Raw genomic sequence first — 57,671 nt, 5'->3', positions numbered from 1 at the left:
TTGAAATTTATAAATATTAAATCTTAACATTAATAAAAAAGAAAACAAAACACAACTATTTAATTTTCAACTTATTAAAAACAAAACATTATAGTATTCTTCTAATTTCAAAATTGAATTTCAAAAAAAATGCTATAAATTTTTGGTTTTTATTATATTAAAATTAACTTTGTCTATAGGATTAGTAGAGTTTAAAATAATTTTTGAAACCAAAAAAACTATATTTTGAAAACAACCGAAAGCATATCGTATTACATTCTTCCTAAAAAATATACTTATAACACTTTTTGTTATATGTGCTTCTGTTGCTAATTCCCAACGCAATTACTTCGTTATGCAGATTGATTTTATAAATCTGGAAACGAAATCTAAATTTCACCACAAGATTACTTTTATCGAATTACAACAATCTGATTGATGCTTGTTTTGCATTAAAAAGGTTTTTGAATATACCTATATTTTAAAAAGAAAATAATTAACCAATTAAAAAAACTAAAATGAAAAAAATGCAAAGCTGTTGCTGTAAATAAAAAAAGCCATTTCTGCGGCAACAGAAATGGCGAGGCTTAAAGAATATTTATCACTAAATCAAGGAAACACTCAGAGGGTTGAAAAATCAGCTCTCAAGGCGCCTTGTTAATTACTTAAACCATTACAAAGAAATGAAAAAAAATTTAAAAATATATTCAATATTATTTCTGTTGCTACTGACGGCGGGAATTAATGCTCAGAATACAAAACCCCTTATTCAATCCAAACTTGACGGAACAGTTGTAGATGATATTACAAATCAACCCATTATAGGTGCATCGGTAGTCATAAAAGGTACTACGCACGGAGTTCAGACGGATGCTGAAGGAAAGTTTTATTTTCAAACCGGTCAAAAATTTCCATACACTTTAATCGTAAGCTACATTGGATACAAAAAAACGGAAATTATTGTTGATAAAAACCCAGTCACTATCCACCTAAAAGAAGAACGTCAGGAATTAGACGAATTGGTAGTTGTGGGTTACGGAACTCAAAAGAGAAAAGACATTACGGGTTCTGTTGCCTCTGTTCCAAAAGCCAATTTAGCACAAGTAACCTCATCGGCAGATAATTTACTTAGAGGTGCAATTCCTGGTGTGGTAGTTACGCAAAGTTCGGGACGTCCCGGAGCATCTTCAAGTGTACGTATTAGAGGTGGAAACTCAATCACAGCGGGTAATGAGCCACTGTATGTATTAGATGGTATTTTGATTTACAATGATAATAGCAACAGCACGGCAGGAGTTGCTAATGCGGGAGCTACAATAAACGTACTTTCTACTATTAATCCTGCTGATATCGAATCGATTGAAGTTTTAAAAGATGCTTCAGCAACGGCAATCTATGGATCACGAGGAGCAAATGGTGTTGTAATAATTACGACTAAAAAAGGCACAAAAGGACAAGACAACATTTCGTATCAGGGCTATTTCGGATTTCAAAATGTTTCTAAAAAATTAGATTTAATGAATGCCAGCCAATGGGCAAGTTTACGAAATGACGTTCAGGCAAGTATTGGACAAGCGCCTTCTTTTACTCCGGCACAAATTGAAGCACTAAAAACTTCAGGAGGTTATGACTGGCAATCGGCTGTGTTTAGAACTGCGGCACCAGTTCAAAATCATCAATTGACATTTTCAGGTGGAGATGATCGCTCAAGATATACGATTTCTGCGGGATATTTTGATCAGGACGGAATTGTAATTGCTACCGATTTTAAACGTATTTCGTTGCGTGCTAACTACGAAAAAAACTATTCTCAGGCCTTTAAATTCGGAGTAAATGCAAACTATACCAATTCAACTGCAAACGGAGTTGGAACTAATGGCGGAGCAAGCGCCGGACGTCAGCCCAATCCATTAGTTGTTGCTTTGTATCAGCCACCTGTAGTACCAATTAAAAATCCTGACGGAAGTTATAATTTAACGAATAATCCATATTCGACAGCTGTAAATGGCATTATAGGAAATCCAATTAATGATTTGGAAAACACTACTAACGAAACCAAAATCAACAGAATCCTAACCAGTTTATTTGGTGAATATAAAATAACCAAAAAATTGGTTGCAAAAGTTGCTGTAAGTGGAGATGTTATTGATACAAAACAAAATTACTACGCTCCATCAACTACTACTACAGGTGCAGGAACAAAAGGTTTGGCTTCTGTCGGCGAAAGAACAGTAAGTACGGTATTGAATGAAAACACCCTAAACTACAATACTACTTTTGGTGAAGATCATAAATTCTCAGCTTTGGGAGGTTATACACTACAATACACTAAAGGTGAAGTAGTAAATGCGGGATCAAATACTTTTGTAAATGATGCTAATACTTATAATGCGCTTCAGGATGGTGTTGCTGTAAAACCGTATAGTGATGCATTTGAAAGTGTATTAAAATCATGGCTTGCAAGAGTTAATTATTCTTATAGAGGAAAATACAACTTAACACTTTCTGCCCGTGCGGATGGTTCGTCAAGATTTGGTTCAGAATCGCTTTGGGGATACTTTCCATCGGCTGGATTTTCATGGAATATTACCGATGAAGATTTCGCTAAAAATATAAAAGGCGTAACCGAAGCTAAATTAAGAATTACAGCAGGAACAACAGGAAATCAGGAAATTGGAAACTATCTTTCATTGGCTTCAATGGGTTCTGTTAATTATGCCTTTGGAGGAACTTTACAAACGGGTCTTGCTCCTACCCGACTGGCCAATCCGGATTTGAAATGGGAAAAAACAAATCAGTACAATATTGGTTTAGACTTATCCTTATTCGACCGAAAAATCAACTTTGTTTTTGATGCATATTACAAAAAAACAAACGATCTATTAATCAACGTTCCGGTTCCATTAACTTCTGGTTATGCTACAGTGCTTCAAAACATTGGAGGTGTTGAAAATAAAGGGATTGAAATTGGTTTGATTACAGAAAACATTAAAACAGAAAACTTTTCATGGAATTCTAATTTTGTTTTCTCTGCCAATAAAAATAAAGTTGTCGCAATAGGAAATGGTGTCGATCAGTTTTTTCCAGTTGTTCCAAACGGTTCTTTATTACAACAACAACCTGTAATTGTAAAAGTCGGATTGCCTCTCGGTACTTTCTGGGGATATAAAACAAACGGCATTTTCCAGACTCAGGAAGAAGTTAATACACAGCCAAAAATAAACAGTTTAGCGAATACTAAAGTTGGAGACAGAAGATATGTCGATACCAACGGAGACGGCGTTATTACTGCTCTTGACAAAGGAGATTTAGGAACTTCTCAGCCAAAATTTGTTGGAAGTTTCAGCAACACAATTTCTTATCATGATTTCGATTTAAATTTCTCTTTTCAGGGATCTTATGGAGGTAAAATATTTAATGCTTTAAACCAACAATTGGAAATTTCAACATTAGGAACAAACGCTTCTGAAGCTCTTGTAGATCGCTGGACTCCAACAAACCCAAGCAATGAAATCCCGAGAGCATCAAGTTCTCCTCTAGGAATAGTTTCTGAGCGTTATGTAGAAGATGCTTCTTTCTTACGATTAAAATTAATCACGCTTGGGTACACGCTGCCAAAAAGTGTTTCTAAAAAACTGGGAACAAAAAGCGTGAAATTTTATGTCTCTGCCGAAAACCTGATTACATGGACAAAATACACTGGTTATGATCCAGAGGTAAGTTCATACGAACAAAATAACTTATATCCGGGAATTGACTTTGGTTCTTATCCAAACTCAAAAACATTCATCTCGGGTCTGAACGTAACATTCTAAGTAAAAAAAAATATAAAATGAAAAAGATATTAATAACACTAATAATAAGTGCAGGACTCTTTATTTCGTGCACCGATCTGGAGGTAACACCAACCTCTTTTGTAACCGAAGACAATTATTTTAAAACTCAGGACGATGCCGTTGCCAGCGTTACTGCAGTCTATGCATCCTTAAGTTTAGATCCGGGAGAACAAAGTTTGTTTGGAAGAAATCTATACTTCCTGACCGATATGGCTACTGATTATGCGGCAGCCGGAGTTTCTGCAACAAATCCTCAAGTTAGGGCTTTGAGCAGTTTGACACATGATGCAACCTCTGATCGTGTTCAAGTAGCTTGGAGACAAATTTACGCTGGAATCAACAGAGCGAATGTTTCAATTGATAACGTACCGAAAGTAGCCGGAACAGAAGCAGTAAAAACAAGATTAGTAAACGAGGCAAAATTCATTCGAGGGTTATTGTACTTTCAAGCAGTTCGTCTTTGGGGCGGTGTTCCAATTGTTTTGCATGAGCCAACTTCTATTCAATTAGAAAGTTTAAAATCAAAAAGAGCGACAGTTGATGAAGTTTATGCGCAAATTATTTCAGATTTAAAAGATGCTGAAAGTCTGCCTGCTGCTTATCCTGCTGCCGATGCCGGACGAGCCACTTCCGGAGCTGCAAAAGCGATTTTGACGAAAGTCTATCTGACAAGAAAAGATTGGCCAAATGCTATTACAAAAGCCAAAGAAGTAATCAATGGTGGTTACGGATATGCTTTGTTTGAAAACTTTCAGGACATCTTTACTAAAACGAAGAAAAACGGAAAAGAGCATATTTTCTCTGTACAGTTTGAGCCAAATCAGGCCGGAAATGGTTCTAGCGGAAGTACTTTTCAGGCAACATCTTTCACTGGATTTACTGCTACTGAACCTGCCGATATTATTTCAGATGTAGCTTTATTTTATGATATTTATGCTGCTGGCGATATCCGAAGAGATGTAAGTTACGGGAAACAATTACTGAATCCTGCTACCGGAACCTTATACACTTTCCCGAAACCAATCTTCAAAAAATATCTGGACATAAGCAATCTGGCAACTCCAGCCAATGTCGCAATCAATTTTCCGGTAATACGTTATGCAGACATTTTATTGTCTTTAGCGGAAGCGATAAATGAACAAAGCGGACCAACTGCCGAAGCGTACGAATTGATTAATCAGGTACGAAGAAGAGCTTTTGCAAAACCAATTACAACGCCAGATGCAACAGTTGATTTAGCTGGATTAAATCAAACCACTTTTAGAGCGGCAATTCAGGAAGAACGCAAAAAAGAATTTGTTCAGGAAGGGCAAAGATGGTTTGACCTGGTACGTTGGGGAACTCTGGTTACAGAAGTGAAAAAAGTGACGGCTAAAAACTCGGTTTCAGAAAGAAATAATCTTTATCCGATTCCACAAAGTGAAAGAAATATTGATCCGGTAGGTTTACCTCAAAACCCTGGATATTAATTTTTAAACACATAGAAACATAGATTTTTTTTTTGACTAATAAAGAGTTTAGAAAGAAACTCGTTTCTCACACATAGATTGGCTATGTGCATTTAAACAAGTGAAACGCCTTTCATCAATTGCAAAAACTATGTTTCTATGTGTTGAAAATAGCCCTAAGATAAAAAGATTATATAACTATTAAAACTATAAAACAATGAAAAAATTTAAAAATAGCATCGCAATCAAAAGTCCGAAAAAAGGGCTTTTGATTACCGCTTTACTAATTGCACAATTAGGAATAGCACAAGAAAAACAAGAGTTTAAAGGTACAATAGGAAAAACTTTGGCAGATTCTAAGGAATATTGGCCAGAGCCTGTAAAGGCACCAAAAGGCGCACCAAATATTGTTTGGATTTTATTAGACGATGTAGGATTTGGAGCATCAAGCGCTTTTGGAGGTTTGATCAATACGCCAACTTTTGATAACCTTGCAAATAACGGTTTACGTTATACTAATTTCCATACAACAGCAATTTGTGCTCCAACCCGTGCTGCTTTATTGACTGGAAGAAATTCAGGAAGAGTTCACGTAAGCGGATTTTCTCATACTATTTTATCAGCCGGATTTCCGGGTTGGGACGGAAGAATTCCTTCTGATAAAGGAACAATTGCAGAGATTTTACGTGAGAACGGTTACAATACTTTTGCCGTTGGAAAATATGGTGTAACTCCGGATGAAGATGCAACCGATGCAGGACCGTTTGACAGATGGCCAACCGGAAAAGGTTTCGATCATTTCTATGGATTCTTAGGTTCACAAACCGATCAGTACAATCCGGATTTAGTAGAAGATCAGGTTCATATTAAACCAGACGGACGCCACTTGAATGAATTAATTACGGATAAAGCCATCAGTTATATTCAAAAACAACAAAAAGCCGCACCTGGAAAACCTTTCTTTTTATACTATGCTCCGGGAGCAGTTCACGCACCTCATCAGGTTGCTGAAAAATGGAGTGATCAATACAAAGGAAAATTTGACGAAGGTTATGATGTTTACCGTGAAAAAGTATTGGCAAACCAAAAGAAATTAGGTGTATTTCCACAAAACGCAGTACTTCCGGAGCGTAATCCGCTTATTACAGATTGGAAAAAACTAAGCCCGGAACAAAAGAAAGTGTATGCAAGATTCATGGAAGTTTACGCCGGATTCCTAACGTATACTGATTATGAAATTGGAAGAGTTGTAAACTATTTAAAAGAAAGTGGTCAGCTTGACAATACTTTGATTTTTGTTGCCATTGGTGATAACGGAGCGAGTAAAGAAGGAACTTTACAAGGTACAATCAACCAAAATTTATTTGCTCAGGGAAAAACGGATGAAGAAAATCTTCAAAGCAACTTAAACAATATTGGAGAAATTGGAACTGCAAAAGGTTTAAATACTAATTATCCTTTAGGATGGGCTCAGGCTACGAATGTTCCTTTCAAAAACTGGAAACAAGACGCACAATCTGAAGGCGGAACTCGTAATCCTTTGATTGTATTTTATCCAAACGGAATTAAAGACAAAGGTGGTATTAGAAATCAATACAGTCACGTAACCGATTTACTTCCTACAACACTAGATATTGTTGGAATTAAAGCACCGGAATACATCAAAGAAATTAAACAAGATATTATTCAGGGTTCAACTTTTAAAGCATCTATAGATAATCCAAAAGCGGAATCATTGCACAAAGTTCAGTACTACTATATTTTTGGTAACAGAGCTATTTATAAAGACGGATGGAAAGCCGGAGCGGCGCATTTACCAGATTCATTTGCTGTAAAAAAATCGTTTGGAAATAATGAAAAACCTGCCCCAAGTAATTTTGATACTGATGTCTGGGAACTTTATAATCTAAACGAAGATTTTAACGAACGTAATGATCTTGCTAAAAAATACCCTGAAAAATTAGCCGAACTTAAGAAACTGTTTGATGAACAAGCCAAAGAAAACAATGTTTATCCATTGATCGACTGGCAGGATGTTTACAATAGAAGAATCCACAATACCGGAGCTGATAAAAACAAAACAGTTTCCGATTTAATCAAACAGGCAACAAAACCTGGAGGAAGTTCTAATTAACTTTTATACCCAACCTGCAAGGTTTTCAAAACCTTGTAGGTTTCAAAATATTCATCAAAAACTTTAATTGATTTAAAGATTGAAAAATCATACCTACAAGGTTTTGAAAACCTTGCAGAACATAAAACGAACTATTATGAAACGAGTAGATTATGAAATTATAGGAAAAAAAATTGTCGTTGGGGCAATTTTATTTTTAGTTCCGCTGGCCATTTTAGCCGGAGGATTAGCGCTAATTAATCAATTTTTAAAATAAAAAAATCATGGCAACAGTACAAAACTCTAAATTAACAAGAGACTTGACTATTAGTTTCTTCATTTATTCCTTGCCCGTGGTGGCAATATATCTTTATTTTAAATTAAGCAACGGCGTTATTGCCGATTCACATATAGAAATACCATCCTTTTTAGAATTTGCACAACCTGCTTTTGCAAATATCAGAACCTGGGGATTAACAGTGTTTATGATCGTCCTGGGAATTATAGAATTTGCAGCAGGTTTATACGATGATCAATGGACAGGCGAAGAACGCAAAATTGATATTGTTTCCTTTTTAGCGCCAAAATTACTTTTGCCACCTATTATTGCTTTTTTCAGCTTAACCGCTTTACCTTATTTAATTCCGAATCTCGAGAATTCACTTTCATGGGTTCCGTTTTGGGGAGGATTTTTCCTAATTGCCATTGCCGATGATTTAACACAATACTGGTACCATAGATTGCACCATCAGGTTCCGTTTTTATGGCGTTTTCACAGAACACATCACTCTGCTCCTTATATGGGAATGGCGATGGCTTCAAGACAAAACTTTATTTACACCGTTTTCTTCTCTCAAATTTATTTGACTGCAACTTTAACGTATTTAGGTTTAGGATTGCCTGCATTGTTTGTTTTGGTTATCAAAAGTTTCATCACTTTGGGTGCACATTCGAGCATTGCGTGGGACAAACCATTTTACAAATACAAAGTTTTACATCCAATTGCATGGGTTTTAGAAAGAGTAATTTCAACTCCGGCAACGCATCACGCGCATCACGCAGATACAAGCGGAGACGGTGTTGGGCATTTTAAAGGAAACTTTGGGAATATGTTTTTTATCTGGGATATGATCTTCGGAACAGGATTAATTACGCGAAAATTCCCAAAATCATACGGTATGAAATCATACAAACAAGAAGAATGGTACGCGCAGTTTTTATGGCCAATATTTAAATCTAAAAAAGAGGGAAGTGCCTTGGCTGATGGAGTTCTATCGGTTCCAGTAAAACCAAAAGTAATTTTGGCTGAAGAAATAGCTACACCAGTATTAGAATTAGAACAGGTACAATCTTAAAAATTAATTATGAAAAACCGAGTTTTAAAAAATAGTATAACAGCAATTGTATTTCTATTTACAATTGCTGTCTCTTCGCAAAATAAAAGTGGAAATACGGTCTCTTTAGATTCATTTTACACTAAAATCCAAGGTCAAAAAAATCCGCAGATTATTGATGCCAGAGGTCCTGAAGAGTTTGCACTGAATCATATTATTGGTGCTGTAAACTTTAATTTAGAATCTAAAGATTATGCCAAACGAATTGCTGCTTTAGATAAATCAAAACCTGTATTTACCTACTCTATTGGCGCAGGAAGAAGCGTCTGGCTTGCTGACGATTTATTAAAAAAAGGTTTTAAAGAAGTTTATAGTCTGGAAGGTGGAATTGCAAACTGGATTGGCGGTGGAAAACCTTATTTCGCCAATTCAAAAAGCAAACTAACATTAGCAGAATACAACAAAATCGTTACCGAAAACAATACGGTTCTCGTTGATATTGGATCTGTTTATTGTGGCGCTTGCAAAAAAGTAAAACCTGTTTTGGAAACCATAAAAGCGCAATATGGCGAAAATCTAAAAATCGTAGAAATTGATTTAGAAGATAATACACAAATTATTGCAGATCTAAAAACCATAAAAGTTTTTCCGACTTTGATTTTATACAAAAACGGCAAAATTATTTTCAAAAAAGAAGGTTTTGAAAATTTGAAAAATGATGTCGATGTGGCTTTGGCTAAGTGATCTTTTTTGATACAAATGGCTGAAAAACGTCCAGTTTGTCATTTCGACGGAGGAGAAATCACACTCGTTTATCGACAAAGATTGGTGACTTGCTTTGCGGAATTTCTAGTGTGATTTCTCTCCCGAAGCTTCGGGATCGAAATGACAAATTAATACGCCCTAAAAACTTAATTAAAACTAACAAACCAAGAACTATGGCAAAATTTAAATTCAATAAAAAGATAGTTATACCCATTCTGATTGTACTTTTTCTGTTAGCTTTATTTCTTTTCTGGCCAATAAATACAGACGGAACTTTAATAAAAACAGACCAAAAATTAGCCGAAGGAAAAGCAGTATTTCTGGCAAAAAAAGACACTTTAAATTCAGAAAAAAAGCCCAATATCATTATTCTTCTGGCGGATGATTTAGGAAAATATGATATTTCGCTTTACGGTGGAAAAGCAACACCAACACCGCAAATTGATTCTCTTGCAGCTTCCGGAGTTACTTTTGCCGATGGTTATGTATCCGCTTCAATTTGTTCACCATCGCGAGCCGGATTACTTACGGGGCGCTATCAGGAACGTTTCGGACATGAATATCAGCCAGGCGACCGATATCCAAAAAACAATCTGGAATATTATGCTTTCAAGTATTTGATCAACACTAATAGTTGGAGATTAAATGATAAAATCAATTATCCAAATGAAGCTTCAATAGCAACGCAAGGTTTGCCACAATCTGAAATTACTTTTGCCGATTTAGCCAAAAAACAAGGTTATAGCACAGCAATCATTGGAAAATGGCATTTGGGGCATAACAAAGGATTTTTCCCATTAGACAGAGGTTTTGATTATCACTATGGCTTTTATCAGGCATTTTCACTTTACACACCAGAAGATGATAATCCGGATATTATCAATCACCATCATAAAGATTTTACTGATAAAATGATTTGGGGAAATGGTCGCGTCGGAATCGGACAAATTCGCCGAGATACTACCATCATAAAAGATAAAGCCTATTTAACCGAAACATTTGCTGATGAAGCCGAAGCTTTTATCGATAAAAATAAAACAAAACCGTTCCTGCTTTATGTTCCGTTTAATGCGCCTCACACGCCTTTTCAGGTTCGTAAAAAATACTACGACCGTTTCCCAAATGTAAAAGACGAAAACAAACGTGTTTATTTTGCCATGATCAGCGCATTGGATGATGCAATTGGAAGAATCAGAGCGAAGGTAAAAAAAGAAGGTCTTGAAGAAAATACGATCATCATTTTTGCCAGCGACAACGGTGGTGCCGATTATACTTTTGCGACAACAAATGCGCCATTAAAAGGCGGTAAATTTTCGCATTTTGAAGGCGGTGTAAATGTTCCATTTGCACTTTCGTGGAAGGGGAAAATTAAACCTCATACAGTATATAAATCGCCTGTAAGTACTTTGGATATTTTCAGTACAATTGCTGCAGTTACACATTCTGGTTTACCTAAAGATCGGGTTTATGACGGAGTCAATTTAATTGATGTCGTAAATAACAACAAAGAAGCGCATAAAGAATTATACTGGCGTTCCGGCGATGCAAAAGCAATCAGAAGTGGTGAATGGAAATTAATTGTCAGTGGTAAAACACACGAAACTTGGCTGTACAATTTGGCAAAAGACAAATCGGAAACAACAGATTTAGCTGCGAAAAATCCGGAAAAAGTAAAAGAATTACAAACTGCTCTTCAAAATTGGGAAAAAGGATTGATAAAGCCGCTTTGGCCTAACCTGACATATTATGAATTCGATTTTGGAAAACAAAAATATTTTGTCGATTTGTAAATTAAAAACAAGCATCCTGCAAGGTTTTCAAAACCTTGTAGGTTTGTTTATTCAATAACTTTACTTATAACTAATACCTACAAGGTTTTGAAAACCTTTCAGGAAATAAAAAACTACAATGTCAGCCACAACAAAACAATTTACCCTACACGAAGACTGGACAGTCGTAATTTTGGGATTTTTAATTATTGGTATTTCCCTTTTTATTTTTCTTCCTGAAGTTTCTGTTTTCAGCTGGTCTGCTATTTCCGATTTAACGACAAAAGTCTTTAATTTTGAAAATCTAAAAATCCTCTTTTTACAATTCCTATATCTAATTTCTATTGGAGCTCTCGGCGCATTTTTAATTGGAAAATCAGTAAAATATTTCCTTTTTACTTTTCCTGTTGTTTATTTCTTAACGCTTATTGCGTTGCTAATTGCCGGAAATTCAGAAATAAAAGCACTCAACTTAGAAGCCGTAATTTTCAGTCTTATTATTGGTCTAATAATTGGAAATTTCTTTCAGCTTCCTGATTGGTTTCGTTCTGCGCTTTCTACCGAAATTTTCGTAAAAATCGGATTGATATTATTAGGAACCAGTGTCATCTTTTCAGACATTCTAAAAGCAGGTTTACTAGGATTATTTCAGGCTTTAATTGTGGTACTTTCTGTTTGGTATTTTGCCTTTTGGCTTTGCCGAAAATTAAAAGTTGATGATGAATTAACCATGATGATTTCCAGTGCAGTTTCTATTTGTGGCGTTTCGGCAGCTATCGCAACATCTGGTGCTATAAAAGGCGATTCTAAAAAATTATCCTATGTAATTTCTATCGTTTTGGTAACTGCAATTCCCATGATGATTTTTATGCCCATAATTGCCCGTTATTTTAATTTCCCCGATGAAGTAACAGGGGCCTGGCTCGGAGGTAGTATTGACACTTCTGGCGCGGTCGTGGCTTCCGGAACTTTGGTTGGCGAAACAGCATTAAAAATAAGTACTATCGTAAAGTTTTCTCAAAATGTTTTACTTGGATTAGCTGCTTTTACAATTTCTGTTTACTGGACTTATGCACATAACAAATCGGCAGAGGCTGTAGATTCAAAACCAACATTAAGTGTAATTTGGGAACGTTTTCCAAAATTTGTCATTGGATTTATTGCTGCCTCGCTCCTATTCTCTTTTTTTATAACTCCCGAAGTTCGGGATACTGTTAAAGACAGTTTGAAGAATTTACAAGGAATTTGGTTCGCACTAGCTTTTACAAGTATTGGTTTAGAAACTAACTTTAAGGATTTATTCCAAAACAACAGCAGGAAACCTCTGTTGGCCTTTTTGATTGCACAATTATTTAATGTGATTATTACGTTGATAATTGCCTTTTTGCTTTTTAGCTAATTCTGCGATTAATTATTACAATTAAATTATAAAATTGTTGTTGTTTTATTTCTTTTACAAAAAACAAAACAAACAGCTAATAATCAATGAATTAAATACATAAAAATCTTATCTTTACTTCTCGTATTAATTTTTTATCAAAAAAAAATACAGTTTCATTTGCATATTACAATATTAAATATAACTTTGTCTATAGAATTAGTAGAGTTTAATATTTAAAACTTACATTTTGAAAACAACAGCACTTAATACGTCTTACATTCTTCCTAAAAAATACACATACAACAGCTTTTGTTATATGTGCAGCTGTTGTTAATTCTCGCATTCATTCGGTATGACTTGGTTTAACTCAAACTCGAAACCAACTCATCATTTTCATCTAAATTTCGCTTATTTATAACTATCTGATTCAGTTCGTATCACACGATGCTGTGCTATAATTATATTTTAAAAAAGCTTAAAATAATTTCTGCGGCAACAGAAACCATCTGATTAAAGAACATTTATCGCTTAAACAACAAAAACAAAAAGCATCTTAAAATGAATACTAAAATTACACAATTATTATTTTCTGCTTTCCTTACCGGAGCGGTCAGTTTTATACAAATAAATGCACAGAACTCAGCAAAGCCAAATGTTATCCTTATTCTGGTAGATGATATGGGATATTCTGATTTAGGGAATTATGGTTCAGAAATTAAAACACCAAATCTGGATAAATTAGCTACAGAAGGTTTGCGACTTCGCGAATTTTACAACAATTCTATTTGTGCGCCAACCAGAGCTTCATTATTAACAGGTCAATATCAACATAAAGCAGGAGTTGGTTTCTTTGATGTAAATCTTGGATTGCCAGCGTATCAAGGTTATTTAAACAAAGAATCTTTGACTTTAGGAGAAGTTTTCCGTTCAGGCGGTTACAGCACACTTTTATCTGGAAAATGGCATGTAGGTTCTGAAGATCAGGCGCAATGGCCCAATCAAAGAGGTTTTGATAAATTTTATGGAATCTTAAAAGGCGCCTCCAATTATTTTGATACCAAGCCTTTGCCTTTTGGAAAAACACCTTATCCGGTAAAACTAATTCGTAACAATGAAGAACTGCATCCAAAAGACGATTCGTACTATTTTACAGATGAAATAGGAAATAATGCAGTCACTTTCTTAGACGAACAAAATAAAGAGAACAAACCTTTCTTTCTTTATTTGGCATTTACCGCTCCACACTGGCCTTTGCAGGCAAAACCAGTTGACATTGCCAAATATAAAGGCAAATTTGATGAAGGCTGGGATATTTTAAGAGAAAAAAGAATAGAGAAATTAAGAGCCAGCGGTATTTTACCTCCCAATCAAACTATTGGTCCAAGAGATCCTGAAGTTCCAGAATGGAGCAAACTAACGTATGACGAAAAACAATTCTGGAAAGCAAAAATGGAAGTTTATGCTGCAATGGTGGATAATATGGATCAAAATGTGGGTAAAGTTCTGGAGAAATTAAAAGCACTTAAAAAAGATAAAAACACGCTGATTATTTTTATCTCAGATAATGGCGCTCAGGGCGGATTTAATACCTACAACCCATTAGGAAGAGGTTTGGTTAGAAATGATGGACCGGTTGGAACTTCGGGATCATTTGATTATCAGGAACAAAACTGGGCCTATTTATCGAATACACCTTTACAACAATATAAAAATAATATGCACGAAGGAGGTTTCAGCTCGCCGTTTATTGCATGGTTTCCATCAAAAATAAAAGCGGGAAGAATTGATAAAGGAACCGGACATATTATTGATCTTGCTCCTACTTTCTATGAACTGGCAGGAATTCAATATCCAAAAGAATACAATGGTGTAACGGCAAATCCGCTTCCGGGGAAAAGTCTGCTTCCTGTTTTATTTGATAATGTTTCTGAGGTTGACCGAGGCGCACCATTATTTTGGGAAAGAGCAGGAAACAGAGCCGTTCGTGATGGAAATTGGAAATTGGTTTCTATTTATCCTTCTTACGAATGGGAACTTTATAATCTTGAAACAGATCGTGGCGAAACCACAAATGTTGCACAACAAAATCCGGGAATTGTGAACAAGCTTTCGGCTTCTTATTTTGAATGGGCAGATAAAACCGGAGTTGTTGAATATAGTAAATTCAAGCTTAAACCAGAGACAATGCCTGGCGGGGCGGCACTTAAGAAATAAAACAAATTTCTAACTCTAAAACAATCGATTATGAGTTCATTTTACAAAGAAATAGCAAAACAGCATCAGGATTTAGTAATACTGCCTGAAAAGAAATTAATTCATCAGTTTATTGATGACCTGTTTATTATTTTGTTTTCAAATACCTCTAAATCATTTGAATCAGAGGAAACAATCAAATATAAATTCAAGCTATTGGAAAAACAATTTGATGAACTAGTTTTAGATTTTTCACCAAAAAGCGATCAGAAACAACAAACTGAAATCTTTTTTAGAGCAGTCCCTCATTTACACAAAAAAGCATTAAATGATGCACTAACCATTTATGCAAAAGATCCGGCTGCAAAATCTCTGGAAGAAGTGCTATACTCCTATCCTGGCTTTTTTGCCATTTCGGTTTATCGCTTTTCACATCAATTGTGGGAACAGGATTTAAAACTTCTTGCAAGAACAATTTCAGAATATGCGCATATCAAAACGAGTATAGAAATTCATCCAGGAGCAGAAATAGGAAGCGATTTTGCAATTGATCACGGCACCGGAATCGTGATTGGCGAAACAACCGTTATTGGCAATAATGTACAAATTTATCAGGGCGTAACGCTGGGCGCATTAAGTGTAAAAAAGGAAGAAGCATTTATAAAAAGACATCCAACAATTGAAGACAACGTCATAATATATGCCAACAGCACTATTCTTGGCGGTCAGACTACTGTGGGAAAAGATTCTATTATTGGAGGAAACGTCTGGCTAACTTATACTGTGCCATCCAATTCGGTTGTTTATCATAAAAACGAAATTAAAATCAGGGATAACAATCCTTTTCCTGCGCCTATTTTTTATTCTATTTAAAATATCAAAACTCACATGAAATATCAAAACATTTTAGAAACAATCGGAAACACTCCGCACATTCGATTAAACAAACTTTTTAAATCGCACGAAGTCTGGATTAAACTGGAGAAATCGAATCCTGGATCGAGTATCAAAGACCGTATCGCACTTTCTATGATTGAAGATGCAGAACAAAAAGGACTCATCAATGAAGAAACCACTATCATTGAACCCACTTCGGGCAATACAGGAATCGGACTTTCATTAGTCGCAGCCGTAAAAGGTTATAAAGTAATTGTGGTAATGCCGGAATCCATGAGTATTGAACGCCGAAGAATTTTAAATGCGTATGGTGCAGAATTCGTTTTGACTCCACGAGAAAAAGGAACTTCAGGAGCAGTAGAAAGAGCAAAAGAATTAGCGGCAACAATCAAAAATTCATTTCTTCCATCACAATTTACCAATCCTGCGAATGTTGCGATTCACGAAAAAACAACGGCTTTGGAAATTCTTGCAGACTTTCCGGATGGCATTGATTACCTAATTACAGGAGTTGGAACCGGTGGACATATTACCGGAGTTTCTAAAATTTTGAAACAGCACTTTCCTAACCTGCAAACTTTTGCTGTTGAGCCAGCTTTGTCGCCGGTCTTAAGTGGTGGACTTCCTTCTCCTCACCCATTTCAGGGAATTGGAGCGGGCTTTATTCCGGAAGTTTTTAATCGCGAATATGTCGATCAGATTTTAACGGTAGATAAAAACGAATCATACAGTTTCACTAAAAAAATAGCCAAAGAAGAAGGAATATTTGCCGGAATTTCAACAGGAGCTGTACTTGCTGCCATATCTAAAAAGCTAAAAGATATTCCGGAAAATGCTGTAATCCTGACTTTTAATTACGACACAGGAGAAAGATATTTATCTGTAGATGAGCTATTTGATTAAAATTATGAATAACTTTAAGCAAGCAAAAAATAAATTATAAATCTATTAAAAATACCAAAAAATGGCAGAATCAAAACAACAACAGACCGCATTGGGCGATGTTGCAGCAAGACAACTCGCGATCGCAACACGTACCGTACCCCAAATAGGAACTACTTCACCACGCTGGCTAACGCATCTTTTGCACTGGACACCAGTAGAATCGGGTGTATTTCGTTTAAATAAAGTTAAAAACGCAAGTCATATCGAAGTCGATTGTTCTGCGCGCGACGAAAGGGTTTTACCAAACACTTTTGTTGATTATATCGAAAATCCCAGAGAATATAATCTTGCAGCAGTGCAAACTATTGTAGAAGTGCATACGCGCGTATCTGACTTGTACAGCAAACCGTACAATCAAATTTCGGAACAATTAAGACTGGCAATCGAAACAATTAAAGAACGTCAGGAAAGTGAATTAATCAATAATAAAGATTATGGTTTATTAAGCAATGTTGCTCCTTCGCAAATTATCAAAACACGAACTGGAGCTCCAACTCCGGATGATCTGGATGAATTATTAACTAAAGTTTGGAAAGAACCAGGCTTCTTTTTATTGCATCCTTTGGCAATTGCTGCTTTTGGTCGCGAATGTACACGTCGCGGTGTTCCGCCTCCCACTATATCTTTATTTGGATCTCAGTTTTTAACCTGGAGAGGAATTCCACTTATTCCTTCGGATAAATTGCCAATCAATAAAGGAAAATCAAAAATCATTTTATTGCGTACGGGTGAAAGCCGTCAGGGTGTAATTGGATTAATTCAGCCGGGATTACAAGGCGAACAATCTCCTGGATTATCCGTTCGTTTTATGGGAATTAATGAAAAAGCAATTGCTTCATATCTGGTTTCACTTTATTGTTCTTTAGCTGTTTTGGTTGATGATGCCATCGCAGTTCTGGAAGATGTCGAAATAGGAAAGTATCATGAGTACAAATACTAACACCAACGGTTTGCCAAACATTGACGAACTGCAAAATTTAGCCAACGAATTGTTCAGTGCTTTACCGAACGAATTTCCAAAAGAAATTTCGCTAAGCCCCGATAAAACGGAACATCCTCGTGCCACTAAAATTGCAGAAACAGTGCTGCAGGCCGGAAATGTAAATGCAATAAATGCATTTCCTGCGTATAGTCCGTCAACTGTTTCGCCTGCGCTTCCTTCCTTTAGTGGCTTTGGAGCTTCGCCTTCTGTTGCAAATTATGGAAATACCGGCGCTTCGGTTTTGTATCCAAATGCCGGTGCAGGATTTTCTCCTCAAAGTGAAGATTCTTTTGCCGGAATTCATCACGACAACGGTTTAAATATTAATAATCCGCAAACAGGCTTTTATGATATCAATTTAAAAAACAGTGGTGCGCCACAGCTTAATGAGGAATCATTATTTTCTTCATTACTTTTAAATGATCAATATTTGCCCTTTCAGACTGAAAATTCTTCTTTTGAAGCTGAGTTAAAAATAGCCTTAGAAACGGTGGACACGTTTTTCAGAAAAAGAACTGATTTTCCGTCAGGCGGAAGTGAAAATTCGTATTATTTTTTAAATCAGAATCCGTTCGCTCATCAGCAAAATACAAATGCAATAGTTGGAAATTCTTATGGAACAAACCCAATAAGCGGAATAACAGGTTCTGGTTTTAATGCTGAATTAATCAAAAAAGATTTTCCAATTTTAAGAGAAACTGTAAACGGAAAACCATTAGTTTGGTTTGATAACGCAGCAACGACCCAAAAACCACAATCGGTTATTGATCGTATTGCGTATTTCTATGAGCATGAAAATTCAAACATTCACCGTGCTGCACACGAATTAGCAGCCAGAGCTTCTGATGCTTATGAAGCTGCGCGAGAAAAAGTAAAAACGTTTTTGAATGCCAGCTCGGTAAATGAAATTGTCTTTGTACGCGGTGCTACAGAAGGAATAAATTTAGTAGCTTCAAGTTGGGGCGAACAAAATCTATCTGCTGGCGATGAAATCATTGTGAGCAATCTGGAACATCACGCAAACATTGTTCCATGGAAAAGGCTGGCGGATAAAAAAGGTTTAAAACTGCGAGTAATTCCGGTAGATGATGACGGTCAGATTTTGCTTGATGAATATGCAAAACTGCTGAATTCGAAAACACGCTTAGTTGCTTTTACACAAGTTTCGAATGCGCTTGGAACAGTTACTCCAGCCAAAAAAATAACGGAGATGGCACACGCAGCCGGAGCAAAAGTTTTGATAGACGGAGCGCAATCTGTATCACACATGAAAGTTGATGTTCAGGATTTGAATCCGGATTGGTTAGTTTTTTCCGGACATAAACTTTTTGGACCAACAGGAATTGGAGCTTTATATGGAAAAGAAGATTTGTTAAACGAAATGCAACCGTATCAGGCTGGCGGGAACATGATTCAGGATGTAACTTTTGAGGAAATAAAATACCACAAAGCACCTAATCGTTTTGAAGCCGGAACCGGAAATATTGCCGATGCAATTGGTCTTGGTGCCGCTATTGATTACGTAACAAAAATAGGAATCGACGCCATTGGGCAGTATGAACATTATTTATTAGAATATGCAACCAGACTGCTTAAAGAAATTCCGGGCGTGAGATTAATAGGAACTGCAAAAGACAAAGCGAGTGTACTTTCTTTTAATTTGCAAGGCTATACAAACGATCAGGTCGGACAAGCTCTAAACAAAGAAGGTGTTGCAGTAAGAACCGGACATCATTGTGCTCAGCCTATTTTGCGTAGAATGGGAGTTGAAACTACAGTTCGTCCTTCTCTGGCTTTTTACAACACAACCCAAGATGTTGATACTTTTATAAAAACCTTATGGGAACTTAAAAAGGTTAGATTCTAAAAATAAAAAAGAGTTGATGCAGCTTGTACATCAACTCTTAAGAAATAGTTACTTTTTTTGATATTTTAAGTAATTATAACCAGAAGGCGTTCGTCGCGACGAACGCCTTTTATATAATAAAGGTAAGCAGAATTAATTAATCTCTAAAATCGTTCAATGACTTTTCGATAATCTCAAGACATTCCTGAATTTGAGCTTCTGTCATTACTAATGGCGGAGCCAATCTAATTTTATTTCCGTGAGTTGGTTTTGCTAATAATCCGTTGTCTCTGAATCTTAGGCAGATTTCCCAAGCCAAATCAGAATCTTCACCGCAATTAATTACAATTGCATTTAGTAAACCTTTTCCACGAACTAAAGTAATCAGGTTATTTCTCTCTGCAATTTCGTTTAATCCTTTTCTTAGAATAACTCCAAGACGTTCTGCATTTTCAGCAAGATTTTCATCTTTAATAACTTCCAAAGCTGCAATTGCTACTGCCGCTGCAACAGGATTTCCTCCAAATGTAGAACCGTGTTGTCCCGGCTTAATCACATTCATGATTTCATTATTACACAAAACTGCCGATACTGGATAAACTCCGCCAGAAATTGCTTTACCTAAAATTAAAATATCCGGTTGCACATTTTCATGATGAACCGCTAATAATTTTCCTGTACGAGCAATTCCCGTCTGAACTTCATCGGCAATAAATAAAACATTATGTTTTTCGCATAAAGCTTTTGCTTTCGCTAAATATCCTTCTGATGGTACATAAACCCCAGCTTCACCCTGAATAGGCTCTACTAAGAATCCAGCAATATTTTTTGATGATTCCAGAGCGTTTTCAAGTGCTGTAAGATTATCATATTCAATTTTTATAAATCCGTCTGTAAAAGGTCCGAAGTTTTTACGGGCAGTTTCATCATTTGAAAAAGAAATAATAGTAGTCGTTCTTCCATGAAAGTTGTTCTCACATACAATAATCTGCGCCTGATTTTCAGGGATTCCTTTTACTTCATACGCCCATTTTCTGCAAACTTTCAAAGCCGTTTCTACAGCCTCGGCTCCCGTATTCATTGGAAGTACTTTATCAAAACCAAAATAATTGGTTACAAATTCTTCATAGTTTCCTAATTTATCGTTGTAAAAAGCACGAGAAGTCAAAGTCAGTTTTTGCGCCTGATCAACCATCGCTTTTACAATTTTCGGATGACAATGTCCTTGGTTAACTGCTGAATATGCAGACAGGAAATCATAATATTTTTTTCCGTCAACATCCCAAACATAAACACCTTCACCTTTTTCTAAAACCACAGGAAGCGGATGATAATTATGAGCTCCGTATTTGTTCTCTTTTTCTATCAAAACCTCCGATTTCGATGAAAGTATTTCTTTAGTATTTGCCACGATAATTTCTTTTTATTTAAACAAAAATATAAAAATTATTTATTTTAACCACTAAAAACAATTAAATTAACTTCAATATTAAAATCTTAAGCGAAATTAACTTATTTTTACACAGATTTAAGTCATTTTAAAATCCTGATTTTTAAATCTAAAATGAGACTTATTTTTATCTTTACACCAAACAAAAAATGAAGCATGGATATTTTAGATGAATTTGACATAAAAATTATCAAAGAATTAGAAAAAGATGGCCGAATTGCTTTTTCGACAATAGCAACCAACCTGAAAATTTCAAATACTATGGTTCATCAGCGTATAAACCGACTATTTGAGCAAGGCATTATAACTGGAATTAAGCCTATTCTTGATGAAAAACAAGTAGGTTATGACTGGGCTTCTTTTACAGGAATCACTCTTAATAAAGATTCTGACTCAGAAAGAATTATTGAAGCTTTAAAAGAAATTCCCGAAATCACAGAATGTTATTTTGTTACCGGTTCTTATACTTTGTATTTAAAAATTACTGCAAAGAACCACGAACACATGCGTAAGATCTTATATGAAAAAATCGATAACATTCCCGGAATTGCCAAAACGGATTCGATGGTAGAATTAGGATGTGCATTTAAACGGAATGTGTCTTTATAAACAAAAACCATTTTCTTTCAATTTTAAGAATAAAAACCTCGCAAGAAATAGCTTTCGAGGTTTTTTTGTAACATAATATTTCTGATATTTGTTAAAAATTGTAAAAAAATGAAAAAATCCACTGCACTTATTTTTGCAACTATATTATTCTCTGGCGTAATCAACGCACAATTAAAACCAGTAAAATATTCTGAAGGAAATGCAACTTTAAACGGTCTTTCTATAAAATCGGCTAAAAAAAGCAGTCAGAATCCGGGTATTCTAATCCTTCCGGCCTGGCTTGGAATCGACACTGCTTCTAAAGGATATGCCGAAAGCTTATCAAAACTGGGCTATCATGTTTTTATCGCCGACATTTATGGTGAAGGAAATTATCCAAAAAATACAACCGAAGCCGGGAAACAAGCTGGTTTCTACAAAACTAATTATGAAGCGTATCAAAAACGAATCAATGCTGCTTTGCAGGAATTAATTAAATCTGGTGCAAATGCAGATAATATTGTGATTATTGGATATTGCTTTGGAGGAACCGGAGTTCTTGAAGCTGCCCGTGGTCATTTGAATGTAAAAGGAGTTGTTTCCTTTCATGGTGGCTTAGGAAAAGAGGCAAGCCGAAAAACAGCACCTATTACAACCAAAGTTTTAATTTGTCACGGAGCCGATGATCCGTATGTTTCTGCGGAAGAAGTTGCAGCCTGCCAACAGGAATTGAGAGATGGAAAAGCAGACTGGCAAATGATTTATTATGCAGATTCTGTTCATTCCTTTACTAATCCGGAAGCAGGAAATGATAATTCTAAAGGAGCTGCTTATAATGCTGTTGCTGCAAAAAGATCCTTTGAACATTTGAAGCTCTTTCTTGATGAAGTATTGAAGAAATAATATTTTTTACAGCACACGGATGACGTGGATTATAGAGATTAACACTGATTTTTAACAAACCTAATTCATGAATCCGTGGCAAACCCGTTTAAACTGGTAAAATCCGTGGACAAAAAATAGCACACGGATTAAACGGATTATACAGATTGACACCGATTTTTAATACAATTAATTCGTGAATTCGTGGCTAAAACATATCAGCAGATAATTTTGATAATATTTTAATCCGTGACAAACCCGTTTAAACCAGTAAAATCCGTGGACAAAAATTAGCACACGGATTAAACGGATGATACAGATTGACACCGATCTTTAATACAATTAATTCGTGAATTCGTGGCTAAAACATATCAGCAGATAATTTTGATAATATTTTAACCCGTGACAGACCCGTTTAAACCAGTAAAATCCGTGGGTAAAAAATAGCACACCGATTATGCAGATGATACAGATTGACACTGATTTTTAGTAATTAATTCGTGATGATTCGTGTAATTCGTGGCAAAAAAGCACAAGCTAGTTTAAACCCTTACCATCTCTAAACTAAAAAACTAAAACCAAATCAACTAAATAACCAATGTCACATAGTCCGATTAGAAAAGATAAAACCTGCTTAAATTGCAGACATGTTGTTGAACAAAAATATTGCCCCAATTGTGGACAAGAAAATACAGATAGCCGAAAAACATTTCACCATTTGTTTATCCATTTTTTTGAAGATCTGACGCATTATGAAAATGCTTTCTGGAAGACAATTAAAAATCTTCTTTTTAAGCCTTCAACACTGACCAAAGAATATCTTTCAGGAAAGCGTTTGTCTTATTTAGCACCAGTCCGATTATATATTTTTATCAGCTTTATTACATTTTTACTGATTGCAATGTTTCCAAGTAAAGTAGGCAGCGAGATTGATAAAAGTGAAAAAGCATTAAATAAGGAAATTGAAAAAGCTTCTAAAGATCTGAATGTTAAAAAAGAAGACAAGAAATACTTTCATTTTTTGAACATGAAGAAAATTGATTCTGTCCAGAAATATGGAAAAGAAGAAGACAAGCTAAATACAACTAGCTATTGGTTTGTCGAAAAAGCAAGCCACGTCACTGAGAAATATACTAAAAAAGAGATTTATGTTAAGTTCGTAGAAGCTTTCTTTCACAATCTTCCTAAAATTCTATTTATTATTATGCCATTTTTCGCTTTTTTCTTGTGGCTTTTTCATAATAAAAAGAAATGGTATTATTTTGATCACGGAATTTTCACGCTTCATTACTTTTCTTTCTTACTTCTTATTTTCCTTATTATGTTTATCATAGACAGAATTATAGGTTTATTTGGAGAAGATAGTCCATTGTCATATATATCCAGCATTATTAATTTTGTTGGAACTATTTGGATGTGCTATTATTTTTATCCTGCTCATCATCGCTTTTATGGCGAATCCAGAATAGTATCCTTTATTAAAAGTGTTTTCTTATTTATAATTAACTCGCTTTTTATTCTATTTTTACTAACCATTTACGTTCTTTACACCTTTATTAATTTACACTAACTATAGGAATGAAAAAATTACTCCTTTTATTACTAATCGTTTCTGCGTACTCTTGTAAAACTGCGCAGTCGACAGCATCCAAAGACAATTCGGATCCTACAAAATACATTAAAGCGATTTCGGAAAAAGATCTTAAAAAAATGCTTTACACAATTGCTTCCGATGAAATGGAAGGTCGTGAAACTGGCTCAAAAGGACAGAAAAAAGCAGGTCTTTATATGATTGAGCAATACAAAAAAAGCGGAATCTCTTTTCCAAAAGGTGCTTCAGATTATTACCAACACATTCCTGCTGCTTTCTTAAACGCAAGACGCAACGAAAATTTACCTGATTCTGAAAACATCTGGGCATATATTGAAGGTTCTGAAAAACCAGACGAAATTTTGGTAATTTCTGCACACTATGACCACGTTGGAATTAAAGATGGTGAAGTTTACAACGGAGCCGACGATGACGGTTCGGGAACTGTGGCGGTTATGGAAATGGCTAAAGCATTTGCTAAAGCAAAAAAACAAGGACACGGACCAAAACGTTCTATCTTATTTCTTCACGTAACTGGTGAAGAACATGGTTTACACGGATCTCGCTTTTATTCTGAAAATCCGTTATTTCCAATTGCCAATACAGTTGCAGACATCAATATTGATATGATCGGACGTCGCGATGTTGAGCATTCTAAAACTAATAATTATGTATACGTAATTGGTGCTGACAGATTATCATCTGATTTACACAATGCTGTTGTATCTCAAAACGATAAATACATCAAAATGGACTTAGATTTTAAATTTAATGATCCTAAAGATCCAAACCATTTTTATGAGCGTTCTGACCATTACAACTTCGCAAAACATGGTATTCCTTCTGTTTTCTTCTTCAACGGAGTTCACGAAGATTACCACGGAAAAGATGATACTCCGGAAAAAATCGAATACGATGCTTTGACAAAAAGAACACAATTGGCGTTTTCAGTTGCATGGGATTTAGCTAATAGAGCCGAAAGACCAGTAGTTGATAAGAAATAGGTTCAAAGCTGTAAAGGCTCAAAGTTACAAAGGTTCTGAGGGACTAAGGTTCTGAGGTACTAAGATTCAAAAAAAGGGATGAGTAAAACTCATCCCTTTTTTTTATATAGATTCCAAAGAAAAACCTCTGGACCTTTGCACCTTAGTCCCTTAGAACCTTTTCTTAATCATTCATAGAAATCAAAAACTCTTCGTTGTTTCTGGTTTTCTTGAAACGATCGTTTACAAAATCCATAGATTCTACCGGGTTCATGTCAGATAGATATTTACGCATGATCCACATTCTTTGTAATGTTTTTTCATCCAATAATAAGTCATCACGACGTGTACTTGAAGAAGTAAGATCGATTGCAGGGAAAATACGTTTGTTTGCGATTTTACGATCCAATTGAAGCTCCATGTTTCCAGTACCTTTAAATTCTTCAAAAATAACCTCATCCATTTTAGAACCTGTTTCTGTCAATGCCGTTGCGATGATACTTAATGAACCACCGTTTTCGACATTTCTTGCTGCTCCAAAGAAACGTTTTGGTTTCTGTAATGCATTTGCATCAACACCTCCACTTAAAACTTTACCAGAAGCTGGCTGTACTGTATTGTAAGCTCTTGCTAAACGCGTGATCGAATCTAATAAGATTACTACATCATGTCCGCATTCTACTAAACGTTTTGCTTTTTCAAGAACGATATTAGCAATTTTTACGTGTTCTTGCGGTTCTCTGTCAAAAGTAGAAGCAATAACTTCTCCGCGTACGCTGCGTTGCATATCTGTAACCTCTTCAGGACGCTCATCAATCAAAAGAACAATCAAATAAACTTCCGGATGATTAGCAGCAATTGCGTTTGCAATATCTTTTAAAAGCATTGTTTTACCCGTTTTAGGCTGAGCAACGATCATACCACGTTGTCCTTTTCCTATTGGAGAAAATAAATCGATAATACGCGTTGATACAGAACTGCCTTTTTCGGCTAATTTGAATTTTTCTGAAGGGAAAACCGGTGTCAAGTGTTCAAAAGAAACTCTGTCGCGAACTACTTGCGGATCGTGACCATTAATTTTAAGTACACGAACTAAAGGGAAAAATTTCTCGCCTTCTTTTGGAGGACGAACCACTCCTTTTACAGTATCTCCGGTTTTAAGACCGAATAATCTGATTTGTGAAGTTGATAAATAAATATCATCCGGAGAGGCTAAATAATTATAATCTGATGAACGTAAGAATCCGTAACCGTCCGGCATCATCTCAAGAACACCTTCACTTTCGATAATTCCGTCAAATTCAAAATCTGAATCTCTGAAATTATTCTTTTTATTTTTATGATTTTGATTTCCGTTATTTCCATTACCGTTCCCATTTTGATTCTGATTTGGGTTTACGTTCTGGTTTTGATTCGGATTTTGATTTTGATTTTTGTTCTGATTCGGATTTATTTTTTTTACCGGAGCAGTTGTTTCAGCATTTTCAACTATTGCAGTTGGAGCATCTGAAGATTCTTCTTCACTATTTACTTCTTTTACAGCTTCTTTTTCCTTTTGTAGCGCTACTTTTTTCTCGTAAGCAGATTTATTAAATTTTACGATTTTAGGCTCTTTTTTCTCTACAACTTTTTCCTCAGCAACTTCTGCACCTTCAACATTTTCCTCCACTTTTGGCGTCGGTTGAATTTTTGAAGCGGGTTGAATTTTTGGAGTCGCCTGAATTTTAGGCGTTGCCTGAGTTTTTGTTTTTACTGGTGTCGGAGCTTCCTTTTTCTCATGGATTTCCTCAACCTGATCAAATTCCAGAACTGGAGCGTTTTTTGGACTTGCTGCTTTTTTAACAGGAGCAATTCTGGCTCTCTTTGGTTTATCGTCTGTTATTTCTTTTTCGGCAATAGCAGAAACTGGCGGTGTAGCACTCGCTTCCTGATGCGCTAAGATCTGAGTAATCAGAGTCTCTTTTTTAACGCCATTAAACTTTATAGTTTTAGCTAACTTAGCTATTTCTTGAAGCTCAGAAAGCTTCATTTCTTTTAATGCAGAAATATCAAACATGAATGTTCTATGAATTTAATTATTTTAAAGGAAATACTGTAAAAAGAATAGGTAGATAATTGTTTTCGATTGACCGCAGTATGAAGTGCTTACGGTATTATGATGCAATAATACGAATAAAATTTTATCATACAATAGTATTTTAAAAAAAGAAAATATATTTTTGTAAAACAATTTTAGACCATGATACAAAGAATTCAGACTGTATATCTATTTCTTACCTTTGTCGTAACAGGGGTACTTATGTTTTTTGTTCCGCTTTGGACATTAAATGGAGGTAAAGCATTCTATTTTATGCAAGATCAGTTTTACACTGTTTTATTAGGTTTAAGTACAATGCTTAGTATTGTTAGCATTATTTCATATAAAAAGAGACAAAATCAGTTTGTGATGAACAGACTGAACATGATATTAAATTTAATTTTATTAGGATTATTTGTTTACCGATCTCTAAATTTATCTGGAGAAACTGCTGCTGCAGTTTCAGAGAAAGGTATTGGGATGTTTCTTCCTATTGTTGCTATCGTATTATTAGTTTTAGCTAATAAGGCCATCAAAAAGGACGAAGATCTCGTAAAATCTGTAGATCGTTTGAGATAAACCTATAAACTTAATTTTTTTGTGCGAAGAGAACCCGAATTTTTATTCGGGTTTTTTTGTGCCCTATATTATTATAAATCAACCTTCAACAGCAGTTTTATATAGCTATCTTCTGTTAATTTTGTGCGCTTAGATCACAAATAACAATGACGCAAAAAATAAAAATCCACCTTGCCGATGATCATCAAGTACTTATTGATGGTTTGACCAATTTATTACAAACAGTTGAAAATTTTGAAGTTGTAGGCAGTTCCTTAAATGGAAACAATGTTTACGACGAAGTTCTTCAAAATAACGCTGATATCTTAATCTTAGATATTAGTATGCCAGAAAAAGATGGCATCAAAGTACTTCAGGAATTTAATGCAAAAAAAAGCCCTTGCAAGATCATTATTTTATCGAGTTATGATGATCTAAAAATCATTAAAGAAGTAATGAAACTGGAAGCAAAAGGATATCTGACAAAAAAATGTGCTGGCGAAAATATCATCGAAGCAATCCATTCAGTATATCAGGGACAAGATTATTTTTCTGATGCAATTAGAGAAAAGGTTTTTAAAAGCCTTACACAAAACAATCCAAAACTAAACAAAAACATTTATACTGAGAACCAAATTTTAAGTCCTCGCGAAATTGAAATAATCACTTTGATTTCACTTGAGTACAGCGGAAAAGAAATAAGCGAGCAGCTTTTTATAAGCATAAATACTGTTGAAACACATCGAAAAAATATTATGAAAAAACTGCAGACAAAAAATACGATCGGACTGGTTAAATATGCTTTAAAAAACAATCTCATCAATCCTTAATTTCAAAATAAATTTGCATCAAAATTTACTCCTATGCTGTTTTTCAGGATCTTAATATTGCTGTCTTTTATTCTTTCTTTTAATAACACTCCTGTTTTTAGTCAACAACAGGGAACTTTAAAGGAAAACAATCAGCAATACAAAACATCTAAGAAAACAAGCACTGCTGAACTAAAGAAACTAGATCAGTTACGAAACAAAAAAGTGGTAAGTCTATCGATACTTCTTATTATTATTTTGTTTTTTTTATTTTATTTCTTTTATCAAAATAATAAACTAAAACAAAAAATAAGACGAAAAGACATCAAACAGAAAATTCTCTTAGATGTAATTAATTCCGGAATTGACAGCCAGGAAATTGAACGAAAAAAAATAGCTTCTTTTTTGCATGACAATGTCAACTCTCTATTATCATCTGTTGGACTACACCTTAATACCTTTACCACACAAAACAATATACAGTCAGCAGAAATTCAAAAAGCAAAAACAATTTTAGCCGAAGCTCATGACCAATTAAGAGACCTTTCGCATGACCTTGTTCCCAGCCTTCTGGTTCGTTTTGGCTTACTTTACGCTTTAGAAGATTTATGCGAAAGAAACTCAAACATCGATATAGATTTTGAATTTTCGAATACAATCGAGACTGATAAAAGATATATTGAAAAATTTGAAATGAAGATCTATTTTATTGTATCAGAATTATTCAATAACATTATAAAGCACAGTAAAGCCACTAAATCTCAAATAAGTTTAAAAGAAAACAAAAACTGTTTTTGTATTAAAATAGAAGATAACGGAAAAGGTTTTAATACTAAAAAAATAGATGAAACGGAAGGCTTTGGATTAAACCGAATAAGAGCGCGTGTTAAAAAATTCAAAGGAACTTTTGAGATAATTTCAAAAGCAGAAAAAGGCACCGTAATAAAAATTAAAATCCCTTTACCGCATTAAGGAACAGCTATTTTTTTCCTATCTCAACAATCTCTAAATCCTTAATTTTATCATCATCAATTACAAATCGAAGCATTGTACGAACCTGATGAAATCCACTTTTACCTGCCGCTCCGGGATTCATATGCAATAAGTTATTCTTTTTATCGAACATCACTTTTAAAATATGAGAATGTCCGCAAATAAATAATTTTGGCGGATTTGAAGCCATTTCTTCTCTAATAGCAGGATTGTATTTTCCAGGATAACCTCCAATGTGAGTGATCCAAACGGAAACATTTTCACACATAAAACGATTATGCAACGGAAACTCCAACCTTGCCTTTGCATCGTCTATATTACCATAAACGCAACGCAACGGTTTTAACTTCTTAATGGTATCTGTAACACTTAAATCCCCGATATCACCGGCATGCCATACTTCATCTGCTTGTGCCACATATTTTAAAATAGTATCGTCAATATGGCTGTGCGTATCGGAAAGGAGGAGGATTTTTTTCATTCTAAGCTACTAAGATTCTAAGGCGCTAAGATACTGAGATTTTTTCCAAAAGATGCTAAGATTCTAAGTTGCTAAAATTCTAAGTTTTTTCTATAAAACTGTACTAAAACCCAGCTAACATTAGAAAAACACTAATAAAAAAAACCGATTTACTTTCGCAAATCGGTTTTCTAGACCTTTTTAATTTTAAACCAAACAGGGTTTAAAAATCTCTCTGGTTTGTTTCAATAGTTATTATTTCTTTGGATTTTTTCCTTCTTTTAATTCTTTAGTATCCATCATTTCCATTAGTTTTAATCCTAACAAACCACTGATAGAACCATCTGAACCACCATTTCCTGAAATCAATACATCCGGAATTACTTTGATATTTCCTTTACCAATTTCTTCGGTAACTTTATATCTTGTAAAATTATCACCTCCCATTGCAGTAACTTGCAACTGATACGATTCGGCTGTCGATTTACCAATTGCCATAATTTTTTCTGCTTCAGCCAAACCTGTTTTTGAAATTCTCTCTGCCTCTGCACTTGCATTTAATTTTGTTGCTTCTGCCTGTGCTCCTGCCCTTGCCTTTGTTGCTTCTGCTTCTGCATTTGCACGCATTTTGGTAGCTTCAGCTTCGGCATTTACATTCAGCTTTAAACTTGTTGCGTCTCCTTCTGCTTTTTTTACCGTTGCATCTGCCGTTCTTTGCGCAATTTCGACACTTTGTGAAGCTCTAACAATTTCTTTTTGCATATCAGCAATTGCGGTTTCTTTCTCCATTCCCTGACGTTGTTCCTGCGCCATTCTTTGGGTTTGATACGTTTTTTGTTCTTCTTCGGCTAATTTTCTATCTGTCAAAGTTTTCATTAATGAATCTGGCGGTACAATATCCCCAATCAAAGTATCAACAGCATTTACGTTGTATTCGTCCAATACTAATTTGATATGATTCTTAGCAGATTCCTGACGTTCTTTTCTTGTAGTCAAGAATGAAATCACGTCACTATCTTGAGCCGAGTTTCTAAAATAGTTACCAATTGTAGGCTCTAAAACCTGAGAAACCAAGTTATTCATACTTCCAAAACGTGCGATTACTTTTGGAGCTTCTGCAGCCGGAACGTGAATAATTTGCGCAACATCCAGATTAAACGGGAAACCATCTTTTGAACGAACTGTAATTGTAGAAAGATTTTTATCTAAATCATGCGATTCGCTTCTAGCATTTGCCCAGTTTAAAACCAGGTTTGTTGTTGGTACAGCTTCTAATTTGGTTGTATATTTATTCAACGCATATTTTCCTGGTCCAAAAGGCTCCATCCAGACACCACGTTGTCCTTTTGAAACAATGTTTCCATGCTTGAAGGTATCTCCTGTAACATCCTGACCATCTTCTCCAATGTATGAAATTACAACACCTACATAACCAATTGGCACATCAGTCATTGGATTTTGTTCAATTAAAATTCCCCACGTATTAATATAATAAGAACCCGCCAACATTACCTGAGGTTGTAAACCACGATTTCCGCCATGCTCAAGAAACTTATCAAAATCCTGAAAATTGTTGTGACTATCAACAAATTTTCCGGCAATTTGTCCTTGCGGAATTGGTTCTCCATCAAGAGCCGTTACAATACCAATCATGTTTTCGTAAATCTTGATCTGATCTGCTACTACAATCTCAAATAAGAATGTATTAATACGATAAGATCCTGTCGTAATAAACGCTGTCTGACGTCCTTTTTGTCCTCCGTTGTTCAAGAAAGAAGTAGCATCCTGAAAATTATCACTTTCTACTTTTCTTGCCAAGATTCGTCCGGTTGGAATTTCCTTTCCGTCTTTACTTAAAACCAATCCAATTTTACCTTCCGGAATTATGGTAAAGCCAGTCATATCTATAGAGTATTGCCAGATCCACATTCCCCAATACAAACCCGGAGCAAGTGTTTGCGCCTGGTAACCTGCTTCACCCTTTGTTGCAATAATACGACCATCAGGCAGGGATCTGTCCTGACCAAACAAAACGAATTTTTTGGTTACTAAACCAATTTTGTCTTCCGGAACAATCACCATTCCAAAGAAAACACGCAAAATAAATTTGTAAAAAATAAAGGCAAATAAGATTACAATTATCCACCAGTAAGAAGTAATTTCATTCATAGTTTTTGATATTTAGACTACAAACATAGTAGAAATAGTTCCTGTTAAAATTAAATATCTTAAAAATTAACTTTTGGCCATTTTTATTAAAAAATGTTAAAAAAATATTCAAATTAAAACGTTGGAATTGTCATTTTCTGACACGATTTTTTCCTCTGTCAACTATGATTTGCATTTTAGGTTTTAACGTTTTTTAAGAAAGGTTCTGAGGTTCTGAGATGCTAAGGTTCTAAGACTTTGTTTCACCGTTTTTAATTTTACTAAAAAAGTTTATTACTATCATTTCAGACACACTGCAGTGCATCTCTACAGAAAAAACTTAGAACCTTAGCACCTCAGAACCTTAGCATCTTCAAAAAATCCTTTGTACCTTTGCATCTTAGAACCTCTGTCCCTTAAAATGAGATATTTTATTCAATTTGCATATAACGGAACACATTATAATGGCTGGCAATTTCAGCCAAATGCTCCATCAGTCCAGGAAACTTTAAACAAAGCACTTTCGGTTTTATTAAACACTACAATAAGTGTAATGGGTGCCGGCAGAACCGACTCTGGAGTTCATGCTGAGGAAATGTATGGACATTTTGATTTTGAAAATCAGTTAGATATACCGGTTTTAGTGCATAAACTCAACTCTTATTTACCGAAGGATATTGCAATTTTTGATATTATTTTGGTTCACGACGATGCTCATTGCCGATTTGATGCTACAAAACGAACATATGAATATCATATCAATACTGTTAAAAATCCGTTTTTGCAGGGGCTCAGCTGGTACGTAAATCAAAAATTAGATGTAGCTTTGATGAATGAAGCTGCAAAGATCCTGTTGAAGCATACCGATTTTCAATGCTTTTCTAAAGTAAATACAGATGTCAACACATTTGATTGCACGGTTTTTGAGGCGTACTGGAAAAACGAAAATAATAAATTGATTTTTACTATTTCGGCAAACCGCTTTTTACGAAATATGGTTCGCGCCATTGTAGGAACTTTAATTAATATTGGCTTACATAAAATTACGCTGGCAGATTTTGAAAACATTATTGCCAGCAAAAGCAGAGAGAAAGCCGGATTTTCGGTTCCGGCGCATGGTTTATATTTAACCAAAATAGATTACGATTATTTATAGCTGTAAGCTATAAGCTATAGGCAATAAGCTACTTACTTTGTGCCTAAAGCCTAAAGCCTATAGCTTAAAGCTTAAAAAACTAAATGAAAGCAAAAGCATTTGATACTGGATTATTCAAAAGAATTTTAAAATATACAAAACCTTATAAATGGCGCTACTATGGCGTTATTGTTTTTGCTGTTTCGCTGTCTATTTTTGCAGCGCTTCGTCCTTATTTATTAAAACAAACGGTCGACGGCTATATTAAGACGCATGACAAGAATGGTTTACTGATGTACATCATTTTAATGGGTCTGGTACTTTTAATGGAAGTCTTCTCCCAATTCTATTTTGTTTATTGGGCCAACTGGCTTGGGCAGGATATTGTAAAAGACATTCGTACAAAACTTTTCAAACATATTTTAAGTTTTAAAATGAAATATTTTGATCTGGTTCCGGTTGGTCAATTAGTGACCAGATCCGTTTCGGATATTGAATCCATTGCCCGCATTTTTAGTCAGGGGCTTTTTATGATTATAAGCGATTTAATGAAAATGCTGGTCGTTTTGATTTTTATGTTTTATATGAACTGGAAGCTTACCTGGATTGTAGTTGTCGCTATGCCTATTCTGGTTTATATAACCCGTATTTTTCAGCGCAAAATGCAGGTTGCTTTTGAGGAAGTACGTACACAGATTGCCAACATGAACTCTTTTGTTCAGGAACGCGTTACCGGAATGAAAATCGTTCAGCTTTTTAATCGTGAAAAAATTGAAGCTGAAAATTTCAAAGTCATAAATGACAAACACAGAGTTGCCTGGATTAAAACAATTTTATACAACTCTATCTTCTTCCCGATAGCCGATATTATTTCTTCTATTACTTTAGGATTGGTTGTTGTCTTTGGCGGATTTAAAATTCTAAACGGAGATCACTTTACCACTTTTGGAGATTTGTTTTCTTATACGATGTTTATTGGAATGCTTTTTAATCCGTTACGTCAGATTGCGGATAAATTTAACGAGATGCAATTAGGGATGATTGCAGCAAATCGTGTTTTTGATATTATCGATACTCAGGATCACATTCAGGATACTGGAACACTCGAAGCACCAATTTTTGAAGGAAGTATCGAATTTAAAGACGTTCGTTTTAGTTATATTCCCGAAGAAGAAGTTATAAAAGGAATTGACTTATCTGTTGCTTCCGGGCAAACAGTTGCAATTGTAGGTTCTACAGGCGCTGGAAAATCTACCATCATAAATTTACTGAATCGCTTTTATGAAATTAACAGCGGTACCATTTGCATTGACGGACAAAATATCGAAAACTATACACTGGCTTCTCTAAGAAAACAAATTGCGGTGGTTTTGCAGGACGTCTTTTTGTTTGCCGATACGATCTACAATAATATTACACTTCATAATCCTGAAATTACAAGAGAGCAGGTTTTAGACGCCGCCAAAAAAATTGGCGTTCATGATTTTATTATGAACCTTCCGGATAATTATGATTTTGATGTAAAAGAACGTGGTGTAATGCTTTCGTCCGGTCAACGTCAGTTAATTGCTTTTTTACGTTCTTATGTTAGTAATCCGAGTATTTTGATTTTAGATGAAGCAACTTCTTCGATTGATACTTATTCAGAAGAATTGATTCAGCGCGCGACAGAAACCATTACCAAAGGCAGAACCTCAATAATCATCGCACATAGATTGGCAACGATTGTAAATGCCGATAAAATTGTGGTTATGGACAAAGGTTTAATTGTTGAACAAGGCACGCATCAGGAATTATTAAACAAAACCGATGGTTATTACAGAAACTTATACGATTCTCAATTTTCTGTAGCCAACTAAGTTTAAAATTAGAATTGCTTTTTAAATTTCAGGAAAAACATAGTTGTTCAACATCAGCTCAACCAATAATTTAACCCAAATTTATCTTAAAATTCACGCTTTTGCGAAAAGTAAAAAACTGCACTATTCACAATTTGTAGTTTCAAACTGACTTAAAAACTGTCAAAATCATTTTAAAACGTTAAATAAGCGTTATAAGAATCATAAAATTGATACTTCACAGCCAGTAGCACAACATTCATTTTTGGTTTATCGTTATCTTTGAGAATATAGAAATCAAATGTAAAAGAAAATGCCACAAAATAGATTTTATCCAAACGAACAGTTCAAAGAAATAGAAATAAATGCTTCATTACAATTAAAATATGCCATTTCAAACCGAGGCCGACTTATAAGCTTCACCGATGAAATTGAAAATGGACGCCTCTTAAAAGGAGGTTTAAGTGATGGATATCCAACCTTTAGATTTAAAGTTAAAAAAGACGATAAAATCGTCAATAAATACCTTTTCTTATACAAATTAGTTGCGCAGTATTTCCTTCCGAAAAAATCTGAGGAGCAAACCTACGTCCTGCATATGGACTACAACCGCAGCAACGATGATATTAGCAATCTGCGGTGGGCCACAAAAGCCGAAATGATGGCACATAGCCGTAAAAGTCCACGCGTTATTCAGGCCAAAAAGAATCTTATAGAACATAATTTAAAAGCCGACGGACGTAAACTGACCACCACAAAAGTGATGCTGATCAAGAAAATCCTTGCCAGACCGGAACAAAAAACCCGTCTGAAAATGATTGCTAAACAATTTGGTGTAAGCGAAATGCAAATACGACGAATTGCCAGCGGAGAAAACTGGGGACACGTAAAAGTTTAATTATAAATTGTTAATGGTTAATGGTTAATGGTTAATGGTTAATTATTAATGATTTCAACTTTGTCCGGCTGAGCGTAGTCGAAGCCCGATCAAAATTATAATAGCCACAGATTACAAAGATTAACACCGATTTTCAAAATCATTTTAATCCTTATAATCTGTGGCTTATTTTTTTTTTGATATTGACATTACTTTTTGACATTACCATTGATTTTTGACATTACCATTGATTTTTGACATTGACATTGTTTTTTTTGACATTGACATTACTTTTTTGACATCGCCATTATTTTCAGATTTATCTGCAAAATCCCAAAAATCAATTCATAATTCACAATTTACAATTAACAATTACTTCAGTTTCTGTGAAAAGACCAAGATCACAGTCTTTAAAAATAAATTTTGGAGTATTCATTTAAAATAAATCCTTAAATTCGCAATCACAAATAACAAAAAGATTAATCGGAAAATGAGTTTCGGAAATATAAACCTCATCTTCGGAAATAAATACTAAAAACCAAACAAATGAAATACGACGTTATTGTTTTAGGAAGTGGTCCTGGCGGATATGTTACAGCAATTAGAGCTTCTCAATTAGGCTTTAAAGTAGCCGTAGTTGAAAAAGAAAACCTTGGTGGTGTATGTTTAAACTGGGGGTGTATCCCAACTAAAGCATTATTAAAATCAGCTCAGGTTTTTGATTATTTAAAACATGCTTCTGATTACGGATTGAAAGTTTCTGAATTCGATAAAGATTTCCCTGCAGTTGTACAACGTAGTCGTGGTGTTGCAGAAGGAATGAGCAAAGGAGTTCAGTTTTTGATGAAAAAAAACAAAATTGACGTTATTGAAGGTTTTGGAAAACTAAAACCAGGAAAAAAACTTGACGTTACAGATAAAGATAATAAAGTTACAGAATACAGCGCAGATCACATTATCATCGCTACTGGTGCTCGTTCTCGCGAATTGCCAAACTTACCTCAGGATGGTGTAAAAGTAATTGGATACCGTCAGGCAATGACATTACCAACACAACCAAAATCTATGATTATTGTAGGTTCTGGAGCTATTGGAGTTGAGTTTGCTCATTTCTATAACTCAATGGGAACAGATGTTACTATTGTAGAATTTATGCCAAACGTTGTTCCTGTAGAAGACGAAGATATCTCAAAACAATTTGAGCGTTCTTTGAAAAAAGCCGGAATTAAAGTAATGACTAATTCATCTGTTGAGCGTATTGATACAACTGGTGCAGGAGTAAAAGCATTTGTTAAAACTGCAAAAGGTGAAGAAGTTCTTGAAGCTGATATTGTACTTTCGGCAGTTGGAATTAAAACTAACATTGAAAACATCGGTTTAGAAGAAGTTGGTATCGCTGTAGACAGAGATAAAATCTTAGTAAACGCTTACAATGCTACAAATATCCCTGGGTATTATGCAATTGGAGACGTTACTCCAGGTCAGGCTTTAGCTCACGTAGCTTCTGCTGAAGGAATCAACTGTGTGGAGAAAATTGCTGGTTTACACGTAGACCCAATCGATTACGGAAACGTTCCTGGTTGTACTTATGCAACTCCGGAAATCGCTTCTGTAGGTTTAACAGAAAAACAAGCTAAAGAAAAAGGTTACGAATTAAAAATTGGAAAATTCCCATTCTCAGCTTCAGGAAAAGCTAAAGCGGCAGGAACTCCAGACGGATTCGTAAAAGTAATTTTTGATGCTAAATACGGAGAATGGTTAGGATGCCACATGATTGGTGCTGGTGTTACAGATATGATTGCTGAAGCAGTTGTAGCTCGTAAACTAGAAACTACAGGTCATGAAATCCTTAAATCTATCCACCCTCACCCAACAATGAGCGAGGCAGTTATGGAAGCTGTGGCTGATGCTTACGGCGAAGTAATTCACTTGTAAAATATACAATGTAGAAACGTACATTAGTTCGTATTTACAGCGTTATATATAATTTTCAATTTATAAAATCCGGTTTGCGAAAGTAAATCGGATTTTTTTTACAATTAAAAGTTAAATACTTTTATAAAATATAGTAAAAATACTATTTTTAAAAATATTCAAATTTTTATAAAAATCTAAAACATGGAAAATACCACAATATTTTACGCCGACGGAGAAAATCCAAAAATGATAGAAGCCTACAAAAAAGCACAGGAAACATTTAAATATTTCTGGAGAGAATTATCATGGGAATATCGACGCATTATACCCGCACTGGATGTTGCATGTGTTAAACTAGCATTTACCCAGGAAATAGACAATGAAACCATTGTAGAACACATGTGGATTAATGACATTAACTTTGATGGAGAAAATATATATGGTATTCTGATTAATGATCCGGGCTCACTAACCAATGTAAATAACGGAGATGAAGTAGCAATTCCGATTAATCAAATTAGCGACTGGTTATTTGCAACCAAAGGAATAACTTACGGAGGTTTTACCATACAAGCTATGCGATCTGAAATGAGCGACGAAGAAAGAGAAGCACACGATGAAGCATGGGGATTAGACTTTGGCGATTTTAATGACATTCAGATTGTTTATGAGCAATCTGAAAATCCGGAAAACCTAATCGAGCACCCAATGAGTAAAAACATGAAAGAAAGTCTTATTGAGTTCTTAAAAAACAATCCGGCCGAAGTTACTGGTCAGGACGATTTAGGGTATACGTTTTTACATCGCGAAGCTATTGCAGGAAACCGTACTTCGGTTGAAGTAATTTTACAATCGGGCGCCGATATAAAGGCAAAAACCAAAAGTGGAAAAACGGCTTTAGATTTTGCTAAAAATCTTAATTGGGATCATTTATTTCCATTACTACAATAAAAATTCAAAATCCGGTTTGCGAAAGTAAACCGGATTTTTTTTTCTCCGAGATTATGTTTTATTCCAAATCATTTCAATTTATAAATCATTAATATCAAAGTTGTTAATAACATTTCCGTTTGTCATATTACTATATGACAACATTCTCAACTATTCGTTAGACCTTTGATTTATTGCAAAATGAGTCTGTTTTGTCATTTCGACGTAAGGAGAAATCTTCGCAAGTAGCTCCGTAACGTATGACCAATCTTTGTAGAGTTTCTCGTGAAGATTTCTCCTTACGTCGAAATGACATAATAATGAGGATAATGATTGGGTTGAAGAAATCACACACGAAACTCGACAAAGATTGGTGATTCACTATACGGAAATTCTAGTGCGATTTCTCCTTACGTCGAAATGACAATGCTTTGTCTAAAAATACATAATTATAAAGTCTATGAAAGATCTCAGAAAACTAAAAATACATGCAAAATATCAGGCCCGAACTTATGGCGGCACAACTATTCCTGCAATAAAACTGGAAGGCAAATGGCTTGAAAAACTTGGTTTTAGCAAAGGTAAAATGATACTCATTCAACAAAAGAAAAACAAACTTACTATTACTGTTGAAAAAAATTAAGTTCATAATTCATGACCAAAACTTGCTTTAAACAGTCTGAAACATGACTCAATTCAATCAAAAATAAATATTGTCTTATGATAACAATTTGAAGACTCATTTTTAATAATAAAGCACTATTTTTGCAGTCCCAAAACAAATCTGCCATGAAAAAAATATTGTTCGTTTTAACCCTTACTCTTTTTTTATCACATTCAATTTTTGCGCAAACAAAAACCGAAGCACAAAACATCTTTGCAAAATCGTATGATAATGTAAATGATTTCGAAAAAATTCTTACTCCGGCGCAAATCAAAAACTTAAATGATTTTTTGAAAGCAAACGAAGCAAAAACAAAAAATAAAATTCTTATTGTAACTACGGCATCAATAAAACCATACACAGATCTGACCGATTATGCAATGGATTTAGATAAACATTTACTTTCAAAATTAAAATTAGACACCACCGTTTTAATTGTTATCAGTAAACAACTAAGACAAATTCAGGTTCAGGGAACCGATAAAATACGTTCAAAAATGACCGATCAGGATATGCGTAATATTGTTTCAACCTATGTAATTCCGGAACTAAAAAAAGGCGATTATTATAAAGCTTTACAGGAAGGAACGCTTCAGATGACCAAAAAAATGGAATAAAAAATAAAAATCCGATTTGTACCAACAAGTCGGATTTTTTATTTGAATCTATTCTGCAAAAGCAAACTTTATATTTTCATAACTTTACAATTATTCTTCTGATTATGAAAGAAATATACATTGTTGAATTTCCATCAAATTTAGGTTTAAAAGAACCTCAACCCGGAAAAGAACCCGGTGTAAAAAAACTGCCCGATTGGTTTCGGAAACATAATTTGCATAAAGTCATTAATCCAAAAGAAATTATTAGACTTGATGCTCCAAAATACAAAAGCGACCGCGATCCCGAAACTAAAATTCTAAATACAAATGCTTTAATTGATTATGCCAGAGAACAGGCTTTTTTGATTAATAATTTACTTTCGCAGAATAAATTTCCTTTTATACTTGGCGGCGATTGCAGTATTCTTTTAGGAGTGGCCATGGCTTTAAAACAAAAAGGTAATTATGGTTTGTTTTATCTTGATGGTCATACCGATTTCATGGATGTTTCTTTATCCGAAACTGGCGGCGTTGGCGGAATGGCAGCTTCTATAGTTACCGGAAACGGACATGATAAATTAACAAACATCCTTAATTTATCGCCTTATATAAAAGAAGAAAATCTTTGGTGTGTGGGTAATCGGGAATATGATGATGAATACGAAAACGAAATCATAAAATCTTCTGCAACGTACATCAATTTGGATTCTTTACGAAAACGAGGAATCAAAAATACGGTTGAATTATTTTTATCAGAAATAGAAAATAAAAATCTTGACGGATTCTGGCTTCATATAGATGTTGATGTTTTAAATGATGCTGTAATGCCTTGCGTAGACAGCAGAACTCCGGACGGACTTACCTATAACGAATTTAATGAACTTACCTCCTATTTGTTTCAAAGTAAAAAATTAACCGGACTAGAAATCACTATTCTCGATCCCGATTTAGATACGACTGGCAAATACACAAACGATTTTACAGCACAACTTACCCACACTTTCAACGTCTTTAAAAACGAACTTTTATAATATAAAAAAAACTTCTAGTGCCCTTTTTTACCTAAGAACCGTAATAATTTTGCAGCTTATTCAATCAATAGGAATCAATTGATAATTGATAATAAACTAAAAAATCATAACATGAAAACAAAAATTATACTAGTAGCTCTTATTGTTTTTTCTGCTTTTGGTTGTAAAAAACAAAACGAAAAGAAAATAAATTCTAATACTCAGAAAGATACTTTAACTTCTTTAGAGCAGTTGACAGCGGGCAATGAACGATTTTTAAATGAAAAAACACTTCATCCCCATCAAAACAAAACTGCGGTACTTGATAATCAAAACAGCCAAAAACCTTTTGCCGTAATAATTACCTGTTCAGACAGCAGAGTTTCTCCCGAAATTGTATTTGATCAGGGACTTGGAGATTTGTTTGTAATACGCAACGCGGGAAATCTTATTTCGAACATCGATATGGGAAGCATCGAATATGCAATTGAACATCTGGATACAAAATTAATCGTGGTTTTGGGTCATACAGAATGTGGTGCCGTTAAAGCTTATATCAACGATAAAGATGGTGCTTACAAAAAACATTTTTCGCATATTGATGATATTGTAGAAACGATTTCAAACGAAAGCGAAGAAATTGAAGCTGATAAAGCAACTCCAAAAGCCACCAACTATTTAGGCGCAATTGATGCTAATATCAAACATTCGGCAAAATTAATTCAGGACAATCCTATTGTAAAGGAACATAAAGCAACAGTTGTTTCTATGCGATACGATGTACACACAGGAAAAGTTACTCAGCTTTAGGATTTTTAATCCTTAAATTCAAAAATCGGATCTGCAAAACAGATCCGATTTTTTTTACATTCAAAACTTATAATTCTAATATTCAATATTTTAATATTATTTTTACTACTGACAAACAGTTGTCATAAGCTCATTTTACCTTTATAAAATATAAAATTAAAAAATTGAACTAATGGAAAACACAACAGTATTACGTGGTTTATCTACCATAAGCTTTTATGCCGCAGATGTCGAAAAAGCAGCACAATGGTACAGCGAATTTTTAAATATAGAGCCTTATTTTAAAGTACAGGGATATGTTGAATTTCGTCTTGGAGATTATCAACATGAATTAGGAATTATCGACAGCAACTATGCTCCAAAAAATGCCTCTCAAAATCCAGGCGGAGCTATAGCCTACTGGCATGTTGACGATTTAGAAAAAACACTCGAAATCCTTCTTTCAAAAGGTGCCACAATCTACGAACCTGTAATTGACAGAAGCGGTGGTAAAATGGCTTTTGTAACTGCCTCGGTAATTGATCCGTTCGGTAACATTCTGGGAATAATGACCAATACACATTACCTGACTATTTTAGACCAAAAAAATAATTAAGGTATGGAAACAAAAGACGGAAAACTGGCTGTTTATGCTGAAACCAGAGCGGAATGGAGAAAATGGCTAACAGAAAACAGCGCCAATGAAAAATCGGTTTGGCTGATTTTATTTCATAAAAAAAGCAAAACTCCAAGCATCAATTTAGTCGAAGCCACAGAAGAAGCTTTATGTTTTGGATGGATCGATAGTTTGTGCAAAAAACGTGATGGAGAAAGCTTTTATTTAACTTTCTCGCACCGCAATCCTAAAACCAGCAAATGGAGCAAACCAAATATAGAAAGAGCAGAACGAATGATTGCCGAAAATTTAATGACCGAACAAGGACAGAAATTAATCGATCTTGCAAAAGAACAAGGAAAATGGATAATAGAATAAAATGAGACTAAATATTTTGTAACTTAACTCATTCCAAACCATTATCATTTTAAACCTGTAAAGTATGATCAGAAAAATTGCGTTACTACTTGTTTTTATTATTACCAATACATGTTTAGCACAACAAGCGCCGGGTTTTTCTATTCCGGATTATAAAGCGATTGAAAAAGTAATTAACGATAAAAAATCGGCGTTCTTTTATCCTAATTTAATGGATCGCTTAGTTAAAAATGACACACTTTTAAATCAGGAAGAATTTCGCCATTTGTACTTTGGATATGTTTTTCAGCCCAAATACAATGCATTTTGGAAATCTTCAGACGAAAAAAAACTAAAAGAGTTTTACAATAAAGAAAAACTAGACACAGCAGATTATGATGAAATTATCAAATTGGCAAATCATTCTCTAAGTGAATTTCCATTTGATCTGAGTCAGCTTAATTACCTTACCTACATTTATCATCTAAAAGGAGACGAAAATGCGGCTAAAGTAACTGCTTTTAAATTTCACAATATTATAAACGCCATTTTCTCATCGGGTGATGGCAAAAAATGCGAAACCGGATTTCATGTCTTATTAGTAGAACACGAATATGTTATTTTACAGCTTTTTGACGTAGAGTCCAAATCACAATCTTTGGTAGATCATTGCGATTATCTAAGCTTTGAAAAAGGAAAGTATCAAGTCGACGGCATTTATTTTAACATCGAAAAAATGCTCGAAAATGAATCAAAACTATTTAAATAAAAACCCCAAATCTAATTCTGAAATAGAAATAAGAGAAATTAGAAAAGACGATTGCGATCGTTTAAGGGTTTTATTTCTGAAAGAAAGACAAAACACGTTTACCTGGCTTGATATTTCAGCATTTTCGCTGGAAGATTTTGACAAACATACTCAGGGAGAATTTATTCTTGTTGCGCTGCTGGATGCTATTCCGGTTGGTTTTATTTCGATCTGGATGCCAACGAATTTTATTCATAATTTATATATTGATCAGGATTATCAGGACAAAGGAATAGGAACCAAATTATTAGAAGAAACAATTCATAAAATTGGATATCCACTTAGTTTAAAATGTCTCGAAAAAAATACTAAAGCTGTAGCATTTTATGAAAGAAAAGGTTTTGCAGCAAAAGAAAAAGGAAATTCAGAGAACGGAACTTACATTCTATTTAGTAAACTTAAACCATCAAAATAATGAATCCTGAAATCACAGCCTATAACGATTTACAGAGCATTGAAGACAAAAAAATATGCGATGTGCTGAGTACCGAAATCAATGCCTTTTTGCAGGAAGCAGAAAATAAAATCTGGCACAGGCATCCCGTTTGGTTTTTAGATGGAAATCCTGTTGTGGGGTACAGCAAACTAAAAGATTCTGTAAGGTTATTATTTTGGAGCGGTCAGTCTTTCGATGAAAGCGGACTCCAAAATGAAGGAAGTTTCAAGGCTGCCGAAGCTCGTTTTACACATGTTGACCAAATCAATATTGAAGATTTAAAAAGATGGCTCGAGAAAGCAAGAACGATTCAATGGGATTATAAAAACATCGTAAAACGCAAAGGAGAATTAATTCGGCTAAAGTAAATTGTGTTTCATAACTTTTGAATATTATTCGTAATTTTAATATAGCTTTTTTTGTTTTAAAAAACTTTCTAAAACTAAAACTACTCCTTATGAACATTTTAATCGTATACAGCCACCCAAGTAAAAAATCCTACACATTTCAGATTTTAGAGCGGTTAAAAATCATTATTTTAAAGCAAAACTGGAATTTAGAAGTCTCCGATTTATATGCTTCTAATTTTCAGAGTGATATGTCTGAAGAAGAATATGACAGAGAAGGATTTGCTAAACTTCAGCTTCCAATTCCGGCAGATGTATTAAGCGAACAGCAAAAAATTGAAAAAGCAGATTGTATCATTTTTCTTTATCCGGTTTGGTGGAGCGATTGCCCGGCAAAGTTAAAAGGCTGGTTTGATCGGGTATATTCTGTTGGTTATGCGTACGGACAAACTGAGCAATATCCTAAAATGAAAACCATTCCCTGCGGAATAGTTATTTGCACTGCTGGTCATCCAAATGATTTTTTAGTTGAAATTGAAATTGCTCAAAGTATGGAAAACATTATGCTGGAAGATCGTCTTGGAAAACGTTTTAAGAATAAAGAAATGCTGATTTTGGGAGGAACTCTTGAACTTGAAAAAGTAATGGCGGATCATCTTTCTAAAATTGAAGAAATTATAACCAACATTAAAAGCTATTTCGCTTAGAATCGTATCCTTTTGTCTGAATCACCCCTTATTTTTGTCTTTTACACACCTTAACATATTGAAAATAAGGAAGTAAATTTGTATAACTAATTTCTAAAATCAAGAAAAATGAGTGCAACAGATTTTACTACAACAATACTAGTCAATCAGTCTCCTGCAGAAGTTTTTACTGCAATAACAAATGTTCGCGGTTGGTGGTCGGAAGAAATAGAAGGAAATACAGCCAAACTCAACGACGAATTTGAATATCATTATGAAGATGTTCACCGCTGTAAAGTAAAACTGATTGAAGTAATTCCAAATCAGAAGATTGTTTGGTTAATAGAACACAACTATTTCAAATTTACAGAAGACGAAACCGAGTGGACCAATACAAAACCAACATTTGAGATCTCAGAAAAAAATGGAAAAACAGAACTTAAATTTACACATTTTGGCTTAACCTCAGAATACGAGTGCTATGAAATTTGCGTAGGCGGCTGGACCAATTATATTGAGAAGAGTTTAAAAAATCTAATTGAAACCGGAAAAGGCAATCCAAATGCAACGGGAAAACCACAAACTGCAAACGAGAAAAAACTATCATCAAAATAAAATATAAAATCATATTCCAATTTTCGACTAAGCTAATCATAGATTTGGCTACATCTATTTGACTGATGCATTGCAACTTTGTAACATCAAAAAAATAGTAGTATGAAAATTATAATTACAGGTTCTTTAGGAAACATTAGCAAGCCTTTAGCTAAAAGATTAATTGATCAGGGGCATTCTGTTACAGTAATCGCAAGCAGCATCGAAAGACAACCAGAAATTGAACAACTTGGTGCTTTTGCCGCAATTGGTTCTGTAAATGATGTGTCGTTTTTAACTCAAACCTTCACTGGAGCAGATGCCGTATATTGCATGATTCCGCGTGCAAATTATTTCGATCCTAATCTTGATCTGGATGCATTTACACGCGAAATTGGTCATAACTATGCTGAAGCGATCACAAAATCCAGCGTAAAACGTGTCGTATTTTTAAGCAGTATTGGAGCTCATTTAGAACAAAATTCAGGAATTATTGAACGTTATAATGAAATTGAAGCAGTTTTAAATCAGCTTTCAGATGTTTCCATTACATTTATGCGTCCAACTTCTTTTTATTACAATTTGCTGGCTTACATTCCAATGATAAAAACACAGGGATGTATTGCTGTAAATTATGGTGCAGATGAATTAATTCCGTGGGTTTCTCCAAATGATATTGCAGAAGCTATTGCCGAAGAATTGGCAACTCCGCTTGACGGAAGAAAAATACGTTACGTTTCTAGCGAAGAACTTTCGGGAGATCAAACTGCAAAAATTCTTGGTGATGCCATTGGAGTTCCAGATTTAAAATGGATTTTAATTAGTGATGATGAAGTTTTAAACGGATTAATTTCTATCGGGATACAGCCCAAAATCGCTAAAGGTTTGGTTGAAATGTACGCCGCATTAAACAATGGTTTACTTGGAGAAGATTATAAACAAAACCGACCTGCCATTTTAGGGAAAACAAAACTGGCTGATTATGCCAAAGAATTTGCTGAAATTTATAACCAAAAATAAGTACCTTGTAGTATGGCAAATCAACAACCACTTCGATTTAAATCGATAAGCGAATTTCATCAGTTTCGGGATTTGCCAAAACCACAACACCCTTTAGTGAGTGTTTATAATTTTGAAGATCTTAAGTTTCTCAATAAAGAGGAACCAAAAAGTTTAATGCTTGATTTTTATTCCATTGCATTAAAAAGAAATGCTAATGCAATAATGCGTTATGGCCAGCAGGAATATGATTTTAAAGAAGGGGCTTTGATTTTTCTTTCGCCTGGACAGGTTTTTTCTGTAGAAGGTAATGCCGAAATGCAGCACACAGGATGGTCTTTATTGATTCATCCTGATTTTCTATGGAATACACCACTTGCACAAAAAATCAAACAATACGATTATTTTGGTTATGCAGTAAACGAAGCGCTTCATCTTTCTGATAAAGAAGAAAATATGCTGATCGATATTATTAAGAACATTCAGCACGAATACCAATCCAACATAGACAAGTTCAGTCAGGACGTTATTATCGCCCAAATTGAATTATTTCTAACCTATGCGGAGCGATTTTATAATCGTCAATTCATTACCCGAAAAATCAGCAATCATCAAATTCTTGCGCGTTTAGAAAAATTACTTGATGATTACTTTTCAGATGATTTATTGGCTAAAAAAGGTTTACCAACTGTGCATTACATTGCAGAAAATCTAAATATTTCACCCAATTATCTGAGTGCATTATTAAAAATGCTGACAGGTCAAACTACACAGCAACATATTCATAACAAACTGATCGAAAAAGCTAAAGAAAAACTTTCGACGACCAATTTATCAATTAGTGAAATTGCCTTTGAATTGGGTTTTGAGCATCAGCAATCATTTAGTAAATTGTTTAAAACTAAAACAAATACCTCGCCATTAGAATTCAGACAATCCTTTAATTAAAGTTCAAATAATAAATTTTAGTTTATCAATTACTTTATTTCATAAATTAGTGCAATTAAAAAATTAATGTTTATGAACCCTGTTTTAAGAAATACACTGGCTGTTTTTGCCGGAATTATTGTTGGAAGTCTTGTCAATATGAGTATAATTTTAATAAGCGGTTCAATTATTCCGCTTCCGGAAGGAGCTGATAATTCAACAATGGAAAGCCTCAAAGCCACCATGCATTTATTTGAAGCAAAACACTTTCTTTTTCCTTTTTTGGCACACGCTATAGGAACATTTACAGGAGCTGCGATAACCGCGTTACTGGCTTTTAATCATAAAAAAAAGCTGGCGCTGGTTATCGGAGCTTTCTTTTTACTGGGCGGAATAGTTAGTGTTTGTTCACTGCCGTCGCCAATATTGTTTACAGTGATCGATTTGCTTTTTGCTTATATTCCGATGGCCTATCTTGCCTTGAAATTAACTTGCACAAAAAAGCCAACTTTAGCATAATGAGTAAGAAATTAGATGCTGTTAAACCCGCAAAAATGTGTTACAGCCATATTGGTGGAAAACTTGGTCAATTGCTCGCCATAACTTTTGAAGAAAAAGGATGGATTGCCAGAAAAAACCCTGCCGACAAACATTTTTATATCACAGATTTAGGACAAAAAGAATTCGAGAAATTAGGAATCGATTTATCTGAAATTAACCCAGAAACACACTAAAAAACTTTCAGGATTTCACTTTGTTTTAATTCAAAACATACTTCAAAATTTCATAACTTAGTTTACTTTTTTAACTAACGATTATGACCCGGAAAGAAATTGCCCAGGACTTTTTAAAACTCGCTGCAAATGGGCATTCTCATGAAGCATTTCGGATACATGTGGGCAAAAAATTCAAACATCATAATGCTTATTTTAAAGGCGACGCCGATACGCTGATGCTGGCAATGGAAGAATCATCCAGAACAAACCCAAATAAGATTTTTAAAATTCATCATATTTTAGAAGATGGAAACCTGGTCGTTGTTCATTCACATTTAAAACAAAACTCCAAAGATTTAGGATTTGCCGTAGTTCATATCTTAAAATTTAAAGGAGAAAAAATTGTAGAACTTTGGGATTTAGGGCAACCCATTCCAAAAGAAACCATTAACGAACACGGAATGTTCTAATTACGTTTTCAATCAAAGTTGAAAATCCCCACAAAACAACAAACAATAAACAATAAACGATAAACTACAAACAAAAATCAATGAGCCCTCTTTTGAAATTCTCTTCTTTATTATCTCTTACATTTATCTTTTTAAGCTGTAATTCTTCGGCACAAAAACAAGACAATTATACGGTACAAATTGACAGTTTAATTCAAAATACCACTCCAATTTTTAATGGTGCGGTTTTGATTTCAAAAGGCGGAAAAATAATGTATTCTAAAGCAAAAGGTTTTGCAGATTTTGATACCAAAAAACCTTTAGATTTAGACAGTCAATTCGAAATCATGTCAAACACCAGACAAATTACAGCAGTTTTGATTTTGAAAGAATTGGAACAAGGCAAAATTGATCTTAAAGCTCCAATAAAAAAATATTTACCCAATTTAAAACAAACCTGGGCAGATACAATAACCGTTCATCAACTATTAAATCATACACACGGAATCGTTGATTTACAAAAACCTTTGCTTTTTAAACCCGGGACCCAATTTAAATATGGCAATGAAGGTTATCCGATATTAGGTCAGATTCTTGAAGCTGTATCTAAAAAAACATATCCGGAATTGACCAGCGCGCTTTTTAAAAAACTTAAAATGAACAATACTTTTTGTTATTTGAAAGACCATAACCGAAATTTAGTTTCAGGTTATATCAATAACAATAATAAGTTAGAAAAAGCGGAAAACGTTTTAATAACGCCCTACAAAGCACCTTCGTGCGGAATTATCTCAACTGTAAATGATCTTACCATCTGGAACAAAAACCTTCATCATGGAAAAATCCTAAAACCGGAGAGTTATAAATTAATGTTGCAATACGATATTTTAGCGCAACATAATCTTTTTGGCAAAGATAAAGTAGGATACGGCTACGGACTTAGAGTTGTAGATAAAGAAACTCCAAAATACTACGGACATACTGGCTTAGGCGATGGATTTTCTTCTGTAAATTTATATTATCCGGAAAGCGATGTGAGCATAATTGCTTTAGAAAATCAAATGAATGCAAATTCTGATTTGTTTTATATATCTGAATTTAAAATCAAAGATATACTCTTAAAAAGCGGCTTATTGAATCAAAAATAAAAGTAATGGCAAAAAATAAAACCACAGAAACCGAGAGCAGCATTATCGATTTTATAAATGCTGTAGAGAGCGAAGCAAAAAGAAATGATACGTTTGAACTGGTAAAAATAATGAAAGAGATTACCGGTTTTGAGCCTAAAATGTGGGGACCAAGTATTATTGGTTTTGGAAGTTACCATTACAAATATGCCACCGGACATGAAGGCGATGCGCCATTGGCAGCTTTTTCTCCAAGAAAAGCAGCAACAACCGTTTATTTTTATTTGTCGGAAGAAAAAAGAGAAGAACTTTTTTTAAATCTGGGCAAATACAAAGTTTCAAAAGCATGTATTTATATTAAGAAATTAGCTGATATTGATATCGAAATCTTAAAAAAAATCATTTCAGTTTCAATTGAAGAAGTTCAAAAATTATATCCCCAAAAATAAAAATGGTTACATTCTTAATTCTAGTATTAGTAATAGTTCTTCTTATTTACAGCTTTTTACAGCATCCGAAATTTGGTAAAGCGCCATCCGGCGAAAGATTAGCTTTAATTCAAAAATCGTCTCAGTATAAAAACGGAAAATTCGAAAATCAAAGTTTTACACCCGATCTTGCCGAAGGAGCCAGTTATTTTGAAGTTTTAACTGAATTCTTCTTTAAAAAAGTAGACAGAAAAACGCCGAAAGATTTAATCCCGTCAGTAAAAACCAATTTGTTAGAACTCCCTTTAGATCAGGATATTTTAATTTGGTTTGGACATTCGTCTTATTTTATACAATTGGAAGGAAAGCGCTTTCTAATAGATCCCGTTTTCAGTGGTAACGCCTCTCCTATTCCCGGCACCACAAAGTCATTTAAAGGAACTGATATTTACACTGTTGAAGATTTACCGGAAATTGATTATTTACTAATAACGCACGATCATTACGACCATCTGGATTATGATACAATTCTAAAATTGAAACCTAAAACAAAAAAAGTAATTACCGCTCTTGGCGTTGGTTCGCATTTTGAATTCTGGGGTTTTGCCTCAGAAAATATCATCGAAAAAGACTGGTATCAAAAAATAGAACTAGATCAAAACTTAACCTTGCATACAGCTCCGTCAAGACATTTCTCTGGAAGAAGTTTTAAAAGATGTAATACACTCTGGACTTCTTTTATTCTTCAAAGCAAAAACTTCAAAATGTATTTGGGCGGAGACAGCGGTTACGATACTCATTTTGCTGAAATTGGCGAAAAATACGGTCCTTTTGACATTGCATTAATTGATAATGGCCAGTACAACAAAAACTGGAAATACATTCACAACATGCCCGAAGATGTTATAAAAGCTATGAAAGATTTAAATACAAAAAGAGTATTTCCGGTTCACTCTTCCAAATTTGCTTTGTCACTACACTCCTGGGACGAACCTTTGGTAAATGTAACCGAACTCAATAGCTTATCCCCAAATCCGATCCCATTAATTACGCCAATGATTGGGGAAAAAGTGGAACTAAAAAACGAAAAGCAAGAGTTTAAACAGTGGTGGAAAGGGATAAATTAAAAATACTATGAGTACATTTAAATATACTATTAGAAATGCAAATCCATTAGAATTTGAAGAAATCGGAAAACTACTTATTCGTGTATATTCACAATTAGACGGTTTCCCGAAAGAAAACGAGCAACCGAATTATTATAAAATGCTGGCCAATATTGGCGCCTTTACCGAATATCCCGAAACAGAACTTTTAGTAGCAGTTGATGAAAACAATACCATTGCGGGCGCTGTTGTCTATTTTAATGATATGCAATATTATGGCTCGGGCGGCATTGCAACAAAAGAACAAAATTCAGCAGGATTTCGATTACTAGGCGTTGATTCTAACACTCGAGGAAAAGGAATTGGCAAACTTCTGACATTGGAATGCATTAGAAAAGCGACCGAAAATAACCGAAAACAAATTATTATTCATTCTACTTTAGCCATGAAAACTGCATGGGCAATGTATGAAAATATTGGTTTTAAAAGAGATGAAAATCTTGACTTTATGCAGGGCGAACTTGCCGTATTTGGCTTTAGATTTCCGCTTCATTCCAAATAATAATATCCAAAAAAACAAACCATTGAAACTAAAAATCAACTTTTTTGCCATTGCCTTTCTGGTCACTTTTAATCTATTTTCTCAAAATACGTATGTTTTTCTGGGATCTTATAACCGTGATAAAGAAACAGAATCGATTCAGGTTTATCAATTGGATACTTTAAAAGGAAAACTAATTAAAGTAACTTCGGTAAAAAATGTCATTAATCCTTCGTATCTGACCCTTTCTCCAAACGGAAAATATGTTTATGCGTGCACAGAAACCAAAACACCAAACGCAGGAAGTATCAGCAGTTTTGAGTTTAATCCTGAGAATAAAACCTTAACTTTTTTGAATAAACAATCAAGTGGAGGCGAAAACCCGGTTTATGTTTCGGTACATAAAAATGGGAAATGGCTGGTAAATGCCAATTATACCGAAGGAAGTGTTTCTGTTCATCCTATTTTAGAAAATGGACAAATTGGTGCTTTGGCACAAAACTTTCAATATACCGACGGAAGCGTGAACAAAGAAAGACAAGAAAGATCGCATGTTCATTCGGCGGTATTTTCGCCTCAGTTCGATTACTTGTTTTTACCCGATTTAGGTGCAGATAAAATTCGTTGTTATGCATTTGATGAAACTCTGAAAGAACCTTTAAAAGAAACAGAAAACCCTTTTACCAAAACTGATTTAGAAGCCGGACCAAGACATTTTACTTTTCATCCCAATCAGAAATTTGGTTATTGTATTGAAGAAATGGCAGGCGCAATTAGTGTTTACGATTATGAAAACGGAACGCTCAAAAAAATCCAAAGAATTAATACGCATCCTGACCAAATAAAAGAGGGTTTTGAAAGTTCTGATATTCATATTTCTCCCGACGGAAAATTTCTATACGCCACAAACCGTGGAAAAGAAAACAATATCGCTATTTTTACTATTGCTGAAAATGGTCTTTTGAAAAACATTGGCTATCAATCGACTTTAGGAAAACATCCGAGAATTTTTGCAATTGATGAAAGCGGAAAATTCTTAATTGCGACCAATGTTATTACAGGAAACGTAATTGTTTTTAGAAGAAACACAACAACCGGAATGCTTAAAAAGACAGGGGGGAAAATCAAAATGGAAAATGTTTCCTGTGTTCAGATCAAACAAATTTAAATTGTTTTAATCCGTTAATCTTCGGAAAAAACACAAAAACTAAAAAAAATGAAAACATCAACACTAAAACTACAACCGGAAATATTAGAAAATGAAGCTGTAAAATTGGTTCCGTTACAAGAAACTGATTTTGAAAAACTCTATCAAGTTGCTTCAGATCCTTTAATCTGGGAACAACATCCTAATAAAAACCGTTATGAAAGAGAGGTGTTTCTAAACTTTTTTGAAGGTGCAATGCAAAGCAAAGGCGCGTTTCTTATTATTGATAAAGCTACAAATGAAGTTGCCGGAAGTACCCGTTTTTATGACTATGAGCCTGAGAATAAAAGTATTTTTATTGGCTACACTTTTTATGGAAGAAAATTTTGGGGAACAGGTTTTAATGCTCAGGTAAAAAAAATGATGCTGGATTATTCCTTTCAGTCTGTAGACAAAGTGAATTTTCATATTGGTTCAGAAAATTACCGTTCTCAAAAAGCTATTGAAAAATTAGGTGCAAAAAAAATTGACGAATTAGAAGTTGCTTATTACAATGAGCCTTCGCGTTATAATTTTGTTTATCAAATAGAAAAATAAAAAATGAAAAGCATTACTGTTTTTTGTGCCTCAAGTTTTGGCACAGACAAAATTTATGAAGAACAAGCTGTAGCATTGGGCAAAACTCTTGCTGAGCAAAATATAACCTTAATATATGGTGGTGCCAATGTGGGTTTAATGGGCGCTGTCGCGGATGGAACATTAAACGCAGGCGGAAAAGTAATTGGTGTTCTTCCGGATTTTTTAAGATCTAAAGAAATTGCGCACAAAGGCTTAACCGAATTAATTCTGGTAGAAAGCATGCACGAACGAAAAACTAAAATGAATGATTTATGCGATGGCGTAATTGCGCTTCCCGGAGGTTTTGGAACGCTTGAAGAACTTTTTGAAATGCTAACCTGGGCGCAATTAGGACTTCATAAAAAACCAATTGCGGTTTTAAACGTTAACGGCTATTATGATGCACTTTTAGAATTACTAAAAACCATGACCGAAAAAGGTTTATTAAAAGAAGCCAATCAAAAGATGCTTTTGGTAAGTGAAGATATAGATGATTTATTAAACCAAATGAAAAATTACACCCCGCCAACCGTTGGAAAATGGATTGAGAAGGATAAAGTTTAAAATTGAATTATGAGTTATGAGTGATAAGTCAAGAGTTAAATACAATTATAATTCATAACTCATAATTCATAACTATTAACTTTTAACCTGTTTCTTATAGTCACTAGGATTCAAGCCTGTATATTTCTTAAACAGTCGATTCAGGTGACTTGCATCGCTAAAACCAAATTCGTACACAATTTCGTTGATTTGCATATTAGTATATTTTAATCTCGTTTCGATTAATTTTATCTTATAAGCAATACTATATTGCTGAATACTTTGACCCGTTTTAGTTTTAAAATATTCACTTATATACGTTGGGGAAACATTAAAGACAGCTGCCATATTCGACGCTTTCAACTGATCGGGCTGATAGATATGCTGATGAACATAATTCAATAAATCTAAATTTGGCGTTATATTCGGTAAACTTGTATTTGGAGGTGTAATAAGCGAAATATTCCGTGCAGCAATGGTAATAATCGTATTCAGAATTTGTTTGATTACTTCCTGCTGTTGCGGAAATCTATTGTTTTCTTCTCTAATTAAACCTTCAATCATCGCTCTGATTAAAGGTTTATCTGATATTGTTTTTAAAATACAACCAGGAAGATGATTGTGATTATGAAAAATAAACTCCAGCTTCTGAATCCAGTCGTTGCTTTGAGTTTTTAGATAACTGTCGTGAAACCTGATAAAGAAAAACTTTGTTTTTTCTGTAACTTCAAAACTGTGCGTATCCTGTGGAAAAATCAAGAATAATTTATTTTCAGCATAAGGTAACCGATGATCGTTGATGATCTGAACTCCTTTGCCTTCCAAAACAAAAACCATTTCAAAAAATGTGTTTTTACGTTCCTTAGCTTCATATTCTGAAACTTCCAGAAATTGCAGTTCAAAAGGATGATATAAATTTCGAATTTCCATCCTGTAAAAATACAAATTATTCCAATGATTATACAAATACAAGAAAGATGTTATCTGCAACTTTGTACTATAAAATTATACAAAATGGAAACAACCTCTTTTTTATTATTACGTGTCGCTATAGCCATCAGTATGTTTGGCCACGGCTTAGTCCGACTACCAAAACTGACTACTTTTAGCAACTGGATGATTGGTAGTTTTGAAAATTCAATGCTGCCAAAAATTATCGTAACACCTTTTAGTTACATTTTACCTATAGCCGAATTTGCCATCGGACTTTGCTTATTATTAGGTATATTTACAAGACCCTCTTTAATTGCCGGAGCTGTTGTTATGCTGGCGTTATTGTTTGGCACCTCAATGATTGAGAATTGGGAAGCCATTCCGTCACAATTAATTCACATTGCTATTTTTGCCTTACTACTGCATTTTGTTGCTTATAATAGTTGGGCAATTGATACTTTAATTAAAAAATAATAATCATGAGCTCAAGAAGAAATTTTATTAAACAAACTGGTATTATTGGCATGGTTGGAATGATGAATCCACTGGAAACATTTTCGGAAGTTTCAAAAAATGCTCCGGTTTTTACTCCGCAAAAAACAAAATGGGCAGACGGTTCCAAATTAATTGTGTCTATTTCTATGCAATTTGAAGCCGGAGGACAACCACAAAATGCCGAAAGTCCTTTTCCTCAAAATATACAAAAAGGTTACATTGACCTTCCCGCAGCAACCTGGTACGAATACGGATATAAAGAAGGTGTTCCGCGCATGCTGGACAACTGGGATAAACTGGGTGTAAAAGTTACTTCGCACATGGTTGGAACTGCCGTTTTAAAAAATCCGGAACTAGCCAAAGAAATTGTGCAAAGAGGTCATGAAGCGGCCGCACACGGAATGAGCTGGAGCACTCAATATACAATGCCTTATGATGAAGAAAAGAAATTCATAAAAGACGGAGTTGATGCCATAAAAAAAGTCACAGGTTTTACTCCCGTTGGTTATAATGCAAACTGGCTGCGAAGAGGGCAAAACACGCTTGACATCTTGCAAGAACTTGGTTTTAAATACCATATTGATGACCTTAGTCGCGATGAACCGTTTATAATTCAGGTAAAAAATAAAGATTTTGCCGTAGTTCCGTATACTATTCGTTGTAATGATATTGTTTTAATTGAAGGAAAAAACTTTTCAGCAGATCAGTTTCTACAACAAGTTAAAATGGAATTTGATCAATTATATGCTGAAAGCGAAACACAACGCCGACAAATGTCAATTAGTTTTCATGATCGTATTGGCGGAACCCCGCAAATGGTAAAAGCGGCAAACGATCTCATTCGATACATGCAACAACATCAGGGAGTGAGTTTTAAGCGTAAGGATGAAATTGCCGAAATTGCTTTGCACGACAAAACAACTATAAGAGATTAACAAACTCAGTCAATACTTCTAAATCCAGATAAATTTCGTTTATCTGGATTTTTTATTAGCCCAGTATTCTAAGATTTTTTCTTACATTAGGAGTCCAAAAAAACAACTCTCTTTTCATCTCTCAAATTTTATATCTAAAATCATGAAAACAGAAAACAACAAATACGCAAAAGCCGAAATGCTGATTAGAAAACCTGTTTCAGAAGTTTTTCAGGCTTTTATTGATCCGGAAATAACCAGTAAATTTTGGTTTACCAAAGGTTCCGGAAAATTAGAAGAAAACCAAAAAACCGACTGGACATGGGAAATGTATGGTTTCTCGCTTACTGTAACGACATTGGTTTTGCAGGAAAACAAAAAAATTGTAATCGAATGGGGAAATCCCGACGAACTTACTTTGGTGGAATGGGTTTTTAGTCCATTAAATGAAAATGAAACTTTTGTGAGTATTACAAACTCCGGTTTAAAAGGAGATGTCGATAAAATAATCGATCAGGTTCGCAATTCAACAGAAGGTTTTACGTTAGTTTTAGCTGGTGCAAAAGCTTATTTAGAGCATAATTTACAGCTCAATTTAGTTTTAGATCGTTTTCCGAAAGGATTGGCGTAGAAAAAATTGTTTCATGTTTCAAGTTTCAGGTTGCTTTACTTTGAACTTAATCTAACCGCAAAGGTTAACGCAAAGTGCGCGAAGTTTTTTAAGAGTCATTAAAATGAAAAGTTCACAAAGCTTGGTGTAGATAAAGCTCTGCGAACTTAATATATAGATGCTGCTTACACTCAGAATAAAAATACCTTAGCGCACTTTGCGGTAAAATAAAATTTACGCAAAGCTTTGCGAACTTAAAATATAGATTATGCTTACGCTCAGAATAAAAATACCTTAGCGCACTTTGCGGTAAAATAAAATTTACGCAAAGAACGCAAAGGTTTACGCAAAGTACGCGAAGTTTTTTTTAAGAGTCATTAAAATGAAAAGTTCACAAAGCTCTGTGTAGATAAAGCTTTGCGAACTTAAAATATAGATTATGCTTACGCTCAGAATAAAAATACCTTAGCGCACTTTGCGGTAAAATT

At 34.5% G+C, this 57,671-nt stretch carries 55 protein-coding genes; 50 read left to right on the top strand and 5 right to left on the bottom strand.

The window, feature by feature from the left end; genetic code table 11:
* Positions 1 to 662 precede the first annotated feature (662 nt).
* The 12 genes from KHA98_RS12315 (at position 663) to KHA98_RS12260 (ending at position 19,509) form a co-directional block, all read left to right on the top strand.
* Positions 663 to 3,794: a SusC/RagA family TonB-linked outer membrane protein gene (locus tag KHA98_RS12315; protein WP_213258232.1), complete on the top strand. Its 3,132-nt coding sequence runs from the start codon at positions 663 to 665 to the stop codon at positions 3,792 to 3,794.
* A gap of 17 nt (positions 3,795 to 3,811) precedes the next feature.
* Positions 3,812 to 5,284, top strand: a complete 1,473-nt coding sequence (locus KHA98_RS12310; RefSeq protein ID WP_213258231.1) for a RagB/SusD family nutrient uptake outer membrane protein — start codon at positions 3,812 to 3,814, stop codon at positions 5,282 to 5,284.
* A gap of 196 nt (positions 5,285 to 5,480) precedes the next feature.
* A complete protein-coding gene (locus KHA98_RS12305; RefSeq protein WP_213258230.1) occupies positions 5,481 to 7,397 on the top strand; it encodes an arylsulfatase in 1,917 nt (638 codons plus the stop codon).
* Positions 7,398 to 7,660: 263 nt separating this feature from the next.
* Positions 7,661 to 8,731 (top strand): sterol desaturase family protein, encoded by a 1,071-nt coding sequence (locus tag KHA98_RS12300; RefSeq protein WP_213258229.1) that lies wholly within the window; start codon positions 7,661 to 7,663, stop codon positions 8,729 to 8,731.
* A 9-nt stretch (positions 8,732 to 8,740) separates the two neighbouring features.
* On the top strand, positions 8,741 to 9,454 hold the full coding sequence (locus KHA98_RS12295) for a thioredoxin domain-containing protein (protein WP_213258228.1): 714 nt from the start codon (positions 8,741 to 8,743) through the stop codon (positions 9,452 to 9,454).
* A gap of 194 nt (positions 9,455 to 9,648) precedes the next feature.
* Positions 9,649 to 11,265, top strand: coding sequence for a sulfatase-like hydrolase/transferase (locus tag KHA98_RS12290; RefSeq protein ID WP_213258227.1), 1,617 nt, complete (start codon positions 9,649 to 9,651; stop codon positions 11,263 to 11,265).
* Between the two features lie 118 nt (positions 11,266 to 11,383).
* Positions 11,384 to 12,643: a YeiH family protein gene (locus KHA98_RS12285; protein WP_213258226.1), complete on the top strand. Its 1,260-nt coding sequence runs from the start codon at positions 11,384 to 11,386 to the stop codon at positions 12,641 to 12,643.
* 540 nt (positions 12,644 to 13,183) lie between these two features.
* Entirely contained in the window at positions 13,184 to 14,839 is a 1,656-nt protein-coding gene (locus KHA98_RS12280; RefSeq protein WP_213258225.1) for an arylsulfatase, read from the top strand.
* 30 nt (positions 14,840 to 14,869) lie between these two features.
* Positions 14,870 to 15,691, top strand: coding sequence for a serine O-acetyltransferase EpsC (epsC, locus tag KHA98_RS12275; protein ID WP_213258224.1), 822 nt, complete (start codon positions 14,870 to 14,872; stop codon positions 15,689 to 15,691).
* Positions 15,692 to 15,706: 15 nt separating this feature from the next.
* A complete protein-coding gene (gene cysK / locus KHA98_RS12270; protein ID WP_213258223.1) occupies positions 15,707 to 16,618 on the top strand; it encodes a cysteine synthase A in 912 nt (303 codons plus the stop codon).
* 61 nt (positions 16,619 to 16,679) lie between these two features.
* Positions 16,680 to 17,600: a family 2A encapsulin nanocompartment shell protein gene (locus KHA98_RS12265; RefSeq protein ID WP_213258222.1), complete on the top strand. Its 921-nt coding sequence runs from the start codon at positions 16,680 to 16,682 to the stop codon at positions 17,598 to 17,600.
* Entirely contained in the window at positions 17,584 to 19,509 is a 1,926-nt protein-coding gene (locus KHA98_RS12260; RefSeq protein ID WP_213258221.1) for a family 2A encapsulin nanocompartment cargo protein cysteine desulfurase, read from the top strand. The genes KHA98_RS12265 and KHA98_RS12260 overlap by 17 nt, the downstream gene beginning before the upstream one ends.
* Positions 19,510 to 19,645: 136 nt before the next feature.
* On the opposite strand, the gene rocD is transcribed toward KHA98_RS12260, so the two are convergent.
* A complete protein-coding gene (gene rocD, locus KHA98_RS12255) occupies positions 19,646 to 20,899 on the bottom strand; it encodes an ornithine--oxo-acid transaminase (protein ID WP_213258220.1) in 1,254 nt (417 codons plus the stop codon).
* Positions 20,900 to 21,094: 195 nt separating this feature from the next.
* On the opposite strand from rocD, the gene KHA98_RS12250 reads away from it, so the two are divergent.
* The 4 genes from KHA98_RS12250 (at position 21,095) to KHA98_RS12235 (ending at position 25,003) form a co-directional block, all read left to right on the top strand.
* Positions 21,095 to 21,547: an Lrp/AsnC family transcriptional regulator gene (locus tag KHA98_RS12250; RefSeq protein WP_213258219.1), complete on the top strand. Its 453-nt coding sequence runs from the start codon at positions 21,095 to 21,097 to the stop codon at positions 21,545 to 21,547.
* Between the two features lie 108 nt (positions 21,548 to 21,655).
* Complete coding sequence (locus KHA98_RS12245) at positions 21,656 to 22,429, top strand: dienelactone hydrolase family protein (protein ID WP_213258218.1); 774 nt, start codon at positions 21,656 to 21,658, stop codon at positions 22,427 to 22,429.
* Positions 22,430 to 23,006: 577 nt separating this feature from the next.
* Positions 23,007 to 23,978, top strand: coding sequence for a DUF3667 domain-containing protein (locus KHA98_RS12240; RefSeq protein ID WP_213258217.1), 972 nt, complete (start codon positions 23,007 to 23,009; stop codon positions 23,976 to 23,978).
* Between the two features lie 8 nt (positions 23,979 to 23,986).
* Positions 23,987 to 25,003, top strand: coding sequence for a M28 family peptidase (locus tag KHA98_RS12235; RefSeq protein WP_213258216.1), 1,017 nt, complete (start codon positions 23,987 to 23,989; stop codon positions 25,001 to 25,003).
* A 163-nt stretch (positions 25,004 to 25,166) separates the two neighbouring features.
* On the opposite strand, the gene rho is transcribed toward KHA98_RS12235, so the two are convergent.
* Complete coding sequence (rho, locus tag KHA98_RS12230; protein ID WP_213258215.1) at positions 25,167 to 27,038, bottom strand: transcription termination factor Rho; 1,872 nt, start codon at positions 27,036 to 27,038, stop codon at positions 25,167 to 25,169.
* A 183-nt stretch (positions 27,039 to 27,221) separates the two neighbouring features.
* Here rho and KHA98_RS12225 point away from each other — a divergent pair, with 183 nt between their 5' ends.
* The 3 genes from KHA98_RS12225 to KHA98_RS12215 all read left to right on the top strand — a co-directional run bounded on the left by KHA98_RS12225 (position 27,222) and on the right by KHA98_RS12215 (position 29,398).
* Positions 27,222 to 27,638: a DUF4293 domain-containing protein gene (locus tag KHA98_RS12225; protein WP_213258214.1), complete on the top strand. Its 417-nt coding sequence runs from the start codon at positions 27,222 to 27,224 to the stop codon at positions 27,636 to 27,638.
* 146 nt (positions 27,639 to 27,784) lie between these two features.
* Entirely contained in the window at positions 27,785 to 28,447 is a 663-nt protein-coding gene (locus tag KHA98_RS12220; RefSeq protein ID WP_213258213.1) for a response regulator, read from the top strand.
* A gap of 33 nt (positions 28,448 to 28,480) precedes the next feature.
* The gene (locus KHA98_RS12215) at positions 28,481 to 29,398 is read left to right on the top strand and encodes a sensor histidine kinase (protein ID WP_213258212.1); all 918 of its coding nucleotides are present in this window, start codon (positions 28,481 to 28,483) and stop codon (positions 29,396 to 29,398) included.
* Positions 29,399 to 29,405: 7 nt separating this feature from the next.
* On the opposite strand, the gene KHA98_RS12210 is transcribed toward KHA98_RS12215, so the two are convergent.
* Complete coding sequence (locus tag KHA98_RS12210) at positions 29,406 to 29,900, bottom strand: metallophosphoesterase family protein (protein WP_213258211.1); 495 nt, start codon at positions 29,898 to 29,900, stop codon at positions 29,406 to 29,408.
* A 234-nt stretch (positions 29,901 to 30,134) separates the two neighbouring features.
* Entirely contained in the window at positions 30,135 to 32,048 is a 1,914-nt protein-coding gene (locus KHA98_RS12205) for an SPFH domain-containing protein (RefSeq protein ID WP_213258210.1), read from the bottom strand.
* 400 nt (positions 32,049 to 32,448) lie between these two features.
* Between KHA98_RS12205 and truA the strand changes: the two genes are divergently transcribed.
* The 28 genes from truA (at position 32,449) to KHA98_RS12065 (ending at position 54,252) form a co-directional block, all read left to right on the top strand.
* Positions 32,449 to 33,183 (top strand): tRNA pseudouridine(38-40) synthase TruA, encoded by a 735-nt coding sequence (gene truA / locus KHA98_RS12200; RefSeq protein ID WP_213258209.1) that lies wholly within the window; start codon positions 32,449 to 32,451, stop codon positions 33,181 to 33,183.
* 83 nt (positions 33,184 to 33,266) lie between these two features.
* Positions 33,267 to 35,021 carry an ABC transporter ATP-binding protein gene (locus KHA98_RS12195; protein WP_213258208.1) on the top strand — a complete coding sequence of 585 codons (1,755 nt, stop codon included), beginning with the start codon at positions 33,267 to 33,269 and terminating at the stop codon, positions 35,019 to 35,021.
* Positions 35,022 to 35,313: 292 nt separating this feature from the next.
* A complete protein-coding gene (locus KHA98_RS12190; RefSeq protein ID WP_213258207.1) occupies positions 35,314 to 35,898 on the top strand; it encodes an HNH endonuclease in 585 nt (194 codons plus the stop codon).
* A gap of 525 nt (positions 35,899 to 36,423) precedes the next feature.
* The gene (gene lpdA / locus KHA98_RS12185) at positions 36,424 to 37,812 is read left to right on the top strand and encodes a dihydrolipoyl dehydrogenase (protein WP_017496030.1); all 1,389 of its coding nucleotides are present in this window, start codon (positions 36,424 to 36,426) and stop codon (positions 37,810 to 37,812) included.
* A 183-nt stretch (positions 37,813 to 37,995) separates the two neighbouring features.
* Entirely contained in the window at positions 37,996 to 38,745 is a 750-nt protein-coding gene (locus KHA98_RS12180) for a DUF2314 domain-containing protein (protein WP_213258206.1), read from the top strand.
* Between the two features lie 439 nt (positions 38,746 to 39,184).
* Positions 39,185 to 39,367 carry a SymE family type I addiction module toxin gene (locus tag KHA98_RS12175; protein WP_213258205.1) on the top strand — a complete coding sequence of 61 codons (183 nt, stop codon included), beginning with the start codon at positions 39,185 to 39,187 and terminating at the stop codon, positions 39,365 to 39,367.
* 146 nt (positions 39,368 to 39,513) lie between these two features.
* Positions 39,514 to 40,005: a TPM domain-containing protein gene (locus KHA98_RS12170; protein WP_213258204.1), complete on the top strand. Its 492-nt coding sequence runs from the start codon at positions 39,514 to 39,516 to the stop codon at positions 40,003 to 40,005.
* 104 nt (positions 40,006 to 40,109) lie between these two features.
* Positions 40,110 to 41,018, top strand: coding sequence for an arginase family protein (locus KHA98_RS12165; RefSeq protein ID WP_213258203.1), 909 nt, complete (start codon positions 40,110 to 40,112; stop codon positions 41,016 to 41,018).
* Between the two features lie 111 nt (positions 41,019 to 41,129).
* On the top strand, positions 41,130 to 41,807 hold the full coding sequence (locus tag KHA98_RS12160; protein WP_213258202.1) for a carbonic anhydrase: 678 nt from the start codon (positions 41,130 to 41,132) through the stop codon (positions 41,805 to 41,807).
* A gap of 172 nt (positions 41,808 to 41,979) precedes the next feature.
* Positions 41,980 to 42,402 (top strand): VOC family protein, encoded by a 423-nt coding sequence (locus KHA98_RS12155; RefSeq protein WP_213258201.1) that lies wholly within the window; start codon positions 41,980 to 41,982, stop codon positions 42,400 to 42,402.
* Between the two features lie 3 nt (positions 42,403 to 42,405).
* Complete coding sequence (locus KHA98_RS12150) at positions 42,406 to 42,780, top strand: YdeI/OmpD-associated family protein (protein WP_213258200.1); 375 nt, start codon at positions 42,406 to 42,408, stop codon at positions 42,778 to 42,780.
* A gap of 64 nt (positions 42,781 to 42,844) precedes the next feature.
* Entirely contained in the window at positions 42,845 to 43,528 is a 684-nt protein-coding gene (locus tag KHA98_RS12145; RefSeq protein ID WP_246522307.1) for a DUF4919 domain-containing protein, read from the top strand.
* Complete coding sequence (locus KHA98_RS12140; RefSeq protein WP_213258199.1) at positions 43,506 to 43,982, top strand: GNAT family N-acetyltransferase; 477 nt, start codon at positions 43,506 to 43,508, stop codon at positions 43,980 to 43,982. Before KHA98_RS12145 ends, KHA98_RS12140 begins: the two co-directional genes overlap by 23 nt.
* Positions 43,982 to 44,371 (top strand): DUF1801 domain-containing protein, encoded by a 390-nt coding sequence (locus tag KHA98_RS12135; protein WP_213258198.1) that lies wholly within the window; start codon positions 43,982 to 43,984, stop codon positions 44,369 to 44,371. The genes KHA98_RS12140 and KHA98_RS12135 overlap by 1 nt, the downstream gene beginning before the upstream one ends.
* Positions 44,372 to 44,460: 89 nt before the next feature.
* Entirely contained in the window at positions 44,461 to 45,057 is a 597-nt protein-coding gene (locus KHA98_RS12130) for an NAD(P)H-dependent oxidoreductase (RefSeq protein ID WP_213258197.1), read from the top strand.
* A gap of 108 nt (positions 45,058 to 45,165) precedes the next feature.
* On the top strand, positions 45,166 to 45,651 hold the full coding sequence (locus KHA98_RS12125) for an SRPBCC family protein (protein ID WP_213258196.1): 486 nt from the start codon (positions 45,166 to 45,168) through the stop codon (positions 45,649 to 45,651).
* Between the two features lie 102 nt (positions 45,652 to 45,753).
* Positions 45,754 to 46,650 carry an NmrA family NAD(P)-binding protein gene (locus KHA98_RS12120; RefSeq protein ID WP_213258195.1) on the top strand — a complete coding sequence of 299 codons (897 nt, stop codon included), beginning with the start codon at positions 45,754 to 45,756 and terminating at the stop codon, positions 46,648 to 46,650.
* A 12-nt stretch (positions 46,651 to 46,662) separates the two neighbouring features.
* Complete coding sequence (locus KHA98_RS12115) at positions 46,663 to 47,577, top strand: helix-turn-helix domain-containing protein (protein WP_213258194.1); 915 nt, start codon at positions 46,663 to 46,665, stop codon at positions 47,575 to 47,577.
* A 72-nt stretch (positions 47,578 to 47,649) separates the two neighbouring features.
* Positions 47,650 to 48,075 (top strand): hypothetical protein, encoded by a 426-nt coding sequence (locus KHA98_RS12110; RefSeq protein ID WP_213258193.1) that lies wholly within the window; start codon positions 47,650 to 47,652, stop codon positions 48,073 to 48,075.
* Positions 48,075 to 48,290 carry an ArsR family transcriptional regulator gene (locus KHA98_RS12105; RefSeq protein ID WP_213258192.1) on the top strand — a complete coding sequence of 72 codons (216 nt, stop codon included), beginning with the start codon at positions 48,075 to 48,077 and terminating at the stop codon, positions 48,288 to 48,290. The genes KHA98_RS12110 and KHA98_RS12105 overlap by 1 nt, the downstream gene beginning before the upstream one ends.
* 83 nt (positions 48,291 to 48,373) lie before the next feature.
* Complete coding sequence (locus tag KHA98_RS12100; protein WP_213258191.1) at positions 48,374 to 48,742, top strand: nuclear transport factor 2 family protein; 369 nt, start codon at positions 48,374 to 48,376, stop codon at positions 48,740 to 48,742.
* Between the two features lie 80 nt (positions 48,743 to 48,822).
* On the top strand, positions 48,823 to 49,869 hold the full coding sequence (locus tag KHA98_RS12095; RefSeq protein WP_213258190.1) for a serine hydrolase domain-containing protein: 1,047 nt from the start codon (positions 48,823 to 48,825) through the stop codon (positions 49,867 to 49,869).
* A 5-nt stretch (positions 49,870 to 49,874) separates the two neighbouring features.
* On the top strand, positions 49,875 to 50,297 hold the full coding sequence (locus tag KHA98_RS12090; protein WP_213258189.1) for a DUF1801 domain-containing protein: 423 nt from the start codon (positions 49,875 to 49,877) through the stop codon (positions 50,295 to 50,297).
* A 2-nt stretch (positions 50,298 to 50,299) separates the two neighbouring features.
* On the top strand, positions 50,300 to 51,403 hold the full coding sequence (locus KHA98_RS12085) for an MBL fold metallo-hydrolase (protein ID WP_213258188.1): 1,104 nt from the start codon (positions 50,300 to 50,302) through the stop codon (positions 51,401 to 51,403).
* 7 nt (positions 51,404 to 51,410) lie between these two features.
* Positions 51,411 to 51,944, top strand: a complete 534-nt coding sequence (locus KHA98_RS12080) for a GNAT family N-acetyltransferase (protein WP_213258187.1) — start codon at positions 51,411 to 51,413, stop codon at positions 51,942 to 51,944.
* Between the two features lie 22 nt (positions 51,945 to 51,966).
* The gene (locus KHA98_RS12075) at positions 51,967 to 53,091 is read left to right on the top strand and encodes a lactonase family protein (RefSeq protein WP_246522305.1); all 1,125 of its coding nucleotides are present in this window, start codon (positions 51,967 to 51,969) and stop codon (positions 53,089 to 53,091) included.
* Positions 53,092 to 53,139: 48 nt separating this feature from the next.
* On the top strand, positions 53,140 to 53,667 hold the full coding sequence (locus KHA98_RS12070; protein WP_213258185.1) for a GNAT family N-acetyltransferase: 528 nt from the start codon (positions 53,140 to 53,142) through the stop codon (positions 53,665 to 53,667).
* A gap of 3 nt (positions 53,668 to 53,670) precedes the next feature.
* The gene (locus KHA98_RS12065) at positions 53,671 to 54,252 is read left to right on the top strand and encodes an LOG family protein (protein WP_213258184.1); all 582 of its coding nucleotides are present in this window, start codon (positions 53,671 to 53,673) and stop codon (positions 54,250 to 54,252) included.
* Positions 54,253 to 54,327: 75 nt separating this feature from the next.
* Here KHA98_RS12065 and KHA98_RS12060 read toward each other — a convergent pair whose 3' ends face one another.
* Positions 54,328 to 55,161, bottom strand: coding sequence for a helix-turn-helix domain-containing protein (locus KHA98_RS12060; RefSeq protein ID WP_213258183.1), 834 nt, complete (start codon positions 55,159 to 55,161; stop codon positions 54,328 to 54,330).
* Between the two features lie 84 nt (positions 55,162 to 55,245).
* On the opposite strand from KHA98_RS12060, the gene KHA98_RS12055 reads away from it, so the two are divergent.
* The 3 genes from KHA98_RS12055 (at position 55,246) to KHA98_RS12045 (ending at position 57,204) form a co-directional block, all read left to right on the top strand.
* Entirely contained in the window at positions 55,246 to 55,638 is a 393-nt protein-coding gene (locus KHA98_RS12055) for a DoxX family protein (RefSeq protein WP_213258182.1), read from the top strand.
* A gap of 5 nt (positions 55,639 to 55,643) precedes the next feature.
* Positions 55,644 to 56,594, top strand: a complete 951-nt coding sequence (locus KHA98_RS12050) for a polysaccharide deacetylase family protein (RefSeq protein WP_213258181.1) — start codon at positions 55,644 to 55,646, stop codon at positions 56,592 to 56,594.
* 142 nt (positions 56,595 to 56,736) lie between these two features.
* Positions 56,737 to 57,204 (top strand): SRPBCC family protein, encoded by a 468-nt coding sequence (locus KHA98_RS12045; RefSeq protein WP_213258180.1) that lies wholly within the window; start codon positions 56,737 to 56,739, stop codon positions 57,202 to 57,204.
* Positions 57,205 to 57,671 lie beyond the last annotated feature (467 nt).

Source organism: Flavobacterium branchiicola (assembly GCF_018383905.1).
Taxonomy (GTDB): Bacteria; Bacteroidota; Bacteroidia; order Flavobacteriales; family Flavobacteriaceae; genus Flavobacterium; species Flavobacterium branchiicola.
Note: the sequence above shows the minus strand (reverse complement) of the source record. Positions and strands in the feature narration are given on the sequence as shown.

Coding starts and splice junctions, on each gene's coding strand:
- KHA98_RS12315 (WP_213258232.1), top strand. CDS start 663: ATGAAAAAAAATTTAAAAATATATTCAATATTATTTCTGTTGCTACTG.
- KHA98_RS12310 (WP_213258231.1), top strand. CDS start 3,812: ATGAAAAAGATATTAATAACACTAATAATAAGTGCAGGACTCTTTATT.
- KHA98_RS12305 (WP_213258230.1), top strand. CDS start 5,481: ATGAAAAAATTTAAAAATAGCATCGCAATCAAAAGTCCGAAAAAAGGG.
- KHA98_RS12300 (WP_213258229.1), top strand. CDS start 7,661: ATGGCAACAGTACAAAACTCTAAATTAACAAGAGACTTGACTATTAGT.
- KHA98_RS12295 (WP_213258228.1), top strand. CDS start 8,741: ATGAAAAACCGAGTTTTAAAAAATAGTATAACAGCAATTGTATTTCTA.
- KHA98_RS12290 (WP_213258227.1), top strand. CDS start 9,649: ATGGCAAAATTTAAATTCAATAAAAAGATAGTTATACCCATTCTGATT.
- KHA98_RS12285 (WP_213258226.1), top strand. CDS start 11,384: ATGTCAGCCACAACAAAACAATTTACCCTACACGAAGACTGGACAGTC.
- KHA98_RS12280 (WP_213258225.1), top strand. CDS start 13,184: ATGAATACTAAAATTACACAATTATTATTTTCTGCTTTCCTTACCGGA.
- epsC (WP_213258224.1), top strand. CDS start 14,870: ATGAGTTCATTTTACAAAGAAATAGCAAAACAGCATCAGGATTTAGTA.
- cysK (WP_213258223.1), top strand. CDS start 15,707: ATGAAATATCAAAACATTTTAGAAACAATCGGAAACACTCCGCACATT.
- KHA98_RS12265 (WP_213258222.1), top strand. CDS start 16,680: ATGGCAGAATCAAAACAACAACAGACCGCATTGGGCGATGTTGCAGCA.
- KHA98_RS12260 (WP_213258221.1), top strand. CDS start 17,584: ATGAGTACAAATACTAACACCAACGGTTTGCCAAACATTGACGAACTG.
- KHA98_RS12250 (WP_213258219.1), top strand. CDS start 21,095: ATGGATATTTTAGATGAATTTGACATAAAAATTATCAAAGAATTAGAA.
- KHA98_RS12245 (WP_213258218.1), top strand. CDS start 21,656: ATGAAAAAATCCACTGCACTTATTTTTGCAACTATATTATTCTCTGGC.
- KHA98_RS12240 (WP_213258217.1), top strand. CDS start 23,007: ATGTCACATAGTCCGATTAGAAAAGATAAAACCTGCTTAAATTGCAGA.
- KHA98_RS12235 (WP_213258216.1), top strand. CDS start 23,987: ATGAAAAAATTACTCCTTTTATTACTAATCGTTTCTGCGTACTCTTGT.
- rho (WP_213258215.1), bottom strand. CDS start 27,038: ATGTTTGATATTTCTGCATTAAAAGAAATGAAGCTTTCTGAGCTTCAA.
- KHA98_RS12225 (WP_213258214.1), top strand. CDS start 27,222: ATGATACAAAGAATTCAGACTGTATATCTATTTCTTACCTTTGTCGTA.
- KHA98_RS12220 (WP_213258213.1), top strand. CDS start 27,785: ATGACGCAAAAAATAAAAATCCACCTTGCCGATGATCATCAAGTACTT.
- KHA98_RS12215 (WP_213258212.1), top strand. CDS start 28,481: ATGCTGTTTTTCAGGATCTTAATATTGCTGTCTTTTATTCTTTCTTTT.
- KHA98_RS12210 (WP_213258211.1), bottom strand. CDS start 29,900: ATGAAAAAAATCCTCCTCCTTTCCGATACGCACAGCCATATTGACGAT.
- KHA98_RS12205 (WP_213258210.1), bottom strand. CDS start 32,048: ATGAATGAAATTACTTCTTACTGGTGGATAATTGTAATCTTATTTGCC.
- truA (WP_213258209.1), top strand. CDS start 32,449: ATGAGATATTTTATTCAATTTGCATATAACGGAACACATTATAATGGC.
- KHA98_RS12195 (WP_213258208.1), top strand. CDS start 33,267: ATGAAAGCAAAAGCATTTGATACTGGATTATTCAAAAGAATTTTAAAA.
- KHA98_RS12190 (WP_213258207.1), top strand. CDS start 35,314: ATGCCACAAAATAGATTTTATCCAAACGAACAGTTCAAAGAAATAGAA.
- lpdA (WP_017496030.1), top strand. CDS start 36,424: ATGAAATACGACGTTATTGTTTTAGGAAGTGGTCCTGGCGGATATGTT.
- KHA98_RS12180 (WP_213258206.1), top strand. CDS start 37,996: ATGGAAAATACCACAATATTTTACGCCGACGGAGAAAATCCAAAAATG.
- KHA98_RS12175 (WP_213258205.1), top strand. CDS start 39,185: ATGAAAGATCTCAGAAAACTAAAAATACATGCAAAATATCAGGCCCGA.
- KHA98_RS12170 (WP_213258204.1), top strand. CDS start 39,514: ATGAAAAAAATATTGTTCGTTTTAACCCTTACTCTTTTTTTATCACAT.
- KHA98_RS12165 (WP_213258203.1), top strand. CDS start 40,110: ATGAAAGAAATATACATTGTTGAATTTCCATCAAATTTAGGTTTAAAA.
- KHA98_RS12160 (WP_213258202.1), top strand. CDS start 41,130: ATGAAAACAAAAATTATACTAGTAGCTCTTATTGTTTTTTCTGCTTTT.
- KHA98_RS12155 (WP_213258201.1), top strand. CDS start 41,980: ATGGAAAACACAACAGTATTACGTGGTTTATCTACCATAAGCTTTTAT.
- KHA98_RS12150 (WP_213258200.1), top strand. CDS start 42,406: ATGGAAACAAAAGACGGAAAACTGGCTGTTTATGCTGAAACCAGAGCG.
- KHA98_RS12145 (WP_246522307.1), top strand. CDS start 42,845: ATGATCAGAAAAATTGCGTTACTACTTGTTTTTATTATTACCAATACA.
- KHA98_RS12140 (WP_213258199.1), top strand. CDS start 43,506: ATGAATCAAAACTATTTAAATAAAAACCCCAAATCTAATTCTGAAATA.
- KHA98_RS12135 (WP_213258198.1), top strand. CDS start 43,982: ATGAATCCTGAAATCACAGCCTATAACGATTTACAGAGCATTGAAGAC.
- KHA98_RS12130 (WP_213258197.1), top strand. CDS start 44,461: ATGAACATTTTAATCGTATACAGCCACCCAAGTAAAAAATCCTACACA.
- KHA98_RS12125 (WP_213258196.1), top strand. CDS start 45,166: ATGAGTGCAACAGATTTTACTACAACAATACTAGTCAATCAGTCTCCT.
- KHA98_RS12120 (WP_213258195.1), top strand. CDS start 45,754: ATGAAAATTATAATTACAGGTTCTTTAGGAAACATTAGCAAGCCTTTA.
- KHA98_RS12115 (WP_213258194.1), top strand. CDS start 46,663: ATGGCAAATCAACAACCACTTCGATTTAAATCGATAAGCGAATTTCAT.
- KHA98_RS12110 (WP_213258193.1), top strand. CDS start 47,650: ATGAACCCTGTTTTAAGAAATACACTGGCTGTTTTTGCCGGAATTATT.
- KHA98_RS12105 (WP_213258192.1), top strand. CDS start 48,075: ATGAGTAAGAAATTAGATGCTGTTAAACCCGCAAAAATGTGTTACAGC.
- KHA98_RS12100 (WP_213258191.1), top strand. CDS start 48,374: ATGACCCGGAAAGAAATTGCCCAGGACTTTTTAAAACTCGCTGCAAAT.
- KHA98_RS12095 (WP_213258190.1), top strand. CDS start 48,823: ATGAGCCCTCTTTTGAAATTCTCTTCTTTATTATCTCTTACATTTATC.
- KHA98_RS12090 (WP_213258189.1), top strand. CDS start 49,875: ATGGCAAAAAATAAAACCACAGAAACCGAGAGCAGCATTATCGATTTT.
- KHA98_RS12085 (WP_213258188.1), top strand. CDS start 50,300: ATGGTTACATTCTTAATTCTAGTATTAGTAATAGTTCTTCTTATTTAC.
- KHA98_RS12080 (WP_213258187.1), top strand. CDS start 51,411: ATGAGTACATTTAAATATACTATTAGAAATGCAAATCCATTAGAATTT.
- KHA98_RS12070 (WP_213258185.1), top strand. CDS start 53,140: ATGAAAACATCAACACTAAAACTACAACCGGAAATATTAGAAAATGAA.
- KHA98_RS12065 (WP_213258184.1), top strand. CDS start 53,671: ATGAAAAGCATTACTGTTTTTTGTGCCTCAAGTTTTGGCACAGACAAA.
- KHA98_RS12060 (WP_213258183.1), bottom strand. CDS start 55,161: ATGGAAATTCGAAATTTATATCATCCTTTTGAACTGCAATTTCTGGAA.
- KHA98_RS12055 (WP_213258182.1), top strand. CDS start 55,246: ATGGAAACAACCTCTTTTTTATTATTACGTGTCGCTATAGCCATCAGT.
- KHA98_RS12050 (WP_213258181.1), top strand. CDS start 55,644: ATGAGCTCAAGAAGAAATTTTATTAAACAAACTGGTATTATTGGCATG.
- KHA98_RS12045 (WP_213258180.1), top strand. CDS start 56,737: ATGAAAACAGAAAACAACAAATACGCAAAAGCCGAAATGCTGATTAGA.